Annotated in this window: 51 protein-coding genes and 1 pseudogene (1 of these 52 running past the window's edge); 32 read left to right on the top strand and 20 right to left on the bottom strand. The window is 69.3% G+C overall.

All coding sequences use genetic code 11. The features are described from left to right. The 6 genes from treS to QSK17_RS20795 form a co-directional block, all read right to left on the bottom strand. Positions 1-1,430: the 5' portion of a maltose alpha-D-glucosyltransferase gene (gene treS, locus QSK17_RS20820; RefSeq protein ID WP_285706767.1), read on the bottom strand. It extends 241 nt beyond the left edge of the window; the window shows 1,430 of its 1,671 coding nt (coding positions 1-1,430); it begins with the start codon at positions 1,428-1,430; its stop codon lies off the left edge, out of view. A gap of 462 nt (positions 1,431-1,892) precedes the next feature. Further along, a complete protein-coding gene (locus QSK17_RS20815) occupies positions 1,893-3,701 on the bottom strand; it encodes an adenine nucleotide alpha hydrolase family protein (protein WP_285706623.1) in 1,809 nt (602 codons plus the stop codon). Positions 3,702-3,888: 187 nt separating this feature from the next. After that, on the bottom strand, positions 3,889-4,638 hold the full coding sequence (locus QSK17_RS20810; RefSeq protein ID WP_285706622.1) for a hypothetical protein: 750 nt from the start codon (positions 4,636-4,638) through the stop codon (positions 3,889-3,891). 1 nt (position 4,639) lies between these two features. Beyond that, the gene (locus QSK17_RS20805) at positions 4,640-8,635 is read right to left on the bottom strand and encodes a WXG100-like domain-containing protein (protein WP_502889253.1); all 3,996 of its coding nucleotides are present in this window, start codon (positions 8,633-8,635) and stop codon (positions 4,640-4,642) included. A gap of 6 nt (positions 8,636-8,641) precedes the next feature. Then, the gene (locus QSK17_RS20800) at positions 8,642-8,947 is read right to left on the bottom strand and encodes a hypothetical protein (RefSeq protein ID WP_285706620.1); all 306 of its coding nucleotides are present in this window, start codon (positions 8,945-8,947) and stop codon (positions 8,642-8,644) included. Further along, positions 8,944-9,345, bottom strand: a complete 402-nt coding sequence (locus QSK17_RS20795) for a YbaB/EbfC family nucleoid-associated protein (protein ID WP_285706619.1) — start codon at positions 9,343-9,345, stop codon at positions 8,944-8,946. The genes QSK17_RS20800 and QSK17_RS20795 overlap by 4 nt, the downstream gene beginning before the upstream one ends. 303 nt (positions 9,346-9,648) lie before the next feature. Between QSK17_RS20795 and QSK17_RS20790 the strand changes: the two genes are divergently transcribed. From QSK17_RS20790 to QSK17_RS20770, 5 genes are all read left to right on the top strand, one after another. Beyond that, positions 9,649-11,802 carry a glycosyltransferase gene (locus QSK17_RS20790; RefSeq protein ID WP_285706618.1) on the top strand — a complete coding sequence of 718 codons (2,154 nt, stop codon included), beginning with the start codon at positions 9,649-9,651 and terminating at the stop codon, positions 11,800-11,802. 154 nt (positions 11,803-11,956) lie between these two features. Continuing rightward, positions 11,957-12,631, top strand: coding sequence for a DALR anticodon-binding domain-containing protein (locus tag QSK17_RS20785; protein ID WP_285706617.1), 675 nt, complete (start codon positions 11,957-11,959; stop codon positions 12,629-12,631). 232 nt (positions 12,632-12,863) lie between these two features. After that, a complete protein-coding gene (gene lysA / locus QSK17_RS20780) occupies positions 12,864-14,246 on the top strand; it encodes a diaminopimelate decarboxylase (RefSeq protein WP_285706616.1) in 1,383 nt (460 codons plus the stop codon). A 14-nt stretch (positions 14,247-14,260) separates the two neighbouring features. Further along, positions 14,261-15,541: a homoserine dehydrogenase gene (locus tag QSK17_RS20775; protein WP_502889262.1), complete on the top strand. Its 1,281-nt coding sequence runs from the start codon at positions 14,261-14,263 to the stop codon at positions 15,539-15,541. A gap of 444 nt (positions 15,542-15,985) precedes the next feature. After that, positions 15,986-17,254 (top strand): glycosyltransferase family 39 protein, encoded by a 1,269-nt coding sequence (locus QSK17_RS20770; RefSeq protein WP_285706614.1) that lies wholly within the window; start codon positions 15,986-15,988, stop codon positions 17,252-17,254. 255 nt (positions 17,255-17,509) lie between these two features. Here QSK17_RS20770 and QSK17_RS20765 read toward each other — a convergent pair whose 3' ends face one another. Then, positions 17,510-19,147 (bottom strand): glycosyltransferase family 2 protein, encoded by a 1,638-nt coding sequence (locus tag QSK17_RS20765; RefSeq protein WP_285706613.1) that lies wholly within the window; start codon positions 19,145-19,147, stop codon positions 17,510-17,512. Positions 19,148-19,438: 291 nt separating this feature from the next. Between QSK17_RS20765 and thrC the strand changes: the two genes are divergently transcribed. The 3 genes from thrC (at position 19,439) to rho (ending at position 23,965) form a co-directional block, all read left to right on the top strand. After that, a complete protein-coding gene (gene thrC / locus QSK17_RS20760) occupies positions 19,439-20,497 on the top strand; it encodes a threonine synthase (protein ID WP_285706612.1) in 1,059 nt (352 codons plus the stop codon). A gap of 126 nt (positions 20,498-20,623) precedes the next feature. Further along, positions 20,624-21,559, top strand: a complete 936-nt coding sequence (gene thrB / locus QSK17_RS20755; protein ID WP_285706611.1) for a homoserine kinase — start codon at positions 20,624-20,626, stop codon at positions 21,557-21,559. A 369-nt stretch (positions 21,560-21,928) separates the two neighbouring features. After that, a complete protein-coding gene (rho, locus tag QSK17_RS20750; protein WP_285706609.1) occupies positions 21,929-23,965 on the top strand; it encodes a transcription termination factor Rho in 2,037 nt (678 codons plus the stop codon). A 311-nt stretch (positions 23,966-24,276) separates the two neighbouring features. Here rho and QSK17_RS20745 read toward each other — a convergent pair whose 3' ends face one another. Continuing rightward, positions 24,277-25,407 carry a hypothetical protein gene (locus QSK17_RS20745; RefSeq protein WP_285706608.1) on the bottom strand — a complete coding sequence of 377 codons (1,131 nt, stop codon included), beginning with the start codon at positions 25,405-25,407 and terminating at the stop codon, positions 24,277-24,279. Positions 25,408-25,961: 554 nt separating this feature from the next. On the opposite strand from QSK17_RS20745, the gene rpmE reads away from it, so the two are divergent. The 19 genes from rpmE (at position 25,962) to QSK17_RS20650 (ending at position 43,274) form a co-directional block, all read left to right on the top strand. Beyond that, entirely contained in the window at positions 25,962-26,180 is a 219-nt protein-coding gene (rpmE, locus tag QSK17_RS20740) for a 50S ribosomal protein L31 (protein ID WP_285706607.1), read from the top strand. Between the two features lie 130 nt (positions 26,181-26,310). Further along, positions 26,311-27,357: a peptide chain release factor 1 gene (gene prfA, locus QSK17_RS20735; RefSeq protein WP_285706606.1), complete on the top strand. Its 1,047-nt coding sequence runs from the start codon at positions 26,311-26,313 to the stop codon at positions 27,355-27,357. Between the two features lie 8 nt (positions 27,358-27,365). Then, positions 27,366-28,220: a peptide chain release factor N(5)-glutamine methyltransferase gene (prmC, locus tag QSK17_RS20730; RefSeq protein ID WP_285706604.1), complete on the top strand. Its 855-nt coding sequence runs from the start codon at positions 27,366-27,368 to the stop codon at positions 28,218-28,220. A 50-nt stretch (positions 28,221-28,270) separates the two neighbouring features. Continuing rightward, on the top strand, positions 28,271-28,918 hold the full coding sequence (locus QSK17_RS20725) for an L-threonylcarbamoyladenylate synthase (protein ID WP_285706603.1): 648 nt from the start codon (positions 28,271-28,273) through the stop codon (positions 28,916-28,918). 107 nt (positions 28,919-29,025) lie between these two features. Next, positions 29,026-31,203 (top strand): TrbL/VirB6 family protein, encoded by a 2,178-nt coding sequence (locus tag QSK17_RS20720; RefSeq protein WP_285706602.1) that lies wholly within the window; start codon positions 29,026-29,028, stop codon positions 31,201-31,203. Beyond that, the gene (locus QSK17_RS20715; protein WP_285706600.1) at positions 31,200-31,586 is read left to right on the top strand and encodes a hypothetical protein; all 387 of its coding nucleotides are present in this window, start codon (positions 31,200-31,202) and stop codon (positions 31,584-31,586) included. Before QSK17_RS20720 ends, QSK17_RS20715 begins: the two co-directional genes overlap by 4 nt. Before the next feature lie 770 nt (positions 31,587-32,356). Next, positions 32,357-33,622 (top strand): serine hydroxymethyltransferase, encoded by a 1,266-nt coding sequence (gene glyA, locus QSK17_RS20710; RefSeq protein WP_285706599.1) that lies wholly within the window; start codon positions 32,357-32,359, stop codon positions 33,620-33,622. A 57-nt stretch (positions 33,623-33,679) separates the two neighbouring features. Beyond that, complete coding sequence (locus QSK17_RS20705; RefSeq protein WP_285706598.1) at positions 33,680-34,975, top strand: glycosyltransferase family 4 protein; 1,296 nt, start codon at positions 33,680-33,682, stop codon at positions 34,973-34,975. 106 nt (positions 34,976-35,081) lie between these two features. Further along, positions 35,082-35,504, top strand: coding sequence for a Cg1360 family ATP-synthase-associated protein (locus QSK17_RS20700; protein WP_285706597.1), 423 nt, complete (start codon positions 35,082-35,084; stop codon positions 35,502-35,504). A gap of 63 nt (positions 35,505-35,567) precedes the next feature. Further along, positions 35,568-35,783, top strand: a complete 216-nt coding sequence (locus tag QSK17_RS20695; protein ID WP_285706596.1) for a hypothetical protein — start codon at positions 35,568-35,570, stop codon at positions 35,781-35,783. Between the two features lie 67 nt (positions 35,784-35,850). After that, positions 35,851-36,642 carry a F0F1 ATP synthase subunit A gene (gene atpB, locus QSK17_RS20690; RefSeq protein ID WP_285706595.1) on the top strand — a complete coding sequence of 264 codons (792 nt, stop codon included), beginning with the start codon at positions 35,851-35,853 and terminating at the stop codon, positions 36,640-36,642. 64 nt (positions 36,643-36,706) lie between these two features. Continuing rightward, complete coding sequence (gene atpE / locus QSK17_RS20685; RefSeq protein WP_061254889.1) at positions 36,707-36,931, top strand: ATP synthase F0 subunit C; 225 nt, start codon at positions 36,707-36,709, stop codon at positions 36,929-36,931. A gap of 29 nt (positions 36,932-36,960) precedes the next feature. Further along, a complete protein-coding gene (locus QSK17_RS20680; RefSeq protein ID WP_285706592.1) occupies positions 36,961-37,506 on the top strand; it encodes a F0F1 ATP synthase subunit B in 546 nt (181 codons plus the stop codon). A gap of 52 nt (positions 37,507-37,558) precedes the next feature. Further along, the gene (locus tag QSK17_RS20675; RefSeq protein WP_285706591.1) at positions 37,559-38,368 is read left to right on the top strand and encodes a F0F1 ATP synthase subunit delta; all 810 of its coding nucleotides are present in this window, start codon (positions 37,559-37,561) and stop codon (positions 38,366-38,368) included. A 23-nt stretch (positions 38,369-38,391) separates the two neighbouring features. Then, complete coding sequence (atpA, locus tag QSK17_RS20670) at positions 38,392-40,041, top strand: F0F1 ATP synthase subunit alpha (RefSeq protein WP_285706590.1); 1,650 nt, start codon at positions 38,392-38,394, stop codon at positions 40,039-40,041. A gap of 3 nt (positions 40,042-40,044) precedes the next feature. Next, positions 40,045-40,947: a F0F1 ATP synthase subunit gamma gene (locus QSK17_RS20665; RefSeq protein WP_285706589.1), complete on the top strand. Its 903-nt coding sequence runs from the start codon at positions 40,045-40,047 to the stop codon at positions 40,945-40,947. 9 nt (positions 40,948-40,956) lie between these two features. Then, complete coding sequence (atpD, locus tag QSK17_RS20660; protein ID WP_285706588.1) at positions 40,957-42,384, top strand: F0F1 ATP synthase subunit beta; 1,428 nt, start codon at positions 40,957-40,959, stop codon at positions 42,382-42,384. A 66-nt stretch (positions 42,385-42,450) separates the two neighbouring features. Next, entirely contained in the window at positions 42,451-42,852 is a 402-nt protein-coding gene (locus tag QSK17_RS20655; protein WP_067125025.1) for a F0F1 ATP synthase subunit epsilon, read from the top strand. A gap of 23 nt (positions 42,853-42,875) precedes the next feature. Beyond that, a complete protein-coding gene (locus QSK17_RS20650) occupies positions 42,876-43,274 on the top strand; it encodes a DUF2550 domain-containing protein (RefSeq protein ID WP_285706586.1) in 399 nt (132 codons plus the stop codon). Here QSK17_RS20650 and QSK17_RS20645 read toward each other — a convergent pair. The 5 genes from QSK17_RS20645 to QSK17_RS20625 form a co-directional block, all read right to left on the bottom strand. Continuing rightward, on the bottom strand, positions 43,271-44,083 hold the full coding sequence (locus tag QSK17_RS20645; protein ID WP_285706585.1) for a cytochrome d ubiquinol oxidase subunit II: 813 nt from the start codon (positions 44,081-44,083) through the stop codon (positions 43,271-43,273). The genes QSK17_RS20650 and QSK17_RS20645 overlap by 4 nt on opposite strands. Before the next feature lie 32 nt (positions 44,084-44,115). Next, entirely contained in the window at positions 44,116-45,369 is a 1,254-nt protein-coding gene (locus QSK17_RS20640; protein ID WP_285706583.1) for a cytochrome ubiquinol oxidase subunit I, read from the bottom strand. 118 nt (positions 45,370-45,487) lie between these two features. Further along, a complete protein-coding gene (locus QSK17_RS20635; RefSeq protein WP_285706581.1) occupies positions 45,488-46,156 on the bottom strand; it encodes a response regulator in 669 nt (222 codons plus the stop codon). A gap of 12 nt (positions 46,157-46,168) precedes the next feature. Beyond that, positions 46,169-47,341 (bottom strand): sensor histidine kinase, encoded by a 1,173-nt coding sequence (locus QSK17_RS20630; protein ID WP_285706580.1) that lies wholly within the window; start codon positions 47,339-47,341, stop codon positions 46,169-46,171. Between the two features lie 194 nt (positions 47,342-47,535). After that, positions 47,536-48,129: a cob(I)yrinic acid a,c-diamide adenosyltransferase gene (locus QSK17_RS20625; RefSeq protein WP_285706579.1), complete on the bottom strand. Its 594-nt coding sequence runs from the start codon at positions 48,127-48,129 to the stop codon at positions 47,536-47,538. Positions 48,130-48,220: 91 nt separating this feature from the next. Here QSK17_RS20625 and QSK17_RS20620 point away from each other — a divergent pair, with 91 nt between their 5' ends. From QSK17_RS20620 to QSK17_RS20605, 4 genes are read left to right on the top strand one after another with little or no spacing between them, the layout of a single operon-like run. Continuing rightward, positions 48,221-49,099: an ABC transporter ATP-binding protein gene (locus QSK17_RS20620; RefSeq protein WP_285706578.1), complete on the top strand. Its 879-nt coding sequence runs from the start codon at positions 48,221-48,223 to the stop codon at positions 49,097-49,099. Next, positions 49,096-50,196, top strand: a complete 1,101-nt coding sequence (locus QSK17_RS20615; RefSeq protein WP_285706577.1) for an ABC transporter permease — start codon at positions 49,096-49,098, stop codon at positions 50,194-50,196. The genes QSK17_RS20620 and QSK17_RS20615 overlap by 4 nt, the downstream gene beginning before the upstream one ends. Before the next feature lie 10 nt (positions 50,197-50,206). Further along, positions 50,207-51,388 (top strand): sensor histidine kinase, encoded by a 1,182-nt coding sequence (locus QSK17_RS20610; protein WP_285706576.1) that lies wholly within the window; start codon positions 50,207-50,209, stop codon positions 51,386-51,388. Then, complete coding sequence (locus QSK17_RS20605; protein WP_285706575.1) at positions 51,385-51,978, top strand: response regulator transcription factor; 594 nt, start codon at positions 51,385-51,387, stop codon at positions 51,976-51,978. The genes QSK17_RS20610 and QSK17_RS20605 overlap by 4 nt, the downstream gene beginning before the upstream one ends. 33 nt (positions 51,979-52,011) lie before the next feature. Here the strand turns inward: QSK17_RS20605 and QSK17_RS20600 are convergent, their stop codons facing one another. The 6 genes from QSK17_RS20600 to nucS all read right to left on the bottom strand — a co-directional run bounded on the left by QSK17_RS20600 (position 52,012) and on the right by nucS (position 57,316). Further along, positions 52,012-52,617: a TetR/AcrR family transcriptional regulator gene (locus tag QSK17_RS20600; protein WP_285706574.1), complete on the bottom strand. Its 606-nt coding sequence runs from the start codon at positions 52,615-52,617 to the stop codon at positions 52,012-52,014. 184 nt (positions 52,618-52,801) lie between these two features. Continuing rightward, positions 52,802-53,419: a response regulator gene (locus QSK17_RS20595; protein WP_285706573.1), complete on the bottom strand. Its 618-nt coding sequence runs from the start codon at positions 53,417-53,419 to the stop codon at positions 52,802-52,804. A gap of 7 nt (positions 53,420-53,426) precedes the next feature. After that, entirely contained in the window at positions 53,427-54,794 is a 1,368-nt protein-coding gene (locus QSK17_RS20590) for a sensor histidine kinase (RefSeq protein ID WP_285706572.1), read from the bottom strand. After that, positions 54,791-55,642: an ABC transporter permease gene (locus QSK17_RS20585; RefSeq protein WP_285706571.1), complete on the bottom strand. Its 852-nt coding sequence runs from the start codon at positions 55,640-55,642 to the stop codon at positions 54,791-54,793. The genes QSK17_RS20590 and QSK17_RS20585 overlap by 4 nt, the downstream gene beginning before the upstream one ends. Continuing rightward, the gene (locus QSK17_RS20580; protein WP_285706570.1) at positions 55,635-56,468 is read right to left on the bottom strand and encodes an ABC transporter ATP-binding protein; all 834 of its coding nucleotides are present in this window, start codon (positions 56,466-56,468) and stop codon (positions 55,635-55,637) included. Before QSK17_RS20580 ends, QSK17_RS20585 begins: the two co-directional genes overlap by 8 nt. Positions 56,469-56,653: 185 nt before the next feature. After that, positions 56,654-57,316 (bottom strand): endonuclease NucS, encoded by a 663-nt coding sequence (nucS, locus tag QSK17_RS20575; protein ID WP_285706569.1) that lies wholly within the window; start codon positions 57,314-57,316, stop codon positions 56,654-56,656. On the opposite strand from nucS, the pseudogene QSK17_RS36230 reads away from it, so the two are divergent. Beyond that, a pseudogene (locus QSK17_RS36230) lies at positions 57,260-57,505 on the top strand (3-hydroxyacyl-CoA dehydrogenase family protein); the annotation flags it as partial. The gene nucS and the pseudogene QSK17_RS36230 overlap by 57 nt on opposite strands. Before the next feature lie 48 nt (positions 57,506-57,553). Here QSK17_RS36230 and QSK17_RS20570 read toward each other — a convergent pair. Beyond that, a partial coding sequence (locus QSK17_RS20570) for a transposase (protein WP_285706766.1) occupies positions 57,554-57,671 on the bottom strand: 118 nt, incomplete at its 5' end.

The following is a 57,671-nucleotide window of genomic DNA, read 5'->3' as shown; positions in this document are numbered from 1 at the left end:
ATGTAGTCGCCGGTGCCGAACACCGGGTGCTCCCGCCTGATCTGCAGCATGCGGCGGGTGAAGTGGAGCAGCGATGACTCGCTCTTGAGTTGCGCCTCCACGTTGACCGACTGGTACCCGTAGATCGGGTCCATCACGACGGGGAGGTACAGCCGGCCCGGGTCCGCCTGGGAGAACCCGGCGTTGCGATCCGGGTTCCACTGCATCGGCGTGCGGACCGAGTCCCGGTCCTCCAGCCAGATGTTGTCGCCCATGCCGATCTCGTCGCCGTAGTACATGACGGGCGAGCCCGGCATGCTGAGCAGCAGCGCGGTGAACAGCTCGATCTGGTCCCGGTCGTTCTCCAGGAGGGGGGCGAGGCGCCGCCGGATGCCGAGGTAGGCCCGCATCCGCGGGTCCTTGGCGTACTCGGCGTGCATGTAGTCGCGCTCTTCCTCGCTGACCGTCTCCAGCGTCAGCTCGTCGTGGTTCCGGAGGAAGATGCCCCACTGCGCGCTGTCGGGCAGCTTCGGGGTGCGCGACATGATCTCCGAGATGGGCTCCCGGTTCTCCCTGCGCACGGCCATGAAGATGCGCGGCATGAGCGGGAAGTGGAAGGCCATGTGGCACTCGTCGCCACCGACCGTGGGGTCGCCGAAGTATTCGACCACGTCCTCCGGCCAGCCGTTCGCCTCGGCCAGCAGCACTCGGTCGGGGTAGAGCCGGTCCACCTCGGCGCGGACCCGCTTGAGGTACGCGTGCGTCTCCGGCAGGCCGGAGCAGGGGGTGCCGTCGCGCTCGAAGAGGTACGGCACCGCGTCCAGCCGGAACCCGTCCACGCCGAGGTCGAGCCAGAAGCGCAGGACCTCCAGCATGGCCTCCTGCACGGCTGGGTTGTCGTAGTTGAGGTCCGGTTGGTGGTGGAAGAACCGGTGCCAGTAGTACTGCCCGCGGACCGGGTCGTAGGTCCAGTTGGACTCCTCGGCGCCGATGAAGATGATCGGCGCGTCGGGGTACCGCGTCGGGTCGTCGGACCAGACGTAGAAGTCGCCGAAGGGGCCCTCGGGGTCGTGCCGGGACGCCTGGAACCACGGGTGCTTGTCGCTGGTGTGGTTCATGACGAGGTCGGTGATGACGCGAAGGCCGCGCTCGTGGGCCGCCTCGATCATCTGGATGAAGTCACTGAGATCGCCGAACTCCGGAAGGATCTTCAGGTAGTCGGAGATGTCGTACCCGCCGTCACGCAGCGGGGACTCGTACAGCGGCAGCAGCCAGAGGCAGTCGACGCCCAGCCACTTGAGGTAGTCCATCTGCTCGATGAGCCCGCGCAGATCGCCGGTGCCGTCGCCGTTCGAGTCTTTGAAACCGCGGACCAGCACCTCGTAGAAAACGGCCCGTTTGTACCACTGGGGGTCCTGGGTGGTGAACTCCGTGATCTCGGGGGTCGGCATGAGGGTGCCATGACCGCCGTGACTGCTCGTCTCACGCGCCGGCATGGCGGCGCCGTGACCCGTGCTCTCAGCAGCCGGCTCTGCAGCCGGGATGAGGTTGCTGGGCGCCGTGACCTGCGAGGGGAGGTCTCCGGCAGCCTCGGAAACAGGTTCCGGGCATGGCGAAGCAGCGTTCATCTGGTCTCGCTTGATGAGGGAGATTTATGGGGGAATGGGGTGGCCTGGTCACACTCCGTAGCTGCATGCCAGCTCATGCCACATACATAACAAGAAACTACCATCGGCCCGGGTCTGACAAGGATTCGTTACCTCGTCCTGACACGTGCTTTTCGTCTGTTGCCGCACCGTCGCACACAGCTATCTCGCCGTCGCCCCGGCCGAGTCGTGCACGGGCGCCGGCGAACGGGTCTCCCGGGAGTCCGGAGGACGGCGCAGAGATCCGCGCGGAGATCGTCGCGGCGGTCAGCCCCGGCCTCCGGACCAGGGCGGAGTGAGATCGCCGAGAACATCCTCGTAGTCGGTCAGCCACGCGCCGAACAGCACCAGGCCGCGCAGCCAGAACCGGGAGTTCCACGAGCCGAACGATGCCAGCGCGTCGGGTCCCTGAGCGACGACCTCCAGCATCTGGGGTGACATCAGTCCGGGAACGGTCGCGGCCCGTAGCAGCATCCGGTGGTTCCATTCGCGGGCGACCGGGCCGTTCGACCGCAGCGGCACCCGGCGGTGCGGGAGCGCGCCGTTGGTGGAGGGCAGCGCCGCCACCTTGGGGTTGGCCGCCTTCAGGATCTCCCGGTAGAACTTCCCGCCCTCCTTGCGGGCCACGGGCACCGAGAGCGCCGCGTCGAAGAACTCCGGGTGCAGGAACGGGAACACCGGCGTGGCCTCCGGGCCCACCAGGTTGACCGGGGAGCGGGCGATGCCCCGGGCGGTGCGCGTGTGCAGCACGCTGAGCGGCAGCTCGGAGCGGTGGCCGTGCAACATCGAGGTCGCCCGGGTGAAGGCCGCACGGACCCGGCCGTCCATCCAGCCGAGCGCGGCGTCGCCGAGGACGGGCATGTGGGGCTCGCCGGTCGCCAGCGCGGCCAGGAGCGCCTCGCGGCGGGAGGCGCCGGTCCCGGCGTCCACGGCGTCGGCGGTGATGAGGAAGTTCTTCATCAGCGGGCCGCCGGCCAGGCCGTCCACCACCGGCCGTCCGGCGGCGTGGACCTCACGGGCGAACGGGGAGTACCAGGCGTGGTGGCTGGTCAGATACTCCAGCCGCCGCGCCGCCCATAGCGCCTCTTCCGGGTATTTTTCGGGATATTGCGGGACGATTCGGTGCGGCAGGCCGAGTTCCCGGGTGATGTACCGGGCGAAGTCGATGTCGTTGTCCAGCCCGTCGTCCGGGCTGGTCGTCCACGACTCGACGTCCATCTTCCTGTCCACCGCGATGCTCGCCAGCAGCCGCGAGTCGTACCCGCCGCTCACCGGGACCAGGACGCGGTCGTACGGCTCGAGCGCGTCGTGTAGCAGCGCGACCAGGTCGCCGCCCGTCACGCCCCGGTCGAACGGCTCCTCGCGCACCCAGCGCGGCGCCCGCCGGTCAACCCGCACGCGCCGGTCGACGCGCGACCAGATCAGCGCGGAGGAGCCGGGCAGCCGCTTGATCTGCCGGTACGGAGTGTCCTCAAGCAGCGGAAAGGTCAGCTTGAGTATGGCGGCCCAGGCGTCCCAGTTCACCTCATGCGGCGTGCGCGCCAGGGCGAGCAGCGGTTCGATCAGGCCCGCGAAATAGATCGCGTCCCCGTCTGCCAGGTAGTAGACGTCATCCAGGCCGAACGCCCCGGTGTGCAGGATCACGTCGTCCGGCTCGTCGATGAGGCCGGGCGTCTCGTAGGTCTCGGCGACGGTCAGCCACCCCGGCCGCGCACCCGTCCCGGTCGGCACGCCCGCGACCGATCCCGATCCCGATCCTGATCCCGTCCCGGACGCGGGCCCCAGGGCGACGGCCTGGAGGCGGCCTCCCCACGCGAAGGCCGCCGGTCCGGAGCCGCCCGCGGGCCCGCGTTCCCGGCTGCCTTCCGTGCGGTCTTGCGGGCCCGCCGTTGGCGCGGCGGTGCCGTACGGCGGGATGGGGGCGGAGCCGAGGAGGGCCGCGTCCTGGGCGCGGTGCACGAGCCGCACGGCGGGGCCGGAGCGGGCCAGCACGTCGAGGCGGGCCGGATCGAAGGGCCCGATGGCACCACACACGTACGGCCTGGCCTGGTATCGCGGCCATTCACCTTTGCGCACCGTTTGCCCTCCTTCTACCTCGACCGGAGAGTCTACGGATCCGCGCCGCCAACACATGACGCGCGGAACCCGCGGTCGCCGTCCACGTCCCACGTGACCGGCGATCTTCCATGGGAAACTCGCCGGAATCGCGGCCTCCGCTTTCCCGCGTGCCCTCAGGAAGGCGTGGCCTGCCGACCGGCTCCGCTCAGGGCCGGTTCCAGAGCAGCGCCGCGTGATCTCGCGCCGCCCGATGGTAGGGAGGCAGCTCGTCTCCGGTCCAGAACACCTCGACCTGCGGAGCTTCCACGTCCATCTGGACCAGTTCGCGTTGGGCGTCCAGGGTCAGCTCCCATGCCCGGACGCCCGGTTCCACCTCGGCGAGGTACACCCTCTGTCCTCCGTCCGGCGGCCCCGCCGGTCCGAATCGCCAGGTACGCCAGATCGCCACGACGCCCGCGTGCTCGGAGAGCGCGTCGACGACGAGGTCGTCCGTGAGATCGGTCAGCTCGTCCCTCAGGTCGTCGAGGTCGTCGAGGTCGTCGAGGTTGTCGAGGTCGGCCCCCGGCTCGCCGGTCAGGTCCAGGCTGGCCGGGATGCGCGCCCCGGCCGACGCCAGCACCGCGGGCGGCGCGGGGGCGAAACGGTGATCGGTCGCCGGGACCACCTCGGAGAGCGGCACCTGGTCCGCCCCACTCGGCGGCTCTCCTCCGTCTCCCAGCGCCTCCACCACGTGGCGGAGGAGGTCCACCTCGGCCGGCGCCATGGACACCCCGAGCCCCACCGCCGCACCCGTCACCGTGTCGGGGAGGTACGCCAGGTCGCCCTGCCCCAGCATCGCGCGGGCGTGACTCAGCAGCTCGTCGGGGAACCGCCCGGCCAGGCGCAGGAGCAGCCGGTGGAGACCGCCGAAGATCCGCCAGGCCTCTTCGTCCAGCTCCGCCCACTCGGTCGCCATATCAGCCTTCCTCCATCACGATGATTTCATAGCCGCCCGGGACCTTCGGCAGCACGCCGCGGCGCACCATGTCCGCCGCTGCTCTCTCCACATCCGCGCGGACCCGTTCCGCCAACTCGGGATTCTGGACGCGTCTCATGCGTGAATGGGGCGGGAAGACCGCCTCCTGGTCCGCCGCGAAGGAGGAGAAGACCGATATGTCGCGGGCCTGGCCGCCGGTGAGGTGGTAGACGACCAGCACCTTCCGATCACTTGCCGGGTTCTCCGCCATGAACCGCACGGCCACCTCCAGCAGCCGGCTCACGCTCAGGAACTCCCGCGCCGTTCCGTGCGGGAACAGTTTCGACCCGTAAATGGGTGAGTGAACCGGCGTGATCCAGTCACCGCGGTACGCGAGCACCGGATGGTCGGGACTGCCGAGCGCGGGCAGCTGCATCATGGCGTCGTGCACCATGTCCGCGTGCCAGCGCATCTCCTCGAACAGGCGTGGTGTCGCGGTGTCGAGCAGCTCACGGATCTCGCGCCAGGCGGCGCGCTGCGCCTTGCGGGCCTCCCTCACTTCCGACTCGGCCTGCCGCGCCTCCGCCGTTCTGCCGGCAGCCCGGTGCTCCTGGCTTCGGTGCTTCGCGTCTTCGGCCTGATGTGCCGCGTCGATCCAGCTCTGGGCGTGCGGGCTGAGCGGTGAGCGCGAGTCCAGGTGGCCTTCTCCCACATGCAGGAGCGGACGCAGCGCCAGCGGGAGCGGCAGGGCCTTTTCGCCTGTCGCGAGGTTGCCCAGATAGTTCGTCGCGAGATCCTGGACCTTCTGCACCATCCTCGTTCGTACGGCCGCCTCGGACACGCCGCCGGTCCACAGCTGTGTCCGCGTGACGTTGTTGATCAAGTAGTGGCTGTGCCGGGTGTAGACGGTCAGCGCCGTCACGTGTGCCGGCGACAACCGCTCGCCCAGCTCCCGCACCCTGGCCGTGTCCATCGGGTCGATCCCGTTGCGGTGCAGCCACTCGGCGAGGTGGGGGTCGGTCACCCGTCCGCTCTCCAGTTGCGGCCACAGCCGTTCGGTGGCCTCCCGCACCTTGTGGTGCTGTGTTTCGGAGAAGCCGCCGGGGTCGGTGGCATGGTGGAGGTACTGCGCCTCGTGGGGGAACAGCCCGTCAGGGAGGATCTCGGTCCGCAGGGTGCCGAGGTCCAGGTCGGGGAGGCTCCGGTACAGGTCCACGGCACTGGGCCGAGCGCCCGGTTCGAAGTCCGGCCGTCCGAAGCCGGCGATCTGCGCGCCCCGGATGATCTCGAACAGCGAATGGTCGCGGCCGGGCAGCATCCAGCCCATCAGCGCGCCGACGAAGTGCTCGGTCGTCCCCCGGCCGAGATCGAGGAACTTGACCGCCGCCAGCATGCGGGTGGTCGTCGCCGACACTCCGTCGACCACGGGGAAGCCGTCACCGGCCACCTGCCTGGCCCACCGGCTCGACGTGGTCTCGTGCGCGGTCACCCCCTCCCTCCAGGGCAGTGGGGTATCCGGGCGCAGGGGGCCGTCGGTGATCGATTCGATGAAGGCCCGCTCGAACCGGCCAAGGGGCGTGTTCAGGCCCTCGTAATGGGCCGGAGTCGTGATGAGGCCGAGCCGCTGCTGCTCCTCGGGGGTGCGGTCGTGCCGGCTCGCCTGGCTCTTGATCACGTCGGCCAGATCCCTCACGCCGCGCTCCGACAGCATGATCACGTTGCCGGTTCCGAACGGGTCGCGGGCGAACCGGAACTCGCCGGGAGTGAACCTCTCCTCAAGACGGCCCAGGATCGCGCGGTTCGCGCTCTCGTCGAGTTGCCGCCGCATGCGCGTGAGTTCGTCGCGGTCCACGCCGGCGGCCCGGGCCTCCTCCCATCTCTTGCCGTCGATGACGTCGAGAATCGTCTTCGCGAGGGTCTGCGGATTGTCGCGGTTGAAGTACGCGGCGTTGTAGAAGGCCGTCATCACCTCACGGAGGTTCCCCTTGCGGAGCAGGTCGTCGACCGTCAGCCCGGTCCCCACCTGCCCCGCGCTGCTGTGGGCGTCCTTGTCGTCGCGGAAGAACGCGCTCTCGACCCGCCGTGCGAAGGCGGCCGGGCTCTCGTCCGCTCCGCGGGGAGTGAGCGCCATGAGGACATCCCGCAGTTTTCCCAGCGCCGTGCGGGCCGCGTCGATGTTCTGCGGGTTGTTGAAGTAGTGGGCACCGAGGCGCTGCTCGAACCTGGTGGCCTCCGCGGCCCAGCGGGGATCGTTGTAGAACCTCTCGAAGTCGAACGGCACCCGGGTCTGGCCGCGTCCGGCGTCCGCCGGATCCGCTGGCGGCACGGGCGGCGCGGGGGCGTCGGCCACCCGCCGGTCGTGTGCCGAGGCCGGTGTGGCCGTGTCGGTGTGCGGAGAACCGTCGGGGAGCGTCGACTCCGTTCGTGTGGGCTCGCCTCCCGGTCGCGTTTCGTCGCCTCCCGGTCGCGGACCGACATCCGACGTTCGCGGCTCGGGGCCGTCCGCCGCGTGCGCGCCGGAGGACCGCCCGCCGGTCGTCTCCGGCTCGGCGCTGTGGTTGAGAAGCTTCTCGATCCGGCCGGTCGGGGCTTCCGAAACTGACGTTGTCTGCTGGGACGTCCGCTGGGATGCCGGTGGAGCGCCGCCGTCGGCCCGTTCCGCCGTGTTGCGGGCGACGGGCGCACTGCTCTCCGCCGTACGGGGCGCCGGCCTTTGGGTTGCATCCGCGGCCGGGGCACGGCCCTGCTCCTTCGGCCGCGACGGCTGTTCGGTTCCGGTGCCCCGCTCGGTGGTGCCCCGCTCGGCGGGACGCCGTCCGCCGTCGGCGGGCGCGCCGTCGGGTGCCGGACGCGTCGGCATCCCCGTGGCGAGCGAACCGTCCTGACCGGCATGGGGGGAGCGGGCCGATCCGCCGTCACGTGCGGGGATGTGAGGCGCCGTCCCGGTCGTGGTGTCGGCGGCCTGAGCGAGCGTGGTGCTGTGGCCGGGGCCGGTCGTGGTGTCGGCGGCCCGGGCGAGGGTGGAGTCGTGGCCGGGGCCGGCCGGGGGATCGGCGCCCGGGACATGGGACGTGGGATGGGGTGCCGACGTGCTGTGGTGAGGGACGGATGTGGTCAGGTGCTGACCGTCGGCGCCCAGCGCGCTCGACGTGATGCCTTTGGCGAGCATGTCCCAGCTGAAGTCGCCTTCAATGACCATGCTGCCGGCGGTGGTGATGCCGCCGGTCAGCGCGTACTGGGCGGCCTGACCGTAGATGGACGAGCTGGCGGAGGCCAGGAGCTTCTCCGCGGTCGACATCTCCGCCCGGGACAGGCCCGCCCGTAGGGCCGGGGTCGCCATGCGGGACAGCCCGCCCGACAGCAGCCCCATGAGTCCTCCCATCGCGCCGCCGGTCAGCGCGGAGACCACGAGCTGCCGTCCGTCCAGGTCGTCCCTGCGGCCCTGTCCCATCTGCAGGAGCTGAACGCCGGCGTCCATGCCGGCGACTATGCCGGCGAACAGCATGATGTTGGTCAGGGTTCGTTTGGCGATCTGCGCGACTGTCAGGCGAGCGAGCTGCACGCGCGCGGGGATGAGTGCCAGGCTCGAGCCGCCGCTCGGTACGGCGATGGCGAGCAGGTAACCGAGCTGCACGATCAGAAGCCACACGGTGGCCTCGATCATGTACTTGGCGTACTGGATCTGCACGCCGACGTTGTTGAGGGCGATGGCGGCGTCGATGAGCCGCTTGACCAGGTCCGCCACCTGCTTGCCGGAGACTTTGGACACGTGCTCGGCGAAGGCCAGGTGGGCCTCGCCGTCCCACGCCTGGCCGATCTTGGTCGCGCTCTCGGGCTGGTCGGCCCTGGTCCCCGCGACGACCTCGTGGGCGGCGGTCACGCAGGCGTCGGCGAGCCGGAAGCAGCCCGTCTCATCGCCTTCGGGCCAGTCCATCCCGACCACCCAGCCGACATAGGGTTTGGCCCAGTCAGGGACCAGAATTCCATCGAATCCCACGAGCGATCACGTGCCGATCTCGTTGGCGTGTTCGGCCTGCTCGTATGTCATGGAGCCGGTGCGGAGCCCGGTGGCGATGCGGTCCAGCTCGTCGATGTGTTTCTGGAATGCCGTGAAGATCCCCTCAGTGATCGCGGGCATCTTCTTCTCCAGCTCGGCTCCGTACTGATCGCTGCCGAGGGCCCGTCCGTCCCGGTCGAAGGCCGCGCGCAGCCGATCCCGTGCCGAGACCGCGTTTCTCCTGAGCTCGTCGACGACCACGGCCTCGCGGCGCAGCGCCGACCATTTCACGTAGAAGCCGGATCCCGTCACTCTGGCCGGTCCGATCCCTCGCGGAGTTCGACGGGCTGCGGCAGGAACGCGTCGAGGTTCACGTTCTCGCCGAAGATCTCCTCGTACGGCAGGTCGGCGGGCATGAACGGTTCCATGAGCTCCTTGGCCTGCTGGGAGACGACCGCGGTGGCCCGGCCGATCTGCTCCATGATCGATTGGGCGAGTTCCGAAGGGGACAGTTTGCGGTACACGCGCGGATTCAGCTCGATCGCGCGTACCTGTCCGTGTGGCCCTACGGTGACGCCGACCAGGCCGTCAGGTGACCATGCCTCGGACGCGAGCTCGTTGCGCCGGCCGTACATCTCACGAACGTGGCGGATCTGCTCGTTGTACTGCGCGGCCAGGTCTTCGATCGTCGCCCCGAACGCATCAGTCACATTCGCCCCCTTTGTGTGACACGACTCCTGTTCATCGCAGATTATCTTTTGTTTCTCACCTGTTAACGAAACGGACATACTCGGTGAACGGCATGGGCGGTGTCACGGCGTAGAGGACGCCGCAGAGCGGCGGATAGGTCGCGACCCTCGCGGACAGCTCGTCGGTGATGACGGTGTGAGAGAACGGCGAGGGGGCGGTGAGGGAGCTTCGACTGCTCCGGTGCGCTTCGGCGGGCGGAGATTGATCCGAGTGATCTGCGAATATTGTGACTCCCGCCTTTTCGGACTACCGCGGAGTGACCCATGAGCGAGACGAGCGACCTCGAGAGCGTCAAACGCGCACTGGCGCAGGCCGTCGAGGAGGCCGCCGGAGCGGCGGAGCTGGCCCGGCTGCTCACCGACTACCAGCGGCGGCTCGACGACGCGGCGCGCTCGGAGGCCGACGCTCTGACGCGGATGCGGGAGGCGGAGGCCCGGGCGAGGACGGCCGAACGGCAGAACACGCAGCTCGGCAAGCAGTTGGCCGAGCAGCGCTACCAGACCGAGGTCGCCAACTGGAAGCTCGCGTCGGTGCAGGAGAGCCGCTGGCTCAAGCTTGGGGACGCCCTGCACACCAAGAACCCCGGAACGGTCGCCAAGACCCTGAAGGAGCCGGTGAAGAAGCCGCCCGCGCCCAAGCGCTCGGACTTCGGGCCGGAGCCTTCCGCGGTCCCCGAGACCCCGGCGGCCGTCGCTCCCGATCCGAGGGCGCCCCAGGCGTCGGCTCCCATGGCCGACGGCTTCGAGGTGCCCAAGGGGCCGCTGGCCAGGCCGTACCTCACCGTCGCCGCGATCGTGGACCGGCAGACCGAGGCGATGCTGCGCTACGAGTGGCGGCAGGTGACCAACTTCGGCCCGGAGAACTGGGCCGCGATGCTCGACCAGCACCAGCCGCACCTGCTCTTCGTCGAGTCCGTACAGCCCGGCCCCCGGCAGGGCAACGGCGGGCGCTGGCTGGAGGCTCTGGCCGGGGAGACGCGGGCGCTGCGCGACCTCGTGGAGGCGTGCCGCAAGCGCGGCGTCAAGACCGTCTTCTGGCACTCCGGCGGGTCCGTCTCGCGGGCGGTCCTCGCGGCCGAGCACTTCGAGTACGTCCTGACGACGACCGAGGCACGCGTCCGGGAATGGCGGGCCGCCCTGCGCCACGACCGCGTGGGTGTCCTCCCGCTGGCCGTGCAGCCGCGCGTCCACAACCCGATTCCGGCCGTCGGCGGCCGTACGTCCGATGTCTTCACGCTGGGCGCGGTGGTTCTCCCCGCGCCCGCGCGGCCGTCCGACGCGGCCGCCGCGGAGCCGGACCAGGATCAGACCCAGGTTCCGGCGGGGGCCGCCCCTAAGAACGGTGCTGCGAACGGTGCTGCGGACGGGGCGCCCCGGCCGCAGGGGGCGGACTCCTCCCACGGCGGACGCGGCTGGCAGCCACTGCCGGGTCAGGACGACGACAAGACGTCCTATGACGACGTGCTGACCGCGTACCGGCGGGCCGGGCTGGTGGTCGCCGTGGCCGATGTCGACGCGCGGGTCGTCGCCGAGATCGCCGCCTGCGCCACGCCCGTGCTGAGGCTGGCCGCGGGCGTCAAACCGGAGGTGACCGTCGCGCAGGCCGAGGCGCTGCTCTCGGACGCCGGCGGCCTCGACCGCGAGGCCCATCTCGGCTGGCGTCGGACCGTTCCCGTCACGTCGCTGCTCGACCCGGTGTTCGACGTGGTCGGGCTGCCGAACGTCCGCAACACGGGCACCGTCTCGGTCATCGCGGCCGTCAACGGAGCGGCCGAGTTGGAGCACCTCCTGGACCAGATCGCGCGCCAGATCCATGTGCCGGGGCAGCTCGTCATCGTCGCCGAGGGCGTGGACGCCGTGCTGGTCGAGAAGAGCGCCCGTCAGATCCTCACTCCGCTCCAGACGGTCGCGGCCGTCCTCCAGGACATCGTCGTACGGGTGGCCGACGTCCCGATGACGCGCGGTGCGGCGCTCGACCGGGCGCTGCGGCTCGCGGAGGGCGACTACGTCGCCGTCTTCGACCCCCGTGACGTGTACGGGCAGCACTATCTGTCCGACCTCGTCCGCTACTTCGGCTCGAGCGACGCCGAGATCGTCGGCAAGGCGTCGTTCTACGCGTACCTGCCCGAGGCGGGGGCCACGCTGCTCCGCCAGCCGGGCGCCGAGCACAGGTTCCTGCCGGAAATCGGGGGAGGAACCCTGCTCGGCCGCCGCCAGGCGCTCACCGACCTGGGCTTCGCCGACGTCTCCGACGAATGGGACGAGGTGCTGATGCGCCAGTGCCGGGCCGACGGCGTCCGGGTGTACTCCGGCGACCGATACTCCTATATCTGCGTGCGCGAGTCGGCGGTCGGCCGCCTGCTCGGCTCCGCCCGGCTCCAGGGCTACTTCCCCGCGGAGCCCGTCGCCCTGATCTGACCGGTCCTTCGCACGCCTCCGTCGCGCCCGGCCGGTCGGCGCGGGTGAATCGGCGCGGGTGAGTCGGTGCGGGTGAGTCGGCCGTCGGCGCGGGGGCATGCGGAGTGGCGTCCACGGTGAACCGGTGGAGCCGGGGCGGCCTTACGCTGCCTGGGTGACCCCTGACCAGCTTGCCGGGCTCATCGGCGCGCTGCCCGTTCCTTGGGGCTCGTGGGCGCGGGAGGCGGTCTACGGCTCGCCGGTCGCCCTCCGCGTCGCGTCCGGCCGCCCGCCGCGCGAGGTCGCCGAGGAGATCGCGGTACGGCTTCGCCGCCGCGACGGGATCGACGACGTCCGGGTCCGGCCCGACGGGTTCCTCCTGATCGCGGTCAGCCGGCCGGGTGAGGTCGCCGGTGAGATCGTGCGGAAGGGACCGCCCGAGATCCGCGAACGCGCCGCGCTCGCTCCGGATTTCCCGCGTACGTGGGACAACCCCGGGTTCGTCGTCCGGTACGCGCACGCGCGGGCGGCGGCCGTACAGCGGTGGGCGCGTGATCTCGGCGTTCCCGAGGAGGGATTCCGGCCCGAGCCGCTGGACGATCCCCACGATCGGGCGGTGCTCCGGCTGCTCGCCGAGCTGCCGACCCGTGCGGCCAGTCGTGATCCGGCCTGGGAGGCGTACGCCGGCCAGCTCGCGCTCGCCTACCACGACGCGCACGAGCACGCCCCGGCCGTCCCGGTGGGCGATCAGCCGGTGAACGACGTCCACACCGCGAGGCTCTGGCTGGCGACGGCCGTACGAACCGTCCTGGCCGCCCTTTTCGCCGTCCCCTTGCCCGACCGGTTGTGACGGCGACGACCGACTGCGACGACCGATGGCGACGACCGGCGACCGCGGCGGGGGCCGGGAGATCCGCGGGGGAGGGGCGCCCCGGGGCGCGGCAAAGGAGGTCCGTTATCTTCGAGGCTGTGCAACGAATTTTTCGTTGAAATCATGAAATAGCCGCATTTCCTATGGTCACGCGTCTCGCCAATTGGTCATCCGTCTCGCAATGGCGGTGGGGTCGGATAGCCTCGTTCGGGTGAGCCGATTCGCCCATTCCGCCGGTGACGGGCACGCCGAAGCGCTGCCCGAGGAACGTCCACCGCTCGCCCCCGCTGATCTGAACGCCCTCGAACCGGCGATCTGGACGCGAACGTCCGGCCGGATCGACGGCGCGATCACCGTCGGCGGTGTGGACGTGCGCGACCTGGCCGCGCAGTACGGCACGCCGCTCTACGTCATCGACGAGGAGGACTTCCGCTCCCGCTGCCGCGAATATCGCGCGGCGTTCGACGACGGCGAGGTCCACTACGCGGGCAAGGCGTTCCTGTGCAGGGAGATCGCCCGCTGGATCCAGCAGGAGGACCTCGGTCTCGACGTGTGCAGCGCGGGCGAGCTCGCGGTCGCGCTCAGCGTGGGCTTCCCCCCTGAGCGCATCACCATGCACGGCAACAACAAGTCGCTCGCCGAGCTGGAGCGGGCCGTCGAGGTCGGCGTCGGCCACATCGTCGTCGACTCCTACGAGGAGATCGCCCGGCTCGGGTTCCTCGCGGACAAGTACGGCGCGCGACCCAAGGTCATGATCCGCGTCACCGTGGGCGTCGAGGCCCACACGCACGAGTTCATCGCCACGGCGCACGACGACCAGAAGTTCGGCCTGTCGCTGAGCAGCGGCGCGGCGGCGGAGGCCGTCCGGCGCATCCTCGCCCTGCCCCAGCTCGAACTGGTCGGCCTGCACTCCCACATCGGGTCGCAGATCACCGACACCGCCGGGTTCGAGGTCGCGGCGCGTCGTCTCGCCGCGCTGCTCGTGGAGGTCAAGGAGGAGCACGGCGTCGTCCTGCCCGAGCTGGACCTCGGCGGCGGCTACGGCATCCCGTACGTCCACGGCGACGACGTCCTTGACGTCAAGGTCCTCGCGGACGGCCTGCGGGACATCGTGACCAAGATGTGCGAGTCGGCGGGCCTGCCCATGCCCCGGCTGACCGTCGAGCCGGGCCGGTCCATCGCCGGCCTCTCCGGAGTCACGCTCTACGAAGTCGGCACCGTCAAGGACGTGGAGGGCCTGCGCAGCTACGTCAGCGTCGACGGCGGCATGAGCGACAACATCCGCACCGCGCTGTACGGCGCCGACTACACGGCCGTGCTCGCCTCGCGCGAGAGCGAGGCGGAGCCGATGCTCTCCCGTCTCGTCGGCAAGCACTGCGAGAGCGGTGACATGATCGTGCGCGACCTGTGGTTCCCGGCCGACCTCACGCCCGGCGACCTGGTCGCCGTGGCCGGGACGGGGGCCTACTGCCGCTCGCTCGCCAACAACTACAACTACCTGCCCAAGCCGGCCGTCGTGGCGGTGTCCCACGGCCAGTCGCGCGTCATCGTGCGCCGGGAGACCGAGGACGACCTCCTGAGGGGACAACTGTGACCAAACCTCTGAAAATCGCGTTGCTCGGCTGCGGGGTCGTCGGCTCGCAGGTCGTCCGGCTCCTGCGCGAGCAGGAGAACGACCTCGCCGCCCGCGTGGGCGCCCCCCTGGAGCTCGTCGGCGTGGCGGTGCGCAAGCCGGGCCGCAAGCGGGACGCCGACATCGACCCGGCGCTCCTCACCACGGACGCCGAGAGCCTGGTGACCCGCGACGACGTCGACATCGTGGTCGAGGTGATCGGCGGGATCGAGCCGGCCAGGTCGCTGATCCTTTCGGCGATGGCCTCGGGCAAGTCCGTGGTCACCGCGAACAAGGCGCTGCTGGCCGAGGACGGCGCGACCATCCACCGCGCCGCGCGCGAGAACAACGCCGACCTCTACTTCGAGGCCAGTGTCGCGGGGGCGATCCCGCTGCTGCGCCCGCTGCGGGAGTCGATGGCCGGTGACCGCGTGCAGCGGGTGCTCGGCATCGTCAACGGCACCACCAACTACATCCTCGACAAGATGGACTCCACCGGCGCCTCGTTCACCGACGCGCTGGAGGAGGCCCAGGCGCTCGGCTACGCCGAGGCGGACCCGACCGCCGACGTCGAGGGCTTCGACGCGGCGGCCAAGGCGGCGATCCTCGCGGGGATCGCCTTCCACAGCCGGGTGACCGCCGCCGACGTGCACCGCGAGGGCATCACCGAGATCACCGCCGCCGACGTCGCCTCGGCGAAGGCCATGGGATACGTCATCAAGCTGCTCGCCATCTGCGCGCGGTCGGACGACGGTCGTTCCGTGGGCGTCCGGGTCCACCCCGCCATGATCCCGAGGTCGCACCCCCTGGCCGGTGTCCGCGAGGCGTACAACGCCGTGTTCGTGGAGGCCGAGTCGGCCGGGCGTCTGATGTTCTACGGCGCGGGCGCGGGCGGCGCGCCCACCGCGTCGGCGGTGCTCGGCGACATCGTCGCCGTGGCGCGCAACCGCATCGCGAACACCCGCGGCCCGGAGGAGTCCACCTACGCCGACCTGCGGGTCCACCCGATGGGCGAGAGTGTCACGCGTTGCCACGTCTCCCTGGACGTGGCCGACAAGCCGGGCGTCCTCGCCAGGGTGGCCGAGATCTTCGCCAAGCACGACGTGTCGATCCAGACCGTCCGCCAGGAGGGCAGGGGTGACGACGCCCAACTCGTCCTCGTCACCCACCGGGCCAGCGACGCCGCGCTCTCGGCCACCATCGAGAGCCTGCGCGAGATGGACATCGTTCGCGCGGTCGCCGGTGTGATGCGCGTCGAAGGCGACGAGACCCCCTGACGGGCTGACTCCGGCTTCCGGAGACTCTGCGGTGCGCTGTCGGCTCCCCTGACAGGCGAACCCGGCCGCCCTTAAGGTCGGCCGGGTGGATCTTATGGGGAAGTACGGGGTCGGTTCCACGACGCCGCGCGCGCTTGCCAGGCGAAGGACCAGATCGTTTCGGCAACAGACTGCTATGGTCCGCAGATGGCCAATCTGACGCAGATTGCCGCAAGTGCCACAAATAGCGAAGAACGGGGACGGACGGGGTCGTGGAGGATGCCCGTCGCGGCGGGTGCCGTGGCGACCTGCGTCGCGATCCTCGGATCCGGCGGACCTTCGCTTTCCGGGGACGAGATGGCCACCTATGGTGCCGCGGGCCGTTCGCTTTCTGGATTGTGGACGCTTGCGCAGAACATTGATGGACATTTCCTGCCGTACTACACCTTCATGCATTTTTGGGGGATGGCAGGCGACTCGGAGTGGTGGCTGAGGCTGCCGTCCGCCGTCGCGATCGGTGTCGCCGCGGCCTTCCTGCTCGATCTCGGGCGGCGCCTGCACAGCTCGCGGGCGGGCCTCGCCGCCGCCGGGCTCTTCGCGGTGCTGCCCGCCGTGTCCTACCACGGGGCCAACGCCCGGCCGTACGCGTTCGCCGCCGCGGCGGCGGTGATCTCGTTCTGGGCACTGCACCGGGCCGTCACGCGACCGACCGGGCGGCGGCTGGCGCTGTACGGCGCTTCGGTGGCGCTGCTGGGGTGTACGCATCTGTTCGCCATGCTGGTCGTCCCCGCGCAACTCGTGATCGCGTTGTGGGCGCTGCCCCCGCGTATGACGGTCCGTCACCTGCTGCCCGCGGTCGCCCTCGGATGCCTGCCCGCCGCGGCTTTCGCCGCCATCGGGTTCGGCGAGCGCCATGCGATCAGCTGGATCCCGCTCAAGGACCCGTCGATCCTGCTCAAGTTCCCCAAGATGGCCACCGGCGATCAGGTCGCCGGGACGCTGCTGCTGATCGCGGCGTTCGCCGGGGCCGCTGTGCTGTGGCTACGGTCCCGGCGACCCGTGCGCGACCGGTCGGGCGCCGCCTGGGCCGTCGGGGCGGCGTTCTGGTTCGTCCTCCCACCGCTGTTGATGCTCGTGATCTCGTACGCCGTGATGCCGGTCTACGTGGACCGCTACCTCTTCGTGACGGTTCCGGGCCTGGCCCTGCTCGGAGGCATCGGCCTGGCGGCGGTCCCCTGGGCGTCGCTCCCTGGACTCTCACGGCGGCCGGGGCTCTCCACCGCTGTGACCGTGCTGCCCAGTCTGGTGCTCGCCCTGATCGCACTCCCCGTGCAGATCGCCTACCGCTCCGACAACGGTCACTACGAGGATTTCCGAGGCGCGAGCCGCGTCATCGAGGCCGCGCTCCAGCCAGGTGACGCGATTCTGTACGGCCAGAGTTGGCTGCGCACCGGGTTCCGCTACTACGGAGGCGACCGCCTCCCCGAAGACGTCGCAGGGATCGGCACCGCGCCCGATCCCCGTGGTCTCGGCTATCCAGAGCGGGCTGATCTCGACACGGTGCTGAAGGGACGGGATCGGGTCTGGATCGTGTGGCGCGGCACCAAGCAGGCCGGCCTCGACGGCGACAGATTCCCCCAAGTCGCCGCCGCACGCCGCGCCGGGCTGGAGGCCGAGTTCTCCTGGCACTCCGCCGAACTGCCCGGCCTCACGGTCGCCCTGTTCACCCGCTAGTGCCGTGACCGGCAAGGTTTGCCCGGAAGGAGCGGTGTCCAGGGTGGTGCATCGCAAGGCGGAGGAGGAGGTCGTAGCGGAGCCTACGGCCGACGACGACAACGCAGCGAGGTGCCGTCCTGGGCGACGCGACGGGGCAAAGATTGACGGGAGGGGCATTAGCGTCCTGCGCCGGGAACTCGGCGGCGATATCGGGCGAACCGCACCGCGCTGGACTGGGGCCGCGCCGCGACCGGCAGGTGTCGCGGCGCCGCGTCAGCGCATCCCCCGAAGGCGGTCCAGCAAGCCGGAGCGCCGCGCCGGCGCGGCCGGTTTCGCCGACGCCGAGACAGGTGCCGCATCGGCCGCAGTATCGGCCCTGGTATCGGCTGCGGTATCGGCCGTAGTATCGGCGGCTGGCTTGGGCGCCGGCCGCGCTCCCGCCGTCTCGTCGCGCCCTGTCCGGTGCGGATGGTGCTGCGCGGTCGTCCGCGCGCTGCGGTCCGCCGCGTCCGCGTCCCAGAATTGGGCCGGCTCGGCGTGCCGTACGCCGTGGGTGAGGTCGACCACGGACTCCAGAGGCTCGCCGGGGCTCGCGAGGAGGCGGGCACGGTTCACGGCCTCGGTCCGGCTGAGCGTCGCCGTGCCGCCGTCCGGGAACGTCACGACCAGCATGCCGAGCCGCTCCTCGGTCATCGCCTTCGTCATGCGCTCAAGCGTGTCCGGCGCGAGCGGGTGGCCGAGCGGTCCTGTGAACCGGAACGGCGTCGGCGCCGCCGACGGCGGAATCTCCTCGACGAGCCGTACCCGAGGGTCTCGCTCGAAGCCCTCACGCAACAGGACCAGGTCGAACAGGGGATCGCCCACACGGACATCGCCGAGCCGCGACCACGGCCCCACCAGGCTGATCCGCACATCGGACACCGTCCCGCCGAGCGCGGCCGAGATCGCCGCCCGCGCCGCCTGGGCCGTCCCCGGCGGGACGGCACCCGGGCCCGCCGACACGTCGAGGACGATCTCCACGTACGGCACGGCCCACCCGCGCCCCCACTCCTTGCGCAGGTCGCGGCGGAGCGGGACCTGATGCGCCAGATAGGTCTCCACCAGCCGCACGATCGCCTCCCTGTGCTCGCCCCGCTGGGCGGGCAGCCCGAGGTGGACCGCCCTGGCCGAGAAGTCGGGGACGAACACCGCGCCCTCCTGGGCCAACCGGTACGCGAACTCCGTGTCCTGCCCGCGTACCACCGCCGGATCGAACCCGCGGACCTTGTCGAGGAGGGTGCGGCGCAGCGAGACGGTCGGCCCCGTGCAGGTCTGGTACGGGTTCCGGCTGGCGCGTAGCCCGTCGAGGCGGCGGACCGTCTCCTCCGTCGAGCTGGACACCAGCTCAGAATCGGCGAACAGGGACTCCAGCTCACCCTTTCCGACCGCCTCGAACACCTCGCCGGGCCGCAGTGGTGGCTCGGTCACGAACTTCTTGCCGCCGAAGGTCACCAGGTAGTCGGTCAGGTGCTGCCAGCGCAGCAGGGCCTCCAGGTGCTCACGGTGGATGACCATGTCGGCGTCGAGCCGTTGGACGACCTCGCCCTCGGCGACGGCGATCCCGGCGTTCATGGCGTGGCCCGCGCCCCGCCCGTCCGGCGGGGACTGGATCAACCGCGTGTTCTCCGGCCGGATCTCCGGCAGCCGGAGAGGCGGACTGCTGCCGTCGTCCACCACGATGACCTCGGTGAGCGGGGCCGGGTAGCTCTGCGCCGCGAGGGAGGCGAGGACGAGGTCGAGCCGGTGCTGGCCGCCGTGCGCGGGAATGATCACGCTGACCGGCAGTTCGGGGTTCCAGCGGCCGATCGGCGCGGGGGTCACAGGAGAATAGTCGTTGTGCCGAATCCTCGGCCGGGCCTCGTCGCCCGTCACGATGCCCCTCCTCGCTTGTCGTTGATCGAGTCAAGTCAGAAACGACCCTATTGCCCCTCCCGTCAATCTTTGCCCCGTCGCGTCGCCCAGGGCGGCACGGGGCGCTGGCGAAGCGACCTTCTCGTTCGCTCATAGCTGGAAACTGCACCAGCACCCGTATATCGACAGCATGTCCGTAAATATGTCCATAAGGTGGATGGTGGATCCCGCAGGTAGAGCGGTTGGCCGTAAACTCGAGGGCCAATACCGCAGGTGGGCCCGTGTGACGAGGCCCGCGTAGGAGGAGCGATCATGACCAGGGCTTGGCGTGGCCTCATCGAGGAGTACCGTGACCGGCTTCCGGTGACCACTACGACGCCCGTGGTCACCCTGCTCGAAGGCGGCACGCCGCTCGTGCCCGCCAAGCGCGTCTCCGAGATGACCGGCTGTGACGTCTACCTCAAGGTCGAGGGTCTCAACCCGACCGGCAGCTTCAAGGACCGTGGCATGACCATGGCCATCAGCAAGGCCGTGGAGGACGGCGCCCAGGCGGTGATCTGCGCCTCCACCGGCAACACCAGCGCCTCCGCCGCCGCCTACGCCGTACGCGCCGGACTGACCTGCGCGGTGCTCGTGCCGCGCGGCAAGATCGCCATGGGCAAGCTGGCCCAGGCGCTCGTCCACGGAGCCCGGCTGCTCCAGGTCGAGGGGTCCTTCGACGACTGCCTCGAGATGACCAGGAAGCTCGCGGAGAACTACCCCATCGCCCTGGTCAACTCCGTCAACCCGTACCGCCTGCAGGGCCAGAAGACGGCCGCGTTCGAGATCGTCGACACTCTCGGCGACGCCCCCGACGTGCACTGCATCCCCGTCGGCAACGCCGGCAACATCTCGGCGTACTGGATGGGCTACAAGGAGTACGCCGCGGACGGCATCGCCACGAAGACGCCGCGAATGCTCGGCTTCCAGGCGAGCGGCGCCGCGCCCATCGTCAACGGCGCCCCGGTCACCCACCCGCACACCATCGCGACCGCGATCAGGATCGGCAACCCAGCCTCCTGGAAGCTCGCCGAGGCCGCGCGTGACGAGTCCGGCGGCGACATCCAGGCGGTGACCGACCGCCAGATCGCCTCCGCGTACAAGCTGCTCGCGCAGAGCGAGGGCGTCTTCGTCGAGCTCGCGTCGGCGGCGAGCGTCGCGGGCCTGCTGCAGGCACACGAGCAGGGGCTGCTCTCCCCGGGCCAGCGCGTCGTCTGCACGGTGACCGGCAACGGCCTCAAGGACCCCGACTGGGCGATCTCCGGCGCTCCCGCCCCGGTGACGATCCCCGTCGACGCGTACGCCGCGGCCTCCGCGCTCGAACTCGCCTGACCCGCACGACCGCGAGAACGGCGCCGGCCTTCCGGCCCGCGCCGTTCCCGATCGCGCACGAGGCGCCGGTGCGGTAACCCGATCGGTGCCGATCCTGTCCTGATCATGTAGTGGATCTGGTGATGAATGACCGGTAGCAACAGCGTGGTCGTCCGGGTTCCGGCGACGAGCGCCAACCTCGGGCCCGGATTCGACAGCCTCGGCCTCGCACTCGACCTGTACGACGAGATCGAGGCCGAACTCTCCGGCGACAGCGTGACCATCGAAGTCGAGGGGCAGGGCGCGGGAGAGCTGGACGCGGGCGAGGGCCATCTGATCGTCAAAACCATGCGGGCCACGTTCGACCGCATCGGCGTTCCGCAACCCTCCGGCATCACGCTTCGCTGCCGCAACCGCATCCCGCACGCGCGCGGGCTCGGCTCGTCCTCCGCCGCCATCTGCGCCGGCATCCTCGCCGCGCGGGCGCTCGCCACCGCCGCCGCCGGTACGGGCGAGCCGCTGGACCTGTCGGACGATGAGGCGTTCGCGCTGGCCACGGAGCTGGAAGGCCATCCCGACAACGTGGCGCCCTGCCTGGCCGGAGGGCTGACCATCGCGTGGACCGAGCAGTCCGGCACGCCGCGTATGGTGAAGCTCGTCCCGCACGACGACATCCGGCCGGTCGCGTTGATCCCGGCCTTCCGGTTGTCCACGGAGGAGGCGCGCGGACTTCTGCCGAAGGACGTGCCGCATTCCGACGCCGCCGTCAACGCGGGGCGGGCGGCGCTGCTCATCGCGGCGCTGACCCGGATGCCGGAATCCGGCCTGCTTCTCGCCGCCACCGAAGACCGCCTGCACCAGGACTACCGCGCGCCCGCCATGCCGCGGACCGCTGACCTGGTACGACGGCTGCGCGCCGCGGGGATTGCCGCGATCGTCTCGGGAGCGGGTCCGACGGTCCTTGCCTTTTCGACATCGGACACCGAGGATTTGATCGCATCAGAAGTGGGTACGGACTGGCTCATCCAGCCCTTGAACGTCGACCTGAATGGTGCGGGCGTTCAGTTTCCCGAGACACGCTGATGCCTCTTCGACCTCCAGGGAATAGCTGTGTGCGCTGGTGATGTTAGGCTGATAGCCGCACCAGGTGCCCCCGTGTTGGGTGCGTGCTTGTCATTCGCACATCGCTGCACTTCGCTCCGCGTCCTTCGACGCGGGCAGGGCGATTTTCCCGAAACCGTTTCCTCCCGTTACCCCGTTCGGCGTGACGAGGGGTGGGGTTCTCGGAGGCATGCGCGTTCGAACCACTTCGACATCTGGCAGCTCGCGAGTCCGGAGCGTCATCAACACCTGAGATTCGCGAAGCCCGACCCGGTCTGTCTCGCCGGGTCGCACCACCGGGACACCAGGACGCACGAGTCCGGTGCCCGACCCCTGGGAAGGACCCTTTAGTTGAGCGACACCACCGAACTCCTCTCCGACGGCCAGTCCGCCGGCGACACCCCCACCACTGCCCCGGCTCGACCGCGTCGTCGCTCCGGCACCGGCCTGGCCGGCATGGTGCTGCCCGAGCTGCAGGCCATGGCCACCGGTCTCGGCATCAGCGGGATCGGGCGGATGCGCAAGAGCCAGCTCATCGCGGCCATCCAGGAGAAGCAGGGGGCGGCGGGAGAGGCGCAGGCGGAGCAGAAGCCGGCCGCGGAAGCGCCGGCCGCCGTCGCCGAACGCCCCGCTCGCGGTCGCAGGGATCGTTCCCGCGCCGCCGCGTCCGCGCCCGCCACGCCCGCCGAGCCCGTGGCCGAGACCCGCGAGGAGCAGCCCGCCGCCGAGCGCGTGGACAGCGCTCCCGCCGCCGCTGCTCCCACCGTCACTTCCACCGGCTCTTCCACCACCGCCGATGTCCTCGCCACCGCCGAGACCCAGGGCGACGCCCAGACGGACACGCGTGGCGACAGCCGTGGCGAGCGGTCCGACCGCCGCGAGCGTCGTGGCCGCGGCGAGCGGCGCGAGCGCTCCGGCGACCGCGACCGCTCGGGTGACCGCTCTGGTGACCGCGACAGCCGTACGGACCAGCGGGCCGCGGACGCGGGCGACAGTCAGTCGCGCGGCCGCGACCAGCAGGGCCGCGATGGACGCGACGGACGCGACGGCCGTGACGGCCGTGACGGCCGGAGCGACAGCCGTGGCGACCGTGGTGACAGCCGCGGTGAGCGTGGAGACAGCCGTGGCGACCGTGGAGACAGCCGCGGTGACCAGGGCGACGACGCGCGCGGCCGTCGCGGCAGGTTCCGCGAGCGCAACCGCCGTGGCCGCGACCGCTTCGACAGCAACGAGCCCGTGATCAGCGAGGACGATGTCCTCATCCCGATCGCCGGCATCCTGGACATCCTCGACAACTACGCGTTCGTGCGCACCAGCGGCTACCTGCCCGGCTCCAACGACGTGTACGTGTCGCTGGCGCAGATCCGCCGCAACGGCCTGCGCAAGGGCGACGTCGTCACCGGCGCCGTCCGGCAGCCGCGCGACGGTGAGCGGCGCGAGAAGTTCAATGCGCTCGTCCGCCTCGACACGGTCAACGGCATGGAGCCGGAGCAGGCCCGTCAGCGGCCCGACTTCAACAAGCTCACGCCGCTCTACCCGCAGGAGCGCCTGCGTCTGGAGACCGAGCCGAACGTCCTCACCACGCGGATCATCGACCTGGTCTCGCCGATCGGCAAGGGCCAGCGCGGCCTGATCGTCTCGCCGCCGAAGGCCGGTAAGACGATGGTGCTGCAGTCGATCGCCAACGCGATCACGCGCAACAACCCTGAGTGCCACCTGATGGTCGTCCTCGTGGACGAGCGTCCGGAAGAGGTCACCGACATGCAGCGGTCGGTCAAGGGCGAGGTCATCCACTCGACCTTCGACCGTCCCGCCGAGGACCACACCACGGTCGCCGAGCTCGCCATCGAGCGGGCCAAGCGCCTGGTGGAGCTCGGCCACGACGTGGTCGTGCTGCTGGACTCGATCACCCGCCTCGGCCGCGCCTACAACCTGGCCGCGCCCGCGTCGGGCCGCATCCTGTCCGGTGGTGTGGACTCCACCGCGCTCTACCCGCCGAAGCGCTTCTTCGGCGCCGCCCGCAACATCGAGAACGGCGGCTCCCTGACGATCCTCGCCACGGCGCTGGTCGAGACCGGCTCCAAGATGGACGAGGTCATCTTCGAGGAGTTCAAGGGCACCGGAAACATGGAGCTCAAGCTCAACCGGTCCCTCGCCGACAAGCGGATCTTCCCCGCGGTGGACGTCGACGCGTCCGGCACCCGCAAGGAAGAGATCCTCATGTCGAAGGACGAGCTCCAGATCGTCTGGAAGCTGCGGCGCGTGCTGCACGCCCTCGACATGCAGCAGGCTCTCGAGCTCCTCCTGGAGAAGATGCGGGAGACCAAGTCCAACGCCGAGTTCCTGCTCCAGGTGCAGAAGACGACGGTCAGCAACGACCGCGACTGAGTTCCTGTACGGCGAAACGCCCCGGGTGGTGAACCACCCGGGGCGTTTTCCTGTCCCGGCGATGTCCTGGCGTCAGAAGGCGTCTGGTGAAGGGTGATTTCGTCACCGGAGCCGTGGCCGATGCGTCCGGCCACGGCGTACGTGACGTCCTCCTCCTGGGCGTGCTCCCGCGCAGGAGGATCCTGGGATTGTTATGAGAGGCACGGCTCCGGACATGGAAAAGGCCCGCACGGTGTGAACCATGCGGGCCTTTCCTGTGCTGTACGGCTTGCGCCAGGGGTTGGTGACGCGAGGCGTGCAGGTACCGCGCGCTACTTCACCGACACCAGCTTGTTGTTGGAGTAGGAGCCGTAGGTCGTGCTGGTACCGGTGGCCGCCAGACGCCAGTAACCGGTGTACTTCGGCTTGACCGTCTTGCTGAACTTACCGGTCGAGGTGGCGCCGACGTAGCCGACGAAGCCCCACTTCGAGCTGCCCTTCTTCTTGAAGTACAGCTTCATGATCTTCTTGCCCCAGCCGTTGGAGCCGCGGTAGACCTTGCCGGACAGCTTGGTCGTCTTGCCCTTCTTCACCGAGGACGGCGAGGCGGACAGCGTGATCTTCGACTTGCTCTTCGACGAGCCGGTCTTCGAGACTTCGAAGCCCTTGACGAAGCTGTAGGTCTTCGAGCCACGGGAGACCGTGATCTTCAGCTGCCAGGCGCCCGTCGAGGTGCTGTAGTCGAAGGAGGTCGAGTTGTGGAACGACTTGCCGTCCGACTCCATGCCGGTGCCGAGCGAGTAGTAGTCGTCGTAGCTCTTGCTCTCGAGACGGACGTCGGTGACCTTCTCGTCACCGGACTTCTCCAGCTCGAACGACACGAAGACGTCGACTTCCTTGCCCGACTTCAGTCTGACGGGGTTCGGAGAAACGCTCGCCCCGTTGACCCGGGTAGCGGCCTTGACGTCGAGGTCGAGCGACTTCCAACCGTCAGTCGGCGCGGTGGTCACGTCGGCATTCGTCTGGGCAACCTGGATCTGCCACTTGTCCCCCGGCTTGTCGCTGGAGGAAAGGGAGATCGAACCGGTCATCTTGATCTGGCCGGTGGGGATCGGGCTGGCCGTCGATTTGGTGAGCTGGGTGACGTCGCCGTTCTTCCAGGCCACCGGGTTGGCCGACTTGTCCGTGGTGTACCGGACCCAGGCCTTGTACTTCACCTCGCCCTTCTTGTCACCATCTGTGACGTAAGGGTCTTCGATGTTGAAGCTGAAGCCGATCTTGTCGCTACCGGTCGGCGGGATGAACAGATCGCCGGTGTGCGCCAGGTCGGAGATGTCGCCGTCCGCTCGAAGAGCAACGGCGGATACAGCGTTCGCGGGGGAGGCTACGGTGATGGCCGCACCGGTAGCGAAGAGTGCTGCCCCCGTCGCGGCCGCTACTGCGAGCCGCAGGCTCTTCCTCATGGATACCCCTAACATTGGTAAAATTGAGGGAAAAGTCGGGTTTGAACACCGGAGCCTAGTGGGGCCTGTGTGGCTCGTCCACCCGGATGGTGAGGTAGCTCCCTATTTACGGAACGCTTTCCGCGATGTTCCACAATGTTGGGATATAGGGCACTACCTGGGAACTCCGGTGTTATCCACATCCCGGGACAGCCCGGAGCGGCATTCCGGCAACCGCGCGAGAAACCGATCTTCGGCGGTGAAGAGTGTGGCCTAGGACACACATTCGGGCCCTCTGTCGAGGGGCCTGGGTTCCGCCGGCCGTCGGGCCGCGTGACACGCTGAAGGAGGCCGAAGGCGCGACACGCCGACGTCCTCGTAGACGGCGCGCGTATGCGCCGGGAATAGCCGGCGGCGTGGAGGGGTTTCTCGATCTGGCACACTGGTAGCCGAACCGCAGCGGTACCGGCTCCCGCGCGCGCGTCCGTGTGTGCCTGACGCGCGTAAGCCTGCACGGGCGTTCCTGCACGGCGAACAAGCGACCCGGCGACCGCGCCTAGCGTTAGGACTGAACAATGAAGCCCGAGATCCACCCGGACTACGTCGTCACCCAGGTGACCTGCACCTGCGGGAACAGCTTCACCACCCGCAGCACCGCCAAGAACGGCGTCATCCACGCCGACGTCTGCTCCGCCTGCCACCCGTTCTACACGGGCAAGCAGAAGATCCTCGACACCGGCGGCCGGGTGGCGCGCTTCGAGGCGCGCTTCGGGAAGAAGGCCCAGAGCAAGTAGCTCTACACGGACGCCGGCTCGGATCCGTCTCTTTCGATCCATCTCGAATTCGACAGAGGCGCGCCCGGGTCGGCGTTCTTCGTGATGGAGGCCATGTCCCGAGAGTCGTTCCCAAGGAAAGGATCGCGCGGTGAATCTCGACGAGATCATCAGTGAGTACGCGGATCTCGAGTTGAAGCTCGCCGATCCCTCCGTGCACGCCGACCAGGCCAAGGCGCGGACGTACGGCAAGCGCTACGCGGCGCTCACGCCCATCGTCACGACGTACCGCGAGCTGGAGGGTGTCCGGGAGGACCTCGCGGCGGCGCGGGAACTGGCGTCGGAGGACCCGGCGTTCGCCGACGAGGCCATGGAGCTGGAAGGCCGCATCCCAGTCCTTGAGGAGCGACTGACGCACCTCCTGGTCCCGCGCGACCCGAACGACGACAAGGACATCATCATGGAGATCAAGGCGGGCGAGGGCGGCCAGGAGTCGGCCCTGTTCGCCGGTGACCTCCTCCGGATGTACCTGCGATACGCCGAGCGCGCCGGATACAAGACCGAGATCATCGACTCCCAGAACTCCGACCTCGGCGGCTACAAGGACGTCACGGTCGCGATCAAGGGCAGGGAGGGCGTCTGGGCCCGCCTCAAGTTCGAGGGCGGCGTGCACCGCGTCCAGCGCGTCCCGGTGACCGAGTCCCAGGGCCGCATCCACACCTCGGCGGCCGGTGTGCTCGTCTACCCCGAGGCCGAAGACGTGGACGTCCAGATCGACCCGAACGACCTGCGGATCGACGTGTTCCGGTCCAGCGGCCCCGGCGGTCAGAGCGTCAACACGACCGACTCCGCCGTCCGCATCACCCACGTCCCGACCGGCGTGGTCGTCTCCTGCCAGAACGAGAAGAGCCAGCTCCAGAACAAGGAGTCGGCGATGCGCATCCTGCGGGCCCGGCTGCTCGCGATGGCCCAGGAGGAGGCCGAGGCGGCGGCCATGGCCGAGCGGAAGTCCCAGGTGCGTACGGTCGACCGTTCCGAGCGGGTCCGCACGTACAACTTCCCTGAGAATCGCATTTCCGACCATCGGGTGGGCTTCAAGGCCTATAACCTCGACCAAGTCCTGGACGGGGATCTGGACGCGGTGATACAGGCATTGCTTGACGCCGAACTGGCGGAAAAGCTCGCTGCCCATTCGTAAGTGGACCCATGACCTTCCTGCTTGACGAGATCGCACTCGCCACCGCCCGGCTCGCCGAGGCGGGCGTGCCGTCACCGCGTACCGACGCCGAGGAGATCGCGGCCTTCGTGCACGGCGTGCCGCGCGGCAAGCTGCACACCATCAAGGACGCGGACTTCGACGCCCTCTTCTGGGAGGGCATCGCGCGCAGGGAGGCCCGGGAGCCGCTGCAGCACATCACCGGCCGGGCCTACTTCCGTTATCTCTCCCTCGAAGTGGGCCCCGGAGTGTTCGTGCCGCGCCCGGAGACCGAGGTCGTGGCCGGCTGGGCGATCGACCGGCTGCGCGAGATGGATGTCGCCTCTCCCGTCGTCGTCGACCTCGGCACCGGATCGGGCGCCATCGCGCTGTCGATCGCGCAGGAGGTGGCGCTCGCCCAGGTGCACGCCGTCGAGATCGACCCCGTGGCGTACGGCTGGGCCAAGCGGAACATCCTGGAGCACGGTCAGGGCCGGACCATGCTGCACCCCGAGGACCTCACCGACTGCCTGCAGGAGCTGAACGGCAAGGTGGACCTGGTCATCTCCAACCCGCCGTACATCCCGCCGGGGGCGATCCCGCGCGACCCCGAGGTACGCGACTACGACCCCTCCCGCGCCCTGTACGGTTCCGGACAGGACGGTCTCGACGAGGTGAGAGCGGTCGAGCGTACGGCACGGCGGCTGCTGCGTCCGGGCGGTTTCGTGGCCGTGGAACACGCCGACCAGCAGGGAAACCCGGTGTACTGGCTGTTCTCCGAGGACAACGGCTGGCGTGACGTGCGGCTGCGCCAGGACCTCACGGGACGGGACCGCTTCGTGACCGCGCGCCTCGGACAGGATTGAGCGCGGCCAAGACCGACAGCCGTGCCGCACGTGTAAAGGAGATGGGACGCATGGGCAGGCGCTATGACTGCGCGAACCAGGACGAGCGCACCTCGGGACTGACCGACGCGGCATCGGCCATACGGCGAGGCGAGCTGGTGGTGTTGCCGACCGACACGGTGTACGGCATCGGCGCCGACGCCTTCACCCCCTCGGCTGTGACGGCGCTGCTGGAGGCCAAGGGACGCGGCCGCGACATGCCGGTCCCGGTGCTCGTCGGCACCGTCCGCGCGGCGACCGCGCTGGTGGAGGAGTTCGGCCCGTACGGCCTGGACCTCGTGGACGCCTTCTGGCCCGGGCCGCTGACGCTGATCTGCCGGGCCAACCGGTCGCTGTCGTGGGATCTCGGCGACACCAAGGGCACCGTCGCCGTCCGGATGCCGCTGCACGCGGTCGCGCTGGACCTGCTCAAGGAGACCGGCCCCATGGCGGTGTCGAGCGCCAACCGCTCCGGCGCCGCGCCCGCCACGACCGCCGCGGAGGCCGAGGAGCAGCTCGGCGACTCCATCGCCGTCTACCTCGACGGTGGCAAGTGCGCCGACGACGTGCCCTCCACGATCGTGGACCTGACCAGCGCGGTGCCCCGGGTGCTGCGCAAGGGCGCGATCCCCGCCGAGAAGCTGCGCGGTGTCGTGAGCTACATCGCCACCGGAGACTGATTCAACGCCAGCAAAACGGGTCAATCATGCCGTCTGGCTATCGTCGCCGCGTCGGGCTAACGTCGCGGTTACGGTAAGTGCGCCGATGTCTTCGTGGAGGCGTGCCCATGGCCAAGCTGGACGGGATGGATCCGAAGCTGGTCCGCGAACTGCTTGCCCACGTCAGGCAGGCCGCGAAGCAGATGGACACCATCGAGGCCCAGATCACCCGGCTCACCCGCGCCGCCGGCGTCGCCGTACAGACGACGCACCGGCCCGCCCAGGTGGCGGACGACTGCGGGACGATGGTGAAGGACGTGACGGCCCGCCTCGCTCTCCTGGAGAAGAAGGAGAAGCAGCCGGCCGGGGCGGGCAAGCCGCCGTCGTCATCGCCCTCAAGCGGTGAGCTCGACACCACCAGGCCGGCCGACGACCCGAAGGACGACACGTCCAAGGCGTCAGGTTCGGGCAAGGACTCGCATTCCGGCAAGGGATCGGATTCGGGGAAGGGCGCGCACGGCGCGTCCAACGATTCCGCGCACGATTCCGCGCACAGGGACAATTCGGAGCACAAGGCTTCGGAGCACAAGAAGGCCAAGACCGCCGATCACCACGGCTCCAAGGGCACCGGCGTCGAACCGGACATCACGAAACCGGCCGACGACCCGAAGGACGGCACGTCCAAGGGATCAGGCAAGGCGCCCGGTGACGGATCGAGCGTCAAGGAGACGGACGGCAGAGGAAGCGCCGACAATCCCGGCAAGGACGACGCGAAGCACAAGGAGCACGCGCCGAAAACCGGCTCTTCCGGCGACGGCACGGGGAGCGGAGGCAAGGCCGACGACGGGCCGATCCGGGTGGACCCGGCGTCCAAGCACATGACCCCCCACACCTCGGCGGGTGCGGCGGCGATGTCGGCGGTCGACAACCCGCATCCCGCCGCGGTCTACGGCACATTGGACGACGCTCACAGAGGCCACGCCTCCACCGGCACATCCCACGACACATCCCACGACATATCCAGCGGCGCATCCGCCGGCGGATCCGGTAGCGCTTCCACCGGTCCCGCCGCAGGCGCCACCGTCGGCGAAACCGGGTCCACCGGCACGGCTGGCGGCGCGTCGGCCGGAACGACCGTCCCAACGGGTACTGGTCCGGATGCCGTCACCACAGGAGCTTCCGGCGGCACGCCTGCTGGTTCGGGTCATACGGCCACCGGTGACGGGGGCGCTTCCACCACCGTCGCGTTCAACGAGACCTCCGGTGACACGTCCACCGGCGCGAACGGCACATCAGCCACCACGTTCACAGGCACATCCGGTGACCCCGGCAATATCGGAGCATCCGGCGTGAATGCCGGAGCGCCCGGTGGCACGTCGGGTGACGCATGGGGGAGTTCGATCACCCCGACCGGTGACGCTTCGGCTGCCATGCCCAACGGCACGACCGGTGACGCGTCGGCCGGTACGTCTATCTCTCACGGCACAACCGGTGATGTGGCGCCTGGCGCCTATGCCGGGACAGCCGGTCATGCCGAGGGTGGCTCATCTACTGGCACACCTGGTGTTGCCACAGGTGCGACCGCGACCACTACGGGTGCTTCCGGCGGGATACCCGTCGGCACAGGGCACGCGTCCACGGGGGATGCCTCCGGTAATCCGCCCTCCGGGACAGCGGGCGACGGGGCTCCAGGCGTGAGCGATGTGAGCCTTCCGAAGGACGATTCCCAGATCATCGACACGCCCTGGAAGGACCACCCCGACGACATCGATCAGACGGTCGGACGGCAGGTGATCGTGGTGGACGGGGTGAAGGTGGTCTCCACCCCGATGAACCATGTCGCCGACGCGTCCCTCACCTCGGTTGACGGAAGCGCCGCGCAGGTCCATCCCGCCGCCACCACGCATGCCACGGTCGGCACCGGCACGGGCGGTGCCGGCACCCCGCACGCCACAGGAGGGACCGCAGGCACGGGTGCCGCGAGCACAGGCAGTAGTACAGCCGGAACATCCGGCGCTTGGGGGGCCACCGGAGGCGTCGGAGGAGCGGGGGTTCACGGTGCGGCCGGCACGCCACCGGGGCCGCATCCCGATGGACCGCCCGGGTTCGTCGAGCCGCTGGAGCCAATCAGGCACACCGCCCGCCAGGAGGGGCTCGCTCCCGGAGATCCTTTCGGCGACTACGTGGGAACGGCGGAGGACAACGTCACGGAGGACCCGTTCGCCACGGGCGGCGGCGACGCCGTCCCCGGTACGCCGGAGTCCATACGCACGGCGAGTGACGTGACCAAGGGAGGCAAGACGTGATCTATGGAGATCCGCCCGCGCCGGTTCCGCTCCAGCCGGGCGAGACGCCGCCCGCACCGTCGAGCACGGACCTGCTCGCGCCCGGCGGACAGCAGACCACGTGGGTGTTCAACCCCGAATATCAGCGGCTCGTCGATCTCTGGCTCCAGGTCCTGCCGCTGATGGAACAGCTCGCTCGATCGCTGGAGAAGCCGTACCAGATGGCGCGGAGCAACGACGTCTGGGACGCGCCGGTGGCGAAGCGCTACGTGGGCGACGTCGCCGAGTGGCGCAACCGGCTGGCGATGTACCGCCAGGCGGTGCTGACCGCGATCAGTGACCAGGCCGCCGACACGCCACGGTGGATACCAGGGGGCGTCGGCGCGCCCCGCGCCTTCTCCTGAGCCAGCGGACCCGCAGGTGAAACCGGGAGGCCCGCCCGCGAAGGACCACATTCAGCGGGAGTCCGATGGCGAGCGCCGGCGGCAGCGCTGCCCTCTCTTGAGAGCGCCTTCTTGTGAGATCCGGTTTCCGCTGCGAGGGCGCGACAACGCGGGTGATCTCACTTCTCAGGTCATCCGTATTACTTCACGCCGATGTGATCGTTTTCAAGTTGACATCGGAACTGTGGTCATCGTGGTCTGCCGACCGAATCGGGCGCGGTGATCTCGTGATCGAGCGGATCGTGACCGTCCGAAGCAGGGTGTCAGGCAGGTGGCGATCGCGATCCTCATGCTCGTCTAGACATTCTTCGCCGTTATTCCGGCGGATCGCTCAGGCGAAAGCCTTCTGGGGCGCCGCATGGCGTAGAGAAATGAAATGGCAAGTGTAAAACAATCCCCTTGTCGGCGGAGTGGCCGCGGCTTTCGGAGGTGTCGCGCCGTCCGCTCCGTCCTCGCTCGGAACGTTTTCCGGCTCGATCTGGGAGCGTTCCCGCTGGTCCTCGCGGCGGTCGCCGGCAAACGGATCACCCCGGAGCGGCAGTCATGATCGGCGCTCGGGAATGGTCGATCGCGCGCCACCAAACGTCCTCCACGCGAGAATCCCCCGGTGCTCCGCCGACATTTCCCTGGTATTCGGTAGAGCTTGGGTAAAGCCCGTTGGGGGTCCTCGCGGCGCGCATTGCCGGGCTTACATTGGGAGGACGGTCGTCCCTGGGATGTGAGCCCGGTTTATGCATAAGACCCAACCGTTCTACGGACCCGACTTCTCCCAACTGGCGCGGCAGGATCCGGAGGTCGCCCAGTTGCTCCTGGACGAGGTCGCCCGGCTGCGCGGCGGGCTCCAGCTCATCGCGGGCGAGAACTTCACCTCGCCCGCCGTGATGGCGGCGCTCGGCTCGACGCTCACCAACAAGTACGCCGAGGGCTATCCCGGCCACAGGTACTACGGCGGCTGCGAGGTGGTCGACCAGGCCGAGCGGCTCGCGATCGACCGGGCGAAGAAGCTGTTCCGCGCCGACCACGTCAACGTCCAGCCGCACACCGGGGCATCGGCGAACTTCGCGGCCTACGCCGCGCTGCTCCAGCCGGGCGACACCGTCCTCGCGATGGCCCTGCAGCACGGCGGCCACCTGACGCACGGTTCCAAGGTCAACTTCTCCGGCAGGTGGTTCGACGTCGTCGCCTACGGCGTGCGCCGGGACAACGAGCTGATCGACTACGACGAGGTGCGCGACCTCGCGCTGCGCCACCGGCCCAAGATGATCATCTGTGGCGCTGCGACCTACTCCCGGCTGATCGACTACGCCGCCTTCCGCGGGATCGCCGACGAGACCGGCGCCTGGCTGCTCGTGGACGCCGCCCACACGATCGGACTGATGGCGGGGGAGGCCGTCCCGTCGGCCGTGCCGTACGCCGACGTCGTCACGTTCACCACGCACAAGACGCTGCGCGGGCCGCGCGGGGGCGCGATCCTGTGCGCCGCGGAGCTGGCCCCGCGGATCGACCGCGCGGTGTTCCCGTTCTCGCAGAGCGGCCCGCTGATGCACTCGGTGGCGGCGAAGGCGGTCGCGTTCGGCGAGGCGTTGCGGCCGGAGTTCCGCACGTACGCCGCGGCCATGGTGGAGAACGCGGCGGCTTTCGCCGAGGCGGTCGCGTCCGAGGGGCTGCGCCCCGTGTCGGGCGGCACGGACACCCACCTGGTGCTGCTCGACGTCCGCGGGGCGGGCGTCACCGGCGCGGAGGCGGAGGGGCGCTGCGAGGAGGCGGCGATCACGCTCAACCGCAGCGCCATCCCGTATGACCCGGAACCACCCACGATCACTTCGGGCATCAGGGTGGGCACCGCGTGCGTGACGACCCAGGGCATGGGGCCCGCGGAGATGAAAGAGATCGCTTCCGCCGTCGTGCAGGCCGTATGCAACCCTGGTGCTATAACGTCAGTGATCGAACGGGTAAGGACGCTGACCGCCACGCATCCGGCGTATCCCGACGAATGAGGCGATTCGCGGGCTTTTCCCGTCACAACTGGTCCGCCCACACGAGAAACTAGGTCCGTGAGCGAATATCTGCTCCTGACGCTCGTCACGGCCGCGGTCACCTTCCTGCTGGTGCCTCCGGTCCGGGTGTTCGCACTGCGCATCGGCGCGGCACCCGAAGTGCGGGACAGGGACGTGCACAAGGTGCCGATCCCGAGGCTGGGCGGCCTCGCGATGTTCGGGGGGATGGCCGCCGGGCTGTTACTCGCGACGCACCTGCCCTACGTCGGGGGCGCGCTATCCAGCGGCCAGGCCGGGCAGACGGTGAAGGCCCTGCTCGTCGCGGGCGGCGTGATCGTGCTGACCGGCTTCCTGGACGACTGGCTCGGCATGGACGCGCTGGTCAAGCTCGGCGGGCAGATCGCGGCGGGCGGCCTGCTGGTCTACTTCGGGATGGCCCTGCCCTGGCTGCCGCTGCCCAAGGACATGGGCGGCTCGACCGGCCTCGACCCCAACCTGAGCACGATCATCACGATCATGATCGTGGTGGTCGTGATCAACGCGGTGAACTTCGTGGACGGGCTGGACGGCCTGGCCGCGGGCATCGTGGGCATCGCCGCGCTCGCGACCTTCGCCTACTCGATCGCGCTCTCCCAGAACAGCAGCGGGTCCCGCATCAACGTCACGGCGGCCATCGCGGCCATCTTGATCGGGATGTGCCTCGGCTTCCTGCCGCACAACTTCAACCCCGCCAAGATCTTCATGGGCGACACCGGGGCGATGCTGATCGGGATGCTGCTCGCCACGTCGCTGATCACCATCATCTCGTCGGTCGACTCCGGCGCCATCGACCGGATGAACAAGTTCCCCGTGGTGCTGCCGCTCGTGCTGCCGATCGCGGTCATGGTGTTACCGCTCCTGGACCTCGTCATGGCAGTGATCCGCCGGACGTCCGCCGGCCAGTCGCCGTTCGCTCCCGACCGCGGCCACCTGCACCACCGGCTGCTCGACATCGGCCACTCGCACCGCCGCAGCGTCCTGATCATGTACGGCTGGACGTTCCTGTTCTCCTTCACTATGGTCGGCCTGTCGATCGGCGGCGTTCCGCTGATCGTGTTCCCGCTGACCATCGCGCTGGCCGTGGCCGTGCTCATGCTGATGGCGTCGCCGCGATGGAGGTCCAGCAAGGATGGGCCGCGCGGCCGGCGGTCGCGCGGCAAGGACGAGCCGGGACCGGGTGGCGAGCACATTCCGGGGGCTCACCCCTCCGTCTTCGGGGCCTCGGATCCGTCCGATCCGAGTGCCGTCGCCGGCGGCGCGACACACGCGCGGACCACCGACACCGCGATCGCCCGTCCACGAACCGGCAGGTAAAGGCAGCCCCCGCTGAGCTTGTGATAGCTTTCACTAGCAGGGGTTCCATATGCTGGAACACCTCAGGAAGCAATCGCTCGCTTGATAACCGGTTCATGGAGTTCCGATGCAGGCCAACGACGTGCGCGTTCTCAAGGGCGCCGCGATCCCCACCCTCGCGGTGGGCCTGGTCGCCGTGGTCGTCGCGGTGATCTTCGCCGGTGTTCAGGGCGCGCTCGGCGCGGCCATCGGCATCGCCCTGGTCGCGGTCTTCTTCACCGTCGGTCTGGTCGCGGTCTCCTGGGCCGGCCGGATCTCGCCGCAGATGATGATGCTGGCCGCGATCGCGAGCTACGCCGTGAAGGTGCTGCTCATCATGGCCCTGCTGAAGGCCTTCGAAACCGCCACCGCCTTCAGCCCGCGCGCGTTCGCGCTGACAGTCGTCGCGTGTACCGTCGCCTGGACGGTGGGCGAGATGCGCGGTTTCATGAAGTTGAAGGTGCTTTACGTCGAGCCCAAGGCCGGGATCTCCGGGCAGGGACACCCGTGACCGGGCTCATGGTGCAGTCCGATATGACTAGTCAGCTCCCCGCCTGCTATCGTCGTGCCCGCGATGAGCGAAATGGAGCGCAGCCCGGAGCAGGACGGTCGCGACTTCGCCAACGCCGCCTGGTCGATTCCCAGCTACCTCATCTCGGGAATGATTATCTGGGGCGGCTCCGGCTGGTTGCTGAGCCGTTGGACGGGCGTGCACGCCTTCATTCCCATCGGCATCCTCATCGGGGTAGTGCTCGCGATCTACCTCGTCTATCTGAAGTACGGTCGCTGAGCTCAGCTGACGGTCACCCCTCTGGGCAAGCCATCCTGATCCATCTCCACGTTGAAGGGAACGCCGCGTGAGCGCGCTGACGGTTCTCGCCGCCGACGAGTTCAAGGCCCCGGGGCTTGAACTGTTCGACTTCCCCCCGCTCTGGGACGGGGCGCCCTTCTGGCTGACGAAGCCGGTGCTGCTCGCTCTGCTGAGCTCGGTGGTCGTCGTCGTCTTCTGCTGGTCCGCGTTCGGCAACCCCAAGCTGGTGCCCAGGGGCGTCCAGAACGTGGGCGAGATGGGCTACATGTTCGTGCGGGACCAGGTGGCCCGGCCGTTCCTGGGCAAGGACGCCGACCGCTACATGGGCCTGCTGCTCAGCCTCTTCTTCCTCGTCTGGATCTGGAACCTGATGGGTGTCATCCCCGTCCTGCAGTTCCCGGTCGCCTCGCACATCGCCTTCCCTGCCGTCCTGGCGCTGTCGGTCTACGGGATGAAGATCTACCTCGGCATGAAGCACCAGGGCGCTCTCGGCTACTTCAAGAACATGATGTTCCCCCCGGGGCTGCCCAAGCCGATCTACTTCCTGCTGGCTCCGATCGAGTTTCTCTCGAACATGATCGTCGCCCCCTTCACGCACGCGGTGCGACTGTTCGCGAACATGTTCGCCGGTCACATCATCCTCGCGTTCTTCAGCATGGTCGGCTTCTGGTTCCTCTTCGAGAAGCTGACCCCGCTCGGAGCGCCGGTGGGAGTGCTGGGTGTTCTCTTCACGATCGCCATGACCGGCTTCGAGCTGTTCATCCAGTTCCTGCAGGCCTTCCTGTTCGCGCTGCTCGCCGCCATGTACATCGGCGGCTCCCTGCACGCCGAGCACTAAGACCCCTTCCCGCCTAGTCCAGACCGGTGACACCCTGCACCGGCCGTCCAGTAAAGGAAATGCAATGAGCGTTCTCGCTGAGGTCTCCGGCAACATCGGTGCCATCGGTTACGGCCTGGCCACCCTTGGCCCCGGCATCGGCGTCGGCCTCATCTTCGGCAACGGCCTTCAGGCCATCGCGCGCCAGCCCGAGGCGTACGGCCTGATCCGCCAGAACATGCTCCTCGGCTTCGTTCTCGTCGAGGCCCTCGCTCTGATCGGTCTCGTTGCGCCGTTCATCTACGGCTGACGAAAGACCCCTGACGGAAGGCTGCATCCATGACAGCGGCAGCTACGCTTCTCGCGGCTGAGGGCAACAGCCCGATCATGCCGCACATGTACGAGCTCGTCGTCGGCGTCTTCGCGTTCCTCTTCGTCCTGATCGTCGTCGGCAAGATCCTGACGCCGCGCATCCAGAAGACGCTGACAGAGCGCACGGAGGCGATCGAAGGCGGCATCAAGAAGGCCGAGGACGCTCAGGCCGAGGCTCAGCGGACGCTGGAGCAGTACCGCGCCCAGCTCGCCGAGGCTCGCCAGGACGCGGCCCGGCTGCGGGAAGAGGCGCGCGAGCAGGGCGCCCAGATCAAGGCCGAGCTGCGCGAGGAGGCCCAGGCGGAGGCACGTCGCCTCATCCAGGCCGCCCACGCCCAGATCGAGGCCGACCGGCAGCAGGCATTCGCCCAGCTGCGCGGCGAGATCGGCCGCCTCTCCACCGACCTCGCCGGTCGCATCGTGGGCGAGTCCCTCGAGGACGAGGCCCGCCAGCGGCGCATCGTCGACAGGTTCCTTGAGGAGCTCGAGGGAACGTCGCAGGCGGTCCGCTGATGTCGGAGCGAATCGGACGCGCTGAGCGCGGCGAACGAGGAGCGGTGAGCCGATGAGGGGTTTGAGCAGGACTTCGCTGGCCGAGGTCGAAGAGCGGTTCAACAGCGTGGCCGGGTCCGCCGACCTGGGCACGCTGGCCGACGAGCTCAGCGCTGTGGCCGACCTGCTCGACCGCGAGCACGGACTGCGCCGCGGCTTCTCCGACGCTTCGCGACCCGCCGAGCAGAAGGCGCAGACCGTTCGGGCCCTGCTGGCCGGCAAGGTGAGCGAGCCCGCGCTGGAGACCACGGTCGCCGCGGTCGAGGCCAAGTGGTCGCGAGCCGGTGACCTGGCCGACGCGCTCGAGCGGCTCTCGGTGGTGGCTTCCTCGGCCGAGGCCGAGAGCCAGGGCAGGCTCGACGACGTCGAGGACGAGCTGTTCCGGTTCAGCCGCATTCTCGCGGCGAACCCGGAGCTGCGGCGCGTGCTGAGCGACGCCGCCGTCCCGGCGGAGCGCAAGCGCGAGCTGCTCGCCGGTCTGCTGGGTGGAAAGGTCGCGCCCTCCACCCTGCGCCTGGTCACGCAGCTTTCCGCACACCCGCGAGGACGTAGCCTGGAGACAGGCCTCGACGAGTACGGCTGGATCGTCGCGCAGCAGCGGCAGCGTCTGGTCGGGCTGGTGCGCACCGCCGTACCGCTCGAAGAGGGCCAGAAGCAGCGCCTCGCCGCCTGGTTGCGCGCCACGTACGGCCGTGACGTCCACCTGAACGTCGAGGTGGACCCCAAGGTGCTCGGTGGGTTCTCGATCAGGATCGGCGACGATCTGATCGACAACACCATCGCTGGACGAATCGAAGAAGTCCGCCGCCGGTTGGCCGGCTAGGCGAATAGGGAGACAGAAGAGAGATGGCGGAGCTTACGATCCGGCCGGACGAGATCCGGGACGCGCTTGAGCGCTTCGTCCAGGCGTACGAGCCGGAAGGTGCCGCGCGCGAGGAGATCGGGACCGTCGTCGACTGTGGCGACGGCATCGCCCATGTCTCCGGCCTGCCCTCGACGATGGCGAACGAGCTGCTCGAGTTCGAGGACGGCACGCGTGGCCTGGCGCTGAACCTGGACGTCCGGGAGATCGGTGTCGTCGTCCTGGGCGACTTCAGCAAGATCGAGGAAGGACAGCAGGTTCGCCGCACCGGCGAGGTCCTGTCCGTCCCCGTCGGTGACAACTTCCTCGGCCGCGTGGTCGACCCGCTGGGCAACCCGCTGGACGGCAAGGGTGCGATCGAGGCCGAGGGTGTCCGCGCCCTCGAACTGCAGGCCCCCTCGGTCGTGCAGCGGCAGCCGGTGAAGGAGCCCCTCGCCACCGGCATCAAGGCGATCGACGCGATGACCGCGATCGGCCGTGGCCAGCGCCAGCTGATCATCGGTGACCGTGGCACCGGCAAGACCGCGATCGCCGTGGACACCATCCTGAACCAGAAGGAGAACTGGCTCTCCGGCGACCCGAGCCGGCAGGTCCGGTGCGTCTACGTCGCCGTCGGCCAGAAGGGCTCCACGATCGCCCAGGTCAAGGGTCGCCTCGAGGAGGCGGGCGCGATGGAGTACACCACCATCGTCGCCGCTCCGGCGTCCGACCCGGCCGGTTACAAGTACATCGCCCCCTACACCGGTTCGGCCATCGGCCAGCACTGGATGTACCAGGGCAAGCACGTCCTGATCGTCTTCGACGACCTGACCAAGCAGGCCGACGCCTACCGCGCCGTGTCGCTGCTGCTGCGCCGTCCGCCGGGCCGTGAGGCGTACCCCGGTGACGTCTTCTACCTGCACTCGCGTCTGCTGGAGCGCTGCGCCAAGCTCTCCGACGACATGGGCGCCGGGTCGATGACCGGCCTGCCGGTCATCGAGACCAAGGGCAACGACGTCTCCGCGTTCATCCCGACCAACGTCATCTCCATCACCGACGGCCAGGTCTTCCTCGAGACCGACCTGTTCAACTCCGGTGTCCGCCCCGCCATCAACGTCGGTGTGTCGGTCTCCCGAGTCGGTGGCTCGGCGCAGACCAAGGCGATGAAGAAGGTCGCCGGCACGCTCCGTCTGGCGCTCTCCCAGTACCGCGACCTGGAGGCCTTCGCGGCCTTCGCGTCCGACCTCGACGCCGCGTCCAAGGCGCAGCTCGAGCGCGGCCAGCGTCTGGTCGAGCTGCTCAAGCAGCCGCAGTACAGCCCCTTCCCGGTCGAGAAGGAGGTCGTCTCCATCTGGGCCGGCACCACCGGTGAGCTGGACGACGTCCCGGTCGAGGACATCCGCCGCTTCGAGGGCGAGTTCCTGGACTACCTGTCCAGCCAGGCCAAGGGCGTGTTTGACAGCATCCGCGAGACCAGGGACCTCTCGGACGACACGATCACCGTCCTCAAGGACGCGATCACGGAGTTCAAGAAGGGCTTCACCACCTCGTCCGGCGAGCTGCTGGTCAGGGACGTCCCGGTCGAGGCTCTGGAGGCCGGCGAGGTCGGCCAGGAGAAGATCGTCAAGCACGTCCGCAAGACCGAGAAGAAGTAGCCCATGGGTGCCCAGCTGAGATTGCTGCGGCGGCGGATCAAGTCGGTCAAGTCCACGGCGAAGATCACCCGCGCGCAGGAGCTGATCGCGTCGTCGCGCATCGTCAAGGCGCAGCAGCGCATGCAGGCGGCGGTGCCGTACGAGCAGGAGATCACGCGGGCGGTGTCCGGCGTCGTCAGCAACACGGCGAGCGTCGATCACCCGCTGACCGTCGAGAAGGAGAAGCCGACCACCGCGGGCGTGCTGATCGTCACCAGCGACAGCGGGTTCTGCGGCGGCTTCAACGCCAACATCCTCCGTGAGGCGGAGGCCCTGCGCGGCCTCCTGGAGGAGCGCGGCATCCGCGCCGTGCCGTTCGTCGTCGGCCGCAAGGGTGTCACCTGGCACACCTTCCGCAGCCGCACGATGGGCGGCCGCTGGGAGGGCTTCTCGCGCAGGCCGTCGTACGCCGATGCCAAGACGATCGCCGACACGCTGATCGAGTCGTTCAAGGAGGAGAACGGGATCGACGAGATCCACATCGTCTCCACCGAGTTCGTCTCGATGCTCACGCAGAACGTCGTGGTCAAGCGGGTCCTGCCGCTGGAGGTCGTGGAGTCGGAGGCCGAGTCCTCCGACACGATCCCGCCGTACTTCGAGTTCGAGCCGAACGCCGCAGAGGTGCTCGACTCGCTGCTGCCGCGCTACGTGGAGTCGCGCATCTTCAACGCGCTGCTCCAGTCCGCGGCCTCGGAAGAGGCCTCGCGTCGCCGGGCGATGAAGTCGGCGACCGACAACGCCAACGAGCTCATCCGCGTGTTCACCATGCAGATGAACCAGGCTCGGCAGGCCGAGATCACCCAGGAAATCAGCGAGATCGTCGGTGGCGCCAACGCGCTCGCTGACGCCGCAGCGGGGAAAGAGTGAGTAACCACAATGACTGTTGAGACCGCCGTGGCCACCGTTGGTCGCGTGGCGAGCGTCAAGGGTCCCGTCGTCGACGTGGAGTTCTCCGTCGAGGCGATGCCGGACATCTACAACGCGCTGAACGTCGACGTCACCGTCGGTGGCGAGACCAAGACCCTGACCATGGAAGTCGCCCAGCACCTGGGTGACAACCTGGTCCGGGCCGTATCCATGCAGCCCACCGACGGCCTCGTTCGCGGGGCCGCGGTGACCGACTCCGGCGCGCCGATCTCGGTGCCGGTCGGCGACGTCGTCAAGGGCCACGTCTGGAACGCCCTCGGTGAGGCGCTGGACGTGCCGACCGCTTCGCTCCAGATCACCGAGAAGTGGGGCATCCACCGTCCGTCCCCGGCGTTCGACCAGCTCGAGTCGCGCACCGAGATGCTGCCCACCGGCATCAAGGTCATCGACCTGCTCACGCCGTACGTGAAGGGCGGCAAGATCGGTCTGTTCGGCGGCGCGGGCGTCGGCAAGACCGTTCTGATCCAGGAGATGATCCGCCGCGTCGCGCTGAAGTTCTCGGGCACCTCGGTGTTCGCGGGCGTCGGCGAGCGCACCCGTGAGGGCAACGACCTCTGGCTGGAGATGGAGGAGGCCAACGTCCTCAAGGACACGGCGCTCGTCTTCGGCCAGATGGACGAGCCGCCGGGCACCCGTCTGCGGGTCGCGCTGTCCGCTCTGACCATGGCGGAGTACTTCCGCGACGTGCAGAAGCAGGACGTGCTGCTGTTCATCGACAACATCTTCCGGTTCACCCAGGCCGGTTCCGAGGTGTCCACCCTGCTCGGCCGTATGCCGTCCGCGGTGGGTTACCAGCCGACCCTGGCCGACGAGATGGGCGTTCTCCAGGAGCGCATCACCTCGACCCGTGGTCACTCGATCACCTCGATGCAGGCGATCTACGTGCCCGCGGACGACATCACCGACCCGGCGCCGCACAACGCGTTCGCGCACCTCGACGCCCAGACGGTGCTCTCCCGTCCGATCTCGGAGAAGGGCATCTACCCCGCGGTGGACCCGCTCGACTCCACCTCGCGGATCCTCGACCCGCAGGTCGTCGGCGACGAGCACTACGCGGTGGCCCAGGAGACGAAGCGAATCCTGCAGAAGTACAAGGAACTGCAGGACATCATCGCCATCCTCGGCATCGACGAGCTCTCCGAAGAAGACCGGGTCACGGTCAACCGCGCCCGCCGCATCGAGCGGTTCCTCTCCCACCCGATGTACGCCGCCGAGGCGTTCACCGGCCAGCCGGGCGAGTTCGTTCCGCTGGACGAGACCATCGCCTCCTTCAAGGGCCTCTGCGCGGGTGAGTACGACCACCTGCCGGAGCAGGCGTTCTTCATGGTGGGCGGCATCGACCAGGCCATCGCGAAGGCGAAGGAACTCGAGCGCTAAGACGCCTCCGACGCCTGTACGGCTCCGCTTGAGCCGTACAGGCGTCTATCGAAAGGGAGCCCTGAAGTGGCAAAGCTTCGCGTTGGCGTCGTGTCGCCGGAACGTGAGATCTGGTCGGGCGAGGCCGACATGGTGATTGCGAAGACCGTGGACGGCGAGATCGGTATTATGCCGGAACACGCTCCCGTACTCGGGGTCCTCGTCGAGGGCGGTGTTCTTCGCGTCAAGCGCGGTGGCGAGAGCGATCTCGTCGCCGCGGTTCACGGCGGGTTCATCTCCGTCGCGAACAACGATGTGTCGATCCTGGCCGAGGCGGCCGAGCTCGGCTCCGAGGTCGACGTGGCCGCCGCGAGGGACGCGCTCCAGCGGGCGCAGTCCTCGATCGAGGCCGGCCAGGAGGACGCGGACATCCGTCTGGCGGCCAAGCGTGCCAGGGCCCGGCTGCGCGCAGCCGGGGAAGAGGTTTGATTCTTTTCTGAAGGAGGGCGGCGATGGTGGCGCTCGACGTTTTCGCCGGCGTTTCCCTTGTCGCTGCCCTCCTCGTCGTACGCGGTATCGCCCTGGCTCTGAGCCGGGGCACCGTTGTTTGTCGGGTACGCACGGGAAACCAGGGCTGGAAAGCCGGAGTAGCCCGCTACGCCGGGGGAGAGCTGCACTGGATCCCGTTCTTCGGACTCCGCCTGAGGCCGCGCCACGCAATCGCGAGGCGCGGCCTCACGGTTTCCCGGCGCAGAAGGCTCGGCACCGGTGAGGGGCCCGAGGGCTATTGGACCGTCGAGTGCTCCGCCGAGCGGGGTCCGCTCGCCCTCGCCATGAGCGAGGACGCCCTCACCGGCTTCCTCGCCTGGCTCGAATCCGCTCCACCCAGCGCCTATCTAGATGCTGCTTAGGGTTTGTACTCACTTCGCTCGTGCGGGCTCGGTGCCGTAACGGTTGATGGTGCTCGTGCGGGCTCGGGGCGGCTGAACATCCACCACATCCACACCTGGGCGGCCACCAGCAGTGGCGTGAGCACCAGCAGCGCGGGGGTGAGCAGGGCCAGCGTCGCGGGGTCCGCCGTGGACTGAGCGAGCGGCAACCGCAGCCCGGCGAAGACGCACAGCAGGGCCATTCCACCTGAGGTGAGCGCGAACGTCACGCCCGCCCCCGAGGTTCCGGACAGCCCTCGGGCACGGGACCGCAGGCGTCCGCGCAGCCGCAGCGCCGCGAAGGCCAGCCCGTGTGTGGCGAAGAGCACGACGATGGCCGGGATCCCCAGCAGCGCGACGGGCTCCGTGAGGGGACGGTCGACGACCCCGGAGAGGAAACCGGCGAACATCCACCCCCAGCTGAGCACCACCGTCCAGCTCCCGGCCACCACGGCGGTGTCGCACATGGCGCGCCAGGCGGCCCGGTCGACCCGGCCGCGTGTCCACAGCCCGACGTCCCGGACGATCCAGCCGATCAGCAGCGCGACGACGACGGGGTACAGCCCGCTGAGCAGTCTCCCTTCGAGGAGGGGGAAGGCGCCCGTGAGGACGCCCGCCACGGCCACCAGCCAGACCTCGTTGCCGAGGAAGAGCGGCGTGATCGTGGAGAGGACCCGGCGGCGCTCGTCCGCGGTGCGCCCGAGGTAGGGAAGCAGCATTCCGACGCCGATGTCCGCGCCGCCGAGGACGAAGTAGCCGACGGCGTAGAAGGCGAGAAGAAGGATTTCCATGTCTGTGCTCCGTATCGATGACCGGACGAGCCTCAGAAGGCGATGACGGGCGCCGGTTCCGCCGGCAGAGAGGTACGGCCGATCGCGACGGCGTCCGGCCCACGGCGGGCGTGGCGGGCGAGCAGCCAGGTGTTGAGCACGATGAGCACGCCGAACAGCGCGCCGAACGCGATCAGCGACAACCGCACCGCCGCCGGGGACACGTCCGACAGCGCCTGCTCCGTGGTCAGCAGCCCGTACACCACCCACGGCTGCCGGCCCACCTCGCGGAAGACCCAGCCGGCGAGCATGGAGACGAAGGGCAGCGGAATCATCGCGGTCAGCAGCACGTGCCACAGCCGGAACCGGCGCACCGCAGCGGGAACCATCATGAGCAGGATGTTCGCTATCGACGTGAACAGCAGCACGGCGAAGACCAGAAGCATCACGATGGCGGCGCCCATGACCAGCCCGGTGGGCGGGATGTAGTCACCCGGGCCGTGCGTCGCCGTCATCTCGGCCTGCAGCCGCGTCATCAGCTGGGTGTCGCCCTGGTACGCGGCCAGCTTCGTCGGCTGGAGGAGGCCGAACTGGAGGCCTCCGAACGAGGCGGTCGCCACCACCGCGGGCAGTGTCACGGACACGCCGATCCGCAGCGACTTGCGGAAGAACTCCTGCTCACCGGTCCGCCTGCGCAGGTGGTAGGCGCTCACCCCGGCCATGAAACACGCGGCCACCACCAGCGAACCGCAGAGGATGTGCAGGAAGGCCCTGACGGCGGCAGGGTTGGTGAGCACGGCGGAAGCGTCGGTGAGCCGCAGCACGCCGTCCACGACCCGGTAGCCGACGGGGTTCTGCAGGAACCCGTTGGACACCAAAATCCAGTACGCCGAGGCGTAGGCGGTGATCGTGACCACCCAGAGCGCCGCCAGGTGGACCCACCGGTTGAGCCGGTTCCAGCCGAAGATCCAGATCGCGAGGAACGTGGACTCGACGAAGAACGCCATGAGCGTCTCCATCGCCAGGGCCCCGCCGAACACGTTGCCCGCGAAGTGGGTGAGGCCGCTCCAGGTCAGGCCGATCTGGAACTCCATCACCAGGCCGGTGACGATGCCCATCGCGTAGTTGATGACGTACAACTGTCCCCAGAACCGCGTCATCCTCTCGTGCACGGGGCTGCGGGTCAGGGTGGCCCAGGTCTGGACGACGGCCACCAGCGTGGCCAGGCCGATCGTCAGCGCGACGAAGAGGAAGTGGGATCCTGCCGTCAGGGCGAACTGCAGGCGGGCGAGGTCGAGCGTGTCCATGAGCACAGGCTTCTGGTACGGCTCGCCGCCGCGCGTCCCGCCCGAGTTGGCAACGGCCGTACTCCGGAAGTCGCATGCCGCCGCGAGCCGTACTCCCCGGGTTGCGGCCGGGCACCGGTCAGCCGGCGAGCCACCTCGGGGTGACCATGCCCGCCTCGTACGCGAGCACCACGAGCTGGGCGCGGTCGCGGATGTTCAGCTTCGTCATGATGCGGCTCACGTGGGTCTTGGCGGTGGCTGGGCTCAGCACCAGTTCGGCGGCGATCTCGTCGTTGGACAGCCCCGCGGCGACCAAGGACATCACCTCACGCTCACGCTCGGTCAGGCTGTTGAGCTCGGGACCGGGTTCGGGGCGTCCCACCCGGCCGGCGAACTCGGAGATCAGGCGCCGGGTGATCGATGGGGCGATCAAGGCGTCGCCCCTGGCCACGACCCGTACCGCGTGGATGAGCTCGATCGGCTCGGTGTCCTTGACCAGGAAGCCACTCGCGCCCGCGCGGAGCGCGCCGTACACGTAGTCGTCGAGGTCGAAGGTGGTCAGGATGATGACCTTCACCTCGGCCAGGCGCGGGTCGGCGGCGATCCGCCTGGTGGCCTCCAGACCGTCGAGCTCGGGCATACGGATGTCCATCAGCACGACGTGCGGGCTCGTCTCGCGGGCGAGCCGCACCGCCTGCGCGCCGTCGGCGGCTTCGGCGACGACCTCGATGTCGTCCTCGCCGCCGAGGATGGACCGGAAGCCGGCCCGTACCAGGGTCTGGTCGTCGGCGAGCAACACGCGTATCACGGGGGGTTCCTTTCAGGAGGACACGGGGCGGGTCGGGATGCGGGCCGAGACGCGGAAGCCGCCGCCGGGACGGGGTCCGGCCTCGAACGATCCGCCGAGGGCCGTGACGCGCTCCCGCATCCCCTTGATGCCGAAGCCGCCGGGCTCCTGCCCGGCGGGCGCCTCCGCGTCGTGCGCCGTCGCGTCGTCGGACATGCCGTTGTCGATCTGTACGGTCACATCCTCATCGCCATAGCGGATGGCGACCCGGGCGGCGGTGCCACCGGAGTGGCGGGAGACGTTGGTGAGCGCTTCCTGCACGATGCGGACCGCCGCGAGGTCGACCTCGGCGGGCAGGTCACGCGCCTCACCCTCCAGCTCGGTCCGCACGGTGAGACCGGTCCGCTCGATCAGCTCGTGTACGCGGGCGAGGCTCGGCGCCGGAGCGACCGGGGACTCCTCGTCGACCTGGCGGAGCACGCCGAGTGTCGCGCGCAGTTCCCGGAGCGCCTCCTTGCTGGTCTCCTTGATGGCGGCCAGCGCGGGCTCGGCCTGTTCGGGCCGCTCCTTGATCCGGTGGAGGGCGGCGCCCGCCTGCACGTTGATCAGGGAGAGGTTGTGGCCGATCACGTCGTGCAGTTCCCTGGCGATCCTCAGCCGCTCCTCGACGGCCCGGCGCAGCGCCTCCTCCTCCCTGGTCCGCTCGGCCTCGGCCATCCGCCTCCGGGCCTCCTCCATGTAGGCGTGGCGGTTGCGCGTCACCCCGCCTATGGCCACGCTCGCCACCATCCAGCCCGCGAGCAGGAGGAACTCGCTGTCGTCCAGGTGGCGGTTCGGGCCGCTGACCTCGCCGTAGCCCATCATGAGCAGCCCGACCGCGGCCACGGTGATCGCCGCGTTGAGATGTCCCAGGTCGGCGGCCGTGTACAGGGCGACCAGGACGGCCAGGAAGAGCGGGCCGTCCAGCGCCGCGAACGGGTAGTACAGGCCGCACGCCGCGGTCACCGCGACAAGGACCGGCACCGGGTGGCGTCGGCGGAACAGCAGCGCGGCGCAGGCGACGAGCGGAAGGAGCACATCGGCGAGGCGCGGCGTCACGTCCTGTTGGACGATCCAGGTGACAGCTGTTCCGGCGAGGACGCCAGCGCTCACCAGGACGGTGCCGATGGTGCTCGCCGTTATCCCCCGAAGCCCTGAAATCACCACGAACGCACCCTAGAGCATCGCTCATGGAACGCCCACGGGGTCTGCGGTCGCCTGCTCGGACGCGTGAAAGGCACGTTCGGGGCGTGGCGGTGAAGGAACGAGGAACGCCCGAAGCGAGGGACGAGCGAGGACGTGACGAGGGCACGAGCCCGGCTTCGGGCGCCCCGAACCCGCGTGAGCGGAGCGAGCGCGATTCAGCGCCGCGTGCCGCCCGGGGTCCAGAGGATCTCGTCGCCGCCGGCGGCGATCCGGCACAGGATGAACATCAGGTCCGACAACCGGTTGAGGTACTTCACCGCCAGCGGGTTCATGTCGTCGTGGACCTCCATCGCGGCCCAGGTGGACCGCTCGGCCCGGCGTACCGTCGTACGGGCGAGGTGCAGGAGCGCGAGTCCGGGGGGCCCGCCGGGCAGGATGAAGCTTCGGAGCGGCTTCAGGCCCTCGTTGAACAGGTCACACTGCTCCTCCAGCCAGGCGATGTAGGACTCCTCCACCCGCAGCGGGGGGAACTCGGGGTTCTCCGTGACCGGGGTGCAGAGATCCGCGCCCAGGTCGAAGAGCTCGTTCTGCACTCGGGTCAGTGTGGCGGTGATGTCCTCGGAGAACGGGCCGAACGCCAGCGAGGCCCCAATGGCGGCATTGGCCTCCTCGACGTCGGCGTAGGCGGCCAGCCGAGGGTCGGTCTTGGCGGTACGGCTCATGTCCCCGAGGGCGGTGGTCCCGTCGTCACCGGTCTTCGTGTAGATCTTCGAGAGGACGACCGGCTTGTCGTTGTCAGCGCGCGTCATACGGCCCAGGTTACCGAGATGACAGATGTCATCCCGAAGGGCTGATATCGGCGTCTTCTGGGCGGCTGCCGTACGCGACATCATCGGTCACATGTTGGAGACAGAGGAGCTGCGCAAGACCTTCGGGACGGGCAAGGTGGCCCTGGACCGGGTGAGCTTCGCCGTACGGCCGGGCGAGATGTTCGGGTTCGTCGGCGCGAACGGCGCGGGGAAGACCACCACGATGCGGATCGTGATGGGCGTCCTCGAGGCCGACTCGGGGGAGGTCCGCTGGAAGGGCGGCCCGCTGGGCTTCGCCGAGCGGCGCCGGTTCGGTTACATGCCCGAGGAACGTGGCCTGTACCAGAAGATGAAGGTCGCCGAGCAGATCGACTACTTCGGGCGGCTGCACGGGCTGTCGCCGGCGGCCTCCAAGAAGGCGACCGCAGAGTTGGTCGAGCGACTCGGGCTCACCGAGCGTACGAAGGACGCGGTCGAGGCGCTTTCCCTGGGCAACCAGCAGCGGGTGCAGCTGGCCGTCGCGCTGGTCCACGACCCCGACGTCCTCATCCTGGACGAGCCGTTCTCCGGGCTGGACCCGATCGCGGTGGACGCCCTGGCTGAGGCGCTGCGGGAGCGGGCCAGGGGCGGTGTACCGGTGATCTTCTCCAGCCACCAGCTCGATCTGGTGGAGCGGTTGTGCGACTCCGTCGGGATCATCTCCGCCGGACGGATGGTCGCGAGCGGCACGGTGGACGAACTGCGGGGGGCCGAGGGACGGAAGCTCCGGGTGATCGTCGCCGACCCGAAGCCGGGGTGGGCGGACGGCCTGTCCGGCGAGCTCACCGTCGAGGGCGGCCGGGAGGTGCTGGTCACGGAGGAGGACGACGACCAGCGGGTCCTGCGCGCGGCGATGTCCGCGGGGCGGGTCGAGCACTTCGGCGTGGAGCGCCCGACGCTCACCGAGATCTTCAAGGAGGCCGTGGCGTGAACGGACTGTTGTTGGTGGCCGGACGCGAGATCCGGACCCAGGTGCGGTCGAAGGCATTCGTCGTCGGCCTCGTCATCATGGTGCTGCTGGTCGGGGCGATCTCGTTCGCGCCCAAGGTCCTGGGCGGTCCGGACTCGTACAAGGTGGGCCTGGTGGCCTCCGAGCGGTTGCCGGTCTGGGGAGACACGAAGATCGAGTGGAAGGACTACGCCGACGAGGCCGGTGCTCAACGAGCGGTGCTCGACGGTGACGTGGACGCCGCGCTCGTCGGCGGGACCAGGGTGCTGACCGACGGCGCGATCGACGACCAGCTCGGCCTGCTGCTGCAGAGCGCCCACCGCGAGGCCCAGATCGGCTCGTCCGGCGTGAAGATCACCCCACTCTCCATGGAGTCGGTCGGCGCGGACACGCGGTACCAGAAGACCCGCTCCGGCATCGCGGTCGTGCTGGTGATCGTGCTCTTCATGCTGATCATCGGTACACCCATGATGGTCGCGATGGGCGTGGTCGAGGAGAAGGGCAGCCGGATCGTCGAGATCCTTCTCACGTCGGTACGCCCCTGGCAGCTGCTCGGAGGCAAGATCCTCGGCCTGGGAGCGGTCGGCATGATCAACCTGGTCGCGATCCTCGTGGCGGGTCTGGGCGGCGCGCTGGCCTCTGGGTTGGCGGTCGACTTCCCGCCGGGGATGGCCGGGATCGTGGTCGGCGTGTGCGTGTGGTTCGTGCTCGGCTACGTCTTCTTCGCCGCGCTCGCCGCCGCGCTCGGGTCGCTCGTCTCCCGGCAGGAGGAGGTCGGCAACGTGCTGACCCCGATGACCATGACGATGATGGCGTCGTACGGCGTGGCCTTCTACTCCGTCAAGGAGCCCACGAGCCTGGTGGCCACGATCGTCTCGTACATCCCGCCGTTCTCGTCGATGGTGATGCCGGTGCGGTCGGCGGCCGCGGAGGTCCCGCTGTGGCAGGTCCTGATCTCGGCCGGCCTGATGGTCGCGGGCGTCGTCGTCGTCGTGCTGCTGGCGGCCCGGATCTACGAGCGGGCCGTGCTGCGCACCGGCGCGCGGGTCCGGCTCCGTGACGTGGTCACGTCTCGATAAAGTGGAGTAAATGGTGGCTGATGGGCTAGGACGCGCGCGCAAGGTCGTTCGATGGACGTTGATCGGGACGCTGATCGTCGCCTGGTTTCTCGTGGTCCTGATGACCATCGGTGGGCTGGGCACGGAGGTCAGCAAGTGGTATCGCGTCCTGCCCGCCCTCGCCGGGCTGGTGGTGTTCAGCTGGCTCTTCGTCCGCATGACCGGCGCGATCCTGTCCCATCGGCCGTTCCGGCGCGAGATCGTGGTCTCGGGTGTCCTGTCGGTGGCTCTCATGGTCGTGGGCGGCGCCCAGATGACCGGATGGGGGTTCGTGCCACTGGCGTGGCTGTCGATCGCCGCGGTCGGGGTGTCGCGGAAGGTCGCGGTGCTGCTCGGGGCCGGCACGGCCGTGGTGGTGACCCCGCTCGCCGTCGTCGCGACGCTGGCCGGTAACGACCCCGCTTTCCCGGGCGACACGTCGACCACCGGCCTGGTGGTGGGGGTGACCGTCTACTACGTGGCGATGTGCGCCCTGTTCCCCTGGACCAACCGGCTCTGGGTGTGGATTTGGCGGCTCGCCGAGGAGGCGCACGCGGGACGCGAGGCGCAGGCGCGGCTGGCCGTGGCCGAGGAGCGGCTGCGGTTCGCCCGCGACCTGCACGACCTGGTCGGCCACCAGCTCTCGGCCATCGCGGTCAAGAGCGAGCTCGCCGTACGGCTGTCCGACGCCGACGCCGCCGCGGCCAAGGACGAGATGGCGGAGGTCCGCGGCCTGGCCCGTACGGCGCTGCGCGAGCTGCGGGAGACGGTCCGCGGCTACCGGCGGCTCGACCTCAACGCCGAGTTGGCGGCGGTGCGCGGGGTGCTGGAGGCGGCGGGGGTGAGCTGCCGCCTCCACCTGCCCTACAGGGAGGTGCCGGAGGACGTGGCCCCTGTTTTCGCCTGGGTGGTCCGCGAGGCGGCGACAAACGTGCTGCGGCACAGCTCGGCGTCGCGGTGCGACATCACCGTGCGCCATTCGGAGGAGGCGGCGGTGCTCGAGGTGCGCAACGACGGGGTCACGCGGCGGGCGGTCGAGGACATCGGAAGCGGCCTGGCCGGGATGGGAGAGCGCCTGGCGGCCGTCGGAGGCACGCTGACAGCCCGGCCCACGGGGTCGGGCGAGTTCGTCCTGCGAGCGGTCGCCCCGCTTCCGGTGGAGGTGGGCGCGTGATCCGCGTTCTGCTCGCCGACGACGAGCGGCTCATCCGGCAGGCGATCGCCATGCTGCTCGGCCTTGAGGCCGACATCGAGGTCGTCGCCCAGGTCGGCAGAGGCGATCTGGTGGCCCAGGCCGTACGCGACCACGAGCCGGACGTGCTCGTGCTGGACGTCGAGATGCCGGGGATGGACGGGCTCTCCGTGGCGGAGAGCCTGCCCGGCCGGGCGATGCTGATCCTGACCAGCTTCGGGCGGCCCGGGTACCTGCGGCGCGCGCTCGCGGCCGGGGTACGCGGGTTCGTGCCCAAGGACGCGTCGGCGGAGGAGCTGGCAGGCGCCATCCGCAAGGTGCACGCGGGCGGCCGCTATCTCGATCCGGAGATGGCGGCCGCCGCGATGACCGCGGGGGAGAGCCCGCTGACCGAGCGGGAGCGCGACGCCCTCGCCCTGGCGGCGAAGGGGGCGTCGGTGGCGCAGATCGCCGCATCGCTGCGCCTCACCGAGGGGACCGTCCGTAACTACCTGTCCAACGCCATCAGCAAGCTGGGGGCCGGAAACCGCATCACCGCGATCCGCGCCGCCCAGGACATGGGATGGATCTGAAAGCCGTTCCGCGCTCCACCGGCAGGGCGGTGGTCAGGCCAGGAACGAGCTGCGGAAGATGTGGATGGCCGTGGCGACCAGCCGGTCCACGGACGGCGCCGGGTCGGTCAGCGTCCATTCGATGAGCAGCTCCGTGATGGCCCCGATCAGGCCGAGCGAGAGCAGGTGCGGCTCCAGCGGGGGCCGGTGCCGTACGTCGTCGGTGGCGTGCTCGATCACCTTGGTGAACTCCAGCACCGAGCGCTGCCGCGCGCTGCTGAGCACGTCTCCCGCGCGGCGGACCTCCACGTGCATCACGCGGGCCCGCCGCACGTCCTTGGTCACGAACCGGACGTACTCCCCGATGCCCGCCACGATTCGGTCGTCCAGTGTGGGCGGCGCCTGCTCGATGGCCGCCGACACGGACGCGAGCGTCTCCTCCACGCACCGGTCGTAGACCGCCCGCATGAGGTCGTCCCGGCCGGAGAAACACTCGTAGAACGCCCGGTTCGAGATGCGGGCGGTCGCGCATAACCGCTCGATCGTCGTGCCATGAAAGCCCGGATTGGCGAACAACGTGTATGCGGCAGTGATCAACCGCTCTCTTCGATCGGCCAGTCGCTGCTCGGCCGACATCCCCCGGTATTCCCGTCCCACCACTACTTCACCTCGCGCCGTCAATAGCCCCCAGGAGAAACCATTATGGACGCAAGATCCTTTATGCGAAAGTATCTATAAATTAGCGCTTTCGGGCGTCCGAAAGGAAGATCTGTGTCTTGACAAGGCCGTCAAGTCAACCCTCTATTCGATCTTGGTTTGCTGTTTCGCGTACGTTCTGACGGGCTCAGAGCAGACCGCGGCCGAGCGCGGTGGTGACGGCCGCGGTGCGGTCGGACACGCCGAGTTTCGCGAAGACGCGGAGCAGATGGGTCTTCACCGTCGCCTCGCTGATGAAGAGCGCCGTCCCGATCTCCGCGTTTGTCAGCCCCCGTGCGACGAGCGAGAGCACCTCGGTCTCGCGCCTGGAGAGGGACTCGGCGACGGGCGCGCGCATGCGCGTGACGAGCTTGGTGGCGACGGACGGCGCCAGCACGGTCTCGCCCCGCAACGCCGACGCGATGGCGGCGAGCAGGTCGGCGCGTGAGATGTCCTTGAGCAGGTATCCGGCCGCCCCTGCCTCGACCGCGCGCACGATGTCCTGATCCGTCTCGTACGTGGTCAGGACGATCACCCGGCTCTCCGGGCGCTCCGCCAGGATCCGCGTGGTCGCGCTGACGCCGTCGCCCGACGGCATGCGTAGGTCCATCAGGATGACGTCGGGGCGCAGCTCGCGGGCGCGGGTCACCGCCTCGTCGCCCGATCCGGCCTCGCCGACGACGTCGACGCCGGGATCGGACTCCAGCATGCCGCGCAACCCCTCGCGCACGACGGGGTGATCATCCACGATCATCAGGCGAACCACGGGAAGATCACTCTCCATCTCGGGAGCTGGGCGCCGGCGGCGTCGCGGGCAGGGTGACGGTCACGGTCGTGCCGGTCGCGGGCTGTCGCGCGGTCGCCGTGCCGGCTCCGCCGGCCGCATCGATTGCGGTCGTCGCATCATCTGCGGTCGTCGCATTGGTGACGAACGTCACGTCGGTGACGGTCAATGTGCCGCCTTCCTGCTCGACGCGGGTGCGCATGGTGCGCAGGCCGTACCCCGGGCGTGGGCTCCGGCCGAGTCCCCGGCCGTTGTCGCGGACGACCAGCGTCACGCCGGTCGCGCCGTACTCGACGCGAACCTGGACGGCCGACGCGGCGGCGTGCTTGCGGACGTTGGCCAGGGCCTCCTGCGCCGCCCTGACCAGCACCACCTCGGTGTTCGCGGGCAGCGCGCGGGAGGCGCCCTCGACCGCGAACGTCGTGTGGATGCCCAGTTCCTCGCCGAGCCTGGCGGTGAGCCGCCGGAGCGCCTCGTCCAGCGTGGAGCCGTCCAGGGGCGCCGGGCTGAGCGCCGCGACGAGGGCGCGGGCCTCCGCCAGGTTCTCCCTGGCGGTCTGTACGGCGAGGGCCAGGTGGCGCGATCCCGGTTGCGTCCCCGGCTGCGCCTCGGCCGCCTGGACGAGCATGATGATGCTGGTGAACCCCTGTGCGAGCGTGTCGTGGATCTCCCGGGCCAGCCGTTCGCGCTCGGTCAGCGCGCCGCGCTCGGCGGACAGCCGGGCGATCTCGGCGCGGCTCGCGGACAGTTCCTCGATGAGCTGCGCGCGCTCGGCACTCTGTTGGATGATCCGCCTGATCCACGGCCCGAGGACTGCGGCGAACGTGACGCCGATCAGCATCATGGCGGCGAAGGCGAGCATCCCGCCCCCGTCTGGGGCCGCGACGAACCTGACGGCGGGCGCCGCGTTCAGGACCAGCACCACTCCAAGGGCGTATCGGTTGCGCAGGAGCATGAACGCCTGCGGGCAGAGCCCGAACAGCGCGAAGGACGACGAGGGCGCGATGATCGTGGCCGGGACGAAGGATGCGATCAGCAGCCCCACGTACGACAGGCCGCGGCGGCTGTCGTCGTCGTCCTCCATGATCGCCGGTCGGCCGAGGAGGAGGTAGCCGGCCACGCAGATGCCGTACAGCGCCAGCGTGACCATCCTGGTCGTCGTGGACAGGTCCTCGTCCACGAACAGGAACGCGATCGCGACGCCCAGCGTCAGGGCGTACAGCGTCTCCCAGCCGCGGAGGGTCTCCCAGGCATGGAGGCCCTCGCCACCGGGCTTCCCGAAGAACGCCCTGACCCTGAACAGCGCGGCGGCCCGCCCCCACAGGGGCCTCCGCGCCTGGGCCGCGCCCGTGCTCATCCGTCGCGGCGGCCCTTCCACCGGAAGGTCGTCAGGCACAGAACCAGGCCTCCGATCACCCAAGCGCCAAGGACCAGGGCCACCCGGTCCAGTTCGTACGACTTCGTCAGCTCCAGCATGGCGCCGCCGTCACCGAGGAAGACGGCGCGGAACCCCTGGCACATCCACTTCAGCGGGAACACCGAGGCGATGTTGATCAGCCACTCGGGCATCTGGGTGAACGGGATGAAGACCCCCGAGATGAACTGCAGCACCACGAACGGCATGCTGATGACCGCGGCGGCGCTCTTCGCCGAGCGGGGCAGGCTGCTCACCGCCGTGCCCAGCAGTGCCGCGGCGGTGACCCCGAGCACGAACACCCAGGCGAAGGTCACCCAGCTCGACACCTGGCCGGGCAGGTCCAGGTCGTACATCAGGACCCCGATGGCCAGCAGGATCACGACCTCCAGGAACGCGATCACCAGCACGTTGATGATTTTGCCGATGAAGTAGGCGCTGCGCGGCATGGGCGTTCCGGCCAGCCGCTTCAGCGTGCCGTCGTCGCGGTCGCCCGCGATGCCGATGCCGAGGCTCTGGAAGCCGGCGCCCATTACGCCGGCCCCGATCAGCCCCGCCGTGTAGAGCTGCGACACGGTGACCCCGGATCCCTCCAGGGGGCCGGCGAAGATCGACCCGAACAGCATGAGCAGGATGATCGGGAAGGCGAAGGTGAACACGACGGCGTCCTTCTCACGGAAGAACATCTTCGTCTCCACCATGCCCCGGGACAGGCCCAGCTTCAGGGCGGAGGGCATCGCGCGCGTGGCGGTCGTACGGCTGGGGGCGGTGCCGGTGGCGGTGTCAGTCACGGGGGGCCTCGATCAGCTTCAGATAGATGTCTTCGAGCGTGGGACGGGTGACGGCTAAGCCGGGGACCTCCCCGTCGTAGCGGCGGCTGAGTTCCAGGACCGTCTTGGTCGGCGTGTCCGTCTCGACCGAGCCCTCGTCCCAGATCACGTGGGCCTTCGCGGTAGCCCGGCCGCCCAGTGTCGCGGGCTCGCCCTCCGCGACGATCTGGCCGCCCGCGATGACCGCGACCCGGTTGGCCAGCGCCTCGGCCTCGTCCAGATAGTGGGTGGTCAGCACGATCGTGCTGCCCGTGTGCGCCAGCCCCTCGATCAGCTCCCAGAACTGCCGCCGGGCCTCGGGGTCGAAACCGGTGGTGGGCTCGTCCAGGAAGATCAGCTCCGGGTTGCCCAGGACGCCGAGGGCGACGTCCACCCGCCGCCGCTGCCCGCCGGAGAGCTGGCGGACCCGCTTGTTCGCGCTCTCCGTCAGCCCCACGGCGGCGATCGCCTCGTCGGGGTCCCTCGGGTTCGGGTAGTAGCCCGCGAAGTGGCGCACCGTCTCCCGCACGCTCAGCTCGGCGGCGTCGTTCGCGGTCTGCAGGACGATGCCGATGCGGGAGCGCCATTCCCGGGTCGGCCGGCCCGGGTCGACGCCGAGCACCGAGACCTCGCCCGCGTCCCGCTTGCGGTACCCCTCCAGGATCTCCACGGTCGTCGACTTGCCCGCCCCGTTGGGACCGAGGAAGGCGAAGACCTCGCCCCTCCTGATGTCGAGGTCGATGCCCTTGACCGCCTGTACGTCCCCGTACCGCTTGGTCAGTCCACGGACCTGAATGGCATTTGTCATGCCATAAGGATCTATCTGCGATTTGCCATGGGACACCCCTGGACGGATGAATCCGCGTGTCCACCGTTCGGTGGACACGCGCGGCTCTTGGAGGGCGACGGGGCTCTGTGGCCCTCCAGGAAGGAGCCATTCCCCGGAGCCGCTCCAGGAGAGGCTCGCCAGAGCTCGCGAGAAGCCAGAACTCGCTAGAAGAGCGTCGGGTTCTCCGGCTCGATGCCGCGCAGCGTGTCGTAGTCGAGGGTGACGCAGTCGATGCCGCGGTCGGCGGCCAGCACCCGGGCCTGGGGCTTGATCTCCTGAGCCGCGAAGACGCCCTTGACCGGGGTGAGCAGCGGGTCGCGGTTGAGCAGCTCCAAGTAGCGGGTGAGCTGCTCGACGCCGTCGATCTCCCCGCGCCGCTTGATCTCCACGGCGACCGTGCCGCCGAGATGGTCCCGGCACAGGATGTCCACCGGGCCGATGGCCGTCATGTATTCGCGGCGGATCAGCGTCCAGCCGTCGCCGAGCGTGGTGATGTGCTCGGCGAGCAGCTCCTGGAGATGCGCCTCCACGCCGTCTTTCTGGAGACCGGGGTCGACGCCCAGCTCATGGCTGGAGTCGTGCAGCACGTCCTCGATCGTGAGAATGAGCTTCTCGCCGGTCTTGCCGTGCGTCACGGTCCAGGTGCCGTCGTCCTCGCGCAGTTTGCACGGGGGGTTCATCCAGTTGAGCGGCTTGAACGCCCGATCGTCGGCGTGGATGCTGACGCTGCCGTCCGCCTTGATCAGAATGAGGCGGGGCGCCATGGGCAGATGGGCCGTCAGCCTCCCCACGTAATCCACGCTGCACCGCGCGATGACCAGCCGCATAGCCGCCAACCCTACCGGTCGGGCCGCCTGACCTCTGCCGGATCGGACCCCTCTGCGAGGCTGACGCCATGGCGCAGACGTTTGCGACTGTCGGTGTGGTGGGACTCGGCACGATGGGCGCGCGCCGCCATGAAGCGGGGCGTCGGCCTGCCGATGGGACCGTTCACACTGCTTGACCTGATCGGCCTGGACACCTCCTACGAGGTGTGCGAGGTGCTGTTCCGCGAGACCCACAGGTCACAGTGGGCGTTGCTGCTGCTCGATGTACTGCTTGACTGCCGTGAGCGGTGCACCGCCGACTGATCCGGCGAAATAGGACCCCGACCAGAAGTGTCCACCCCACAGATACTTGCCG

Origin of the sequence: Microtetraspora sp. NBRC 16547 (assembly GCF_030268965.1) — a bacterium.
Lineage (GTDB): Bacteria > Actinomycetota > Actinomycetes > Streptosporangiales > Streptosporangiaceae > Microtetraspora.
Note: the sequence above shows the minus strand (reverse complement) of the source record. Positions and strands in the feature narration are given on the sequence as shown.

Excerpts from the sequence above, each read along its gene's own strand:
- QSK17_RS20695 (WP_285706596.1), top strand. The coding sequence starts at position 35,568 with ATGAGCGAAATGGAGCGCAGCCCGGAGCAGGACGGTCGCGACTTCGCC.
- QSK17_RS20645 (WP_285706585.1), bottom strand. The coding sequence starts at position 44,083 with ATGGAAATCCTTCTTCTCGCCTTCTACGCCGTCGGCTACTTCGTCCTC.
- QSK17_RS20745 (WP_285706608.1), bottom strand. The coding sequence starts at position 25,407 with ATGAGGAAGAGCCTGCGGCTCGCAGTAGCGGCCGCGACGGGGGCAGCA.
- atpE (WP_061254889.1), top strand. The coding sequence starts at position 36,707 with ATGAGCGTTCTCGCTGAGGTCTCCGGCAACATCGGTGCCATCGGTTAC.
- thrB (WP_285706611.1), top strand. The coding sequence starts at position 20,624 with ATGACCGGTAGCAACAGCGTGGTCGTCCGGGTTCCGGCGACGAGCGCC.
- atpA (WP_285706590.1), top strand. The coding sequence starts at position 38,392 with ATGGCGGAGCTTACGATCCGGCCGGACGAGATCCGGGACGCGCTTGAG.
- QSK17_RS20610 (WP_285706576.1), top strand. The coding sequence starts at position 50,207 with ATGGTGGCTGATGGGCTAGGACGCGCGCGCAAGGTCGTTCGATGGACG.
- thrC (WP_285706612.1), top strand. The coding sequence starts at position 19,439 with ATGACCAGGGCTTGGCGTGGCCTCATCGAGGAGTACCGTGACCGGCTT.
- QSK17_RS20620 (WP_285706578.1), top strand. The coding sequence starts at position 48,221 with ATGTTGGAGACAGAGGAGCTGCGCAAGACCTTCGGGACGGGCAAGGTG.
- QSK17_RS20700 (WP_285706597.1), top strand. The coding sequence starts at position 35,082 with ATGCAGGCCAACGACGTGCGCGTTCTCAAGGGCGCCGCGATCCCCACC.
- QSK17_RS20650 (WP_285706586.1), top strand. The coding sequence starts at position 42,876 with ATGGTGGCGCTCGACGTTTTCGCCGGCGTTTCCCTTGTCGCTGCCCTC.
- QSK17_RS20680 (WP_285706592.1), top strand. The coding sequence starts at position 36,961 with ATGACAGCGGCAGCTACGCTTCTCGCGGCTGAGGGCAACAGCCCGATC.
- QSK17_RS20665 (WP_285706589.1), top strand. The coding sequence starts at position 40,045 with ATGGGTGCCCAGCTGAGATTGCTGCGGCGGCGGATCAAGTCGGTCAAG.
- atpD (WP_285706588.1), top strand. The coding sequence starts at position 40,957 with ATGACTGTTGAGACCGCCGTGGCCACCGTTGGTCGCGTGGCGAGCGTC.
- glyA (WP_285706599.1), top strand. The coding sequence starts at position 32,357 with ATGCATAAGACCCAACCGTTCTACGGACCCGACTTCTCCCAACTGGCG.
- QSK17_RS20590 (WP_285706572.1), bottom strand. The coding sequence starts at position 54,794 with ATGAGCACGGGCGCGGCCCAGGCGCGGAGGCCCCTGTGGGGGCGGGCC.
- prmC (WP_285706604.1), top strand. The coding sequence starts at position 27,366 with ATGACCTTCCTGCTTGACGAGATCGCACTCGCCACCGCCCGGCTCGCC.
- QSK17_RS20810 (WP_285706622.1), bottom strand. The coding sequence starts at position 4,638 with ATGGCGACCGAGTGGGCGGAGCTGGACGAAGAGGCCTGGCGGATCTTC.
- nucS (WP_285706569.1), bottom strand. The coding sequence starts at position 57,316 with ATGCGGCTGGTCATCGCGCGGTGCAGCGTGGATTACGTGGGGAGGCTG.
- QSK17_RS20720 (WP_285706602.1), top strand. The coding sequence starts at position 29,026 with ATGGCCAAGCTGGACGGGATGGATCCGAAGCTGGTCCGCGAACTGCTT.
- QSK17_RS20625 (WP_285706579.1), bottom strand. The coding sequence starts at position 48,129 with ATGACGCGCGCTGACAACGACAAGCCGGTCGTCCTCTCGAAGATCTAC.
- rpmE (WP_285706607.1), top strand. The coding sequence starts at position 25,962 with ATGAAGCCCGAGATCCACCCGGACTACGTCGTCACCCAGGTGACCTGC.
- QSK17_RS20725 (WP_285706603.1), top strand. The coding sequence starts at position 28,271 with ATGGGCAGGCGCTATGACTGCGCGAACCAGGACGAGCGCACCTCGGGA.
- QSK17_RS20790 (WP_285706618.1), top strand. The coding sequence starts at position 9,649 with ATGAGCGAGACGAGCGACCTCGAGAGCGTCAAACGCGCACTGGCGCAG.
- QSK17_RS20580 (WP_285706570.1), bottom strand. The coding sequence starts at position 56,468 with ATGACAAATGCCATTCAGGTCCGTGGACTGACCAAGCGGTACGGGGAC.
- QSK17_RS20770 (WP_285706614.1), top strand. The coding sequence starts at position 15,986 with ATGGCAGGCGACTCGGAGTGGTGGCTGAGGCTGCCGTCCGCCGTCGCG.
- QSK17_RS20675 (WP_285706591.1), top strand. The coding sequence starts at position 37,559 with ATGAGGGGTTTGAGCAGGACTTCGCTGGCCGAGGTCGAAGAGCGGTTC.
- QSK17_RS20640 (WP_285706583.1), bottom strand. The coding sequence starts at position 45,369 with ATGGACACGCTCGACCTCGCCCGCCTGCAGTTCGCCCTGACGGCAGGA.